The sequence below is a fragment of the Nesterenkonia muleiensis genome (assembly GCF_003600155.1).
GTDB classification, from domain to species: Bacteria; Actinomycetota; Actinomycetes; order Actinomycetales; family Micrococcaceae; genus Nesterenkonia; species Nesterenkonia muleiensis.
In genome coordinates, this window is the sequence record NZ_QWLD01000016.1 from 169,372 (window position 1) to 224,721 (window position 55,350).

Annotated in this window: 54 protein-coding genes and 1 pseudogene (1 of these 55 only partly in view); 23 read left to right on the forward strand and 32 right to left on the reverse strand. The window is 65.0% G+C overall.

Annotation, left to right across the window (positions count from 1 at the left end; translation table 11 throughout):
• Window positions 1–82: 82 nt before the first annotated feature.
• Entirely contained in the window at window positions 83–946 is an 864-nt protein-coding gene (locus DVO78_RS05780; protein ID WP_202912097.1) for an ABC transporter permease, read from the reverse strand.
• Window positions 943–1,911 carry an ATP-binding cassette domain-containing protein gene (locus DVO78_RS05785; RefSeq protein ID WP_120003862.1) on the reverse strand — a complete coding sequence of 323 codons (969 nt, stop codon included), beginning with the start codon at window positions 1,909–1,911 and terminating at the stop codon, window positions 943–945. Before DVO78_RS05785 ends, DVO78_RS05780 begins: the two co-directional genes overlap by 4 nt.
• Window positions 1,912–2,017: 106 nt before the next feature.
• Between DVO78_RS05785 and DVO78_RS05790 the strand changes: the two genes are divergently transcribed.
• Complete coding sequence (locus DVO78_RS05790) at window positions 2,018–2,785, forward strand: TetR/AcrR family transcriptional regulator (protein ID WP_120003863.1); 768 nt, start codon at window positions 2,018–2,020, stop codon at window positions 2,783–2,785.
• On the opposite strand, the gene DVO78_RS05795 is transcribed toward DVO78_RS05790, so the two are convergent.
• The 3 genes from DVO78_RS05795 to DVO78_RS05805 form a co-directional block, all read right to left on the reverse strand.
• Complete coding sequence (locus tag DVO78_RS05795) at window positions 2,760–3,686, reverse strand: DUF4031 domain-containing protein (RefSeq protein WP_120003864.1); 927 nt, start codon at window positions 3,684–3,686, stop codon at window positions 2,760–2,762. The two genes, DVO78_RS05790 and DVO78_RS05795, sit on opposite strands and share 26 nt — an antisense overlap.
• Window positions 3,687–3,692: 6 nt before the next feature.
• Window positions 3,693–4,214: a ferritin gene (locus DVO78_RS05800; protein ID WP_120003865.1), complete on the reverse strand. Its 522-nt coding sequence runs from the start codon at window positions 4,212–4,214 to the stop codon at window positions 3,693–3,695.
• A gap of 104 nt (window positions 4,215–4,318) precedes the next feature.
• The gene (locus DVO78_RS05805) at window positions 4,319–4,969 is read right to left on the reverse strand and encodes a serine protein kinase RIO (RefSeq protein ID WP_238385159.1); all 651 of its coding nucleotides are present in this window, start codon (window positions 4,967–4,969) and stop codon (window positions 4,319–4,321) included.
• A gap of 451 nt (window positions 4,970–5,420) precedes the next feature.
• On the opposite strand from DVO78_RS05805, the gene DVO78_RS05810 reads away from it, so the two are divergent.
• Together DVO78_RS05810 and DVO78_RS05815 are read left to right on the forward strand one after the other, a co-directional pair.
• Window positions 5,421–6,056: an NADPH-dependent FMN reductase gene (locus DVO78_RS05810; RefSeq protein ID WP_120003866.1), complete on the forward strand. Its 636-nt coding sequence runs from the start codon at window positions 5,421–5,423 to the stop codon at window positions 6,054–6,056.
• A complete protein-coding gene (locus DVO78_RS05815; protein WP_120003867.1) occupies window positions 6,053–7,618 on the forward strand; it encodes an MFS transporter in 1,566 nt (521 codons plus the stop codon). The genes DVO78_RS05810 and DVO78_RS05815 overlap by 4 nt, the downstream gene beginning before the upstream one ends.
• Here DVO78_RS05815 and DVO78_RS05820 read toward each other — a convergent pair.
• On the reverse strand, window positions 7,605–10,631 hold the full coding sequence (locus DVO78_RS05820; RefSeq protein WP_120003868.1) for an AfsR/SARP family transcriptional regulator: 3,027 nt from the start codon (window positions 10,629–10,631) through the stop codon (window positions 7,605–7,607). The two genes, DVO78_RS05815 and DVO78_RS05820, sit on opposite strands and share 14 nt — an antisense overlap.
• A gap of 53 nt (window positions 10,632–10,684) precedes the next feature.
• Here DVO78_RS05820 and DVO78_RS05825 point away from each other — a divergent pair, with 53 nt between their 5' ends.
• Complete coding sequence (locus DVO78_RS05825; RefSeq protein ID WP_120003869.1) at window positions 10,685–11,689, forward strand: aldo/keto reductase family protein; 1,005 nt, start codon at window positions 10,685–10,687, stop codon at window positions 11,687–11,689.
• A gap of 65 nt (window positions 11,690–11,754) precedes the next feature.
• A complete protein-coding gene (locus tag DVO78_RS05830; RefSeq protein WP_157983887.1) occupies window positions 11,755–12,939 on the forward strand; it encodes a hypothetical protein in 1,185 nt (394 codons plus the stop codon).
• On the opposite strand, the gene DVO78_RS18140 is transcribed toward DVO78_RS05830, so the two are convergent.
• The 3 genes from DVO78_RS18140 to DVO78_RS05845 form a co-directional block, all read right to left on the reverse strand.
• A complete protein-coding gene (locus DVO78_RS18140; RefSeq protein WP_120003871.1) occupies window positions 12,932–13,660 on the reverse strand; it encodes a response regulator transcription factor in 729 nt (242 codons plus the stop codon). The genes DVO78_RS05830 and DVO78_RS18140 overlap by 8 nt on opposite strands.
• Before the next feature lie 106 nt (window positions 13,661–13,766).
• Entirely contained in the window at window positions 13,767–14,870 is a 1,104-nt protein-coding gene (locus DVO78_RS05840; RefSeq protein WP_120003872.1) for an enoyl-CoA hydratase/isomerase family protein, read from the reverse strand.
• A 129-nt stretch (window positions 14,871–14,999) separates the two neighbouring features.
• Window positions 15,000–15,845: an HpcH/HpaI aldolase/citrate lyase family protein gene (locus DVO78_RS05845; RefSeq protein WP_120003873.1), complete on the reverse strand. Its 846-nt coding sequence runs from the start codon at window positions 15,843–15,845 to the stop codon at window positions 15,000–15,002.
• Window positions 15,846–16,200: 355 nt separating this feature from the next.
• Between DVO78_RS05845 and DVO78_RS05850 the strand changes: the two genes are divergently transcribed.
• Window positions 16,201–16,878, forward strand: coding sequence for a GerMN domain-containing protein (locus DVO78_RS05850; protein ID WP_120003874.1), 678 nt, complete (start codon window positions 16,201–16,203; stop codon window positions 16,876–16,878).
• A gap of 23 nt (window positions 16,879–16,901) precedes the next feature.
• Here DVO78_RS05850 and DVO78_RS05855 read toward each other — a convergent pair whose 3' ends face one another.
• From DVO78_RS05855 to DVO78_RS05870, 4 genes are read right to left on the reverse strand one after another with little or no spacing between them, the layout of a single operon-like run.
• A complete protein-coding gene (locus tag DVO78_RS05855; RefSeq protein ID WP_120003875.1) occupies window positions 16,902–18,302 on the reverse strand; it encodes a dihydrolipoamide acetyltransferase family protein in 1,401 nt (466 codons plus the stop codon).
• Between the two features lie 2 nt (window positions 18,303–18,304).
• Window positions 18,305–19,297 (reverse strand): alpha-ketoacid dehydrogenase subunit beta, encoded by a 993-nt coding sequence (locus DVO78_RS05860; protein ID WP_120003998.1) that lies wholly within the window; start codon window positions 19,295–19,297, stop codon window positions 18,305–18,307.
• 55 nt (window positions 19,298–19,352) lie between these two features.
• Entirely contained in the window at window positions 19,353–20,504 is a 1,152-nt protein-coding gene (locus tag DVO78_RS05865; protein ID WP_238385160.1) for a thiamine pyrophosphate-dependent enzyme, read from the reverse strand.
• 13 nt (window positions 20,505–20,517) lie between these two features.
• On the reverse strand, window positions 20,518–21,624 hold the full coding sequence (locus DVO78_RS05870; RefSeq protein WP_120003877.1) for a histidinol-phosphate transaminase: 1,107 nt from the start codon (window positions 21,622–21,624) through the stop codon (window positions 20,518–20,520).
• A 44-nt stretch (window positions 21,625–21,668) separates the two neighbouring features.
• Between DVO78_RS05870 and DVO78_RS05875 the strand changes: the two genes are divergently transcribed.
• Window positions 21,669–22,058 carry a phage holin family protein gene (locus tag DVO78_RS05875; RefSeq protein WP_120003878.1) on the forward strand — a complete coding sequence of 130 codons (390 nt, stop codon included), beginning with the start codon at window positions 21,669–21,671 and terminating at the stop codon, window positions 22,056–22,058.
• Window positions 22,059–22,107: 49 nt separating this feature from the next.
• Here the strand turns inward: DVO78_RS05875 and DVO78_RS05880 are convergent, their stop codons facing one another.
• The gene (locus DVO78_RS05880) at window positions 22,108–23,679 is read right to left on the reverse strand and encodes an alpha/beta hydrolase family protein (protein WP_120003879.1); all 1,572 of its coding nucleotides are present in this window, start codon (window positions 23,677–23,679) and stop codon (window positions 22,108–22,110) included.
• 21 nt (window positions 23,680–23,700) lie between these two features.
• Window positions 23,701–24,219: an AP2/ERF family transcription factor gene (locus tag DVO78_RS05885; protein WP_120003880.1), complete on the reverse strand. Its 519-nt coding sequence runs from the start codon at window positions 24,217–24,219 to the stop codon at window positions 23,701–23,703.
• A gap of 188 nt (window positions 24,220–24,407) precedes the next feature.
• Between DVO78_RS05885 and purB the strand changes: the two genes are divergently transcribed.
• The 3 genes and pseudogenes from purB to DVO78_RS05895 form a co-directional block, all read left to right on the forward strand.
• Window positions 24,408–25,823 carry an adenylosuccinate lyase gene (gene purB / locus DVO78_RS05890; RefSeq protein WP_120003881.1) on the forward strand — a complete coding sequence of 472 codons (1,416 nt, stop codon included), beginning with the start codon at window positions 24,408–24,410 and terminating at the stop codon, window positions 25,821–25,823.
• Between the two features lie 112 nt (window positions 25,824–25,935).
• Entirely contained in the window at window positions 25,936–26,106 is a 171-nt protein-coding gene (locus DVO78_RS17470; RefSeq protein ID WP_162301568.1) for a hypothetical protein, read from the forward strand.
• 21 nt (window positions 26,107–26,127) lie between these two features.
• Window positions 26,128–26,413: pseudogene (locus DVO78_RS05895) on the forward strand (DapH/DapD/GlmU-related protein); the annotation flags it as partial.
• Between the two features lie 108 nt (window positions 26,414–26,521).
• Here DVO78_RS05895 and DVO78_RS05900 read toward each other — a convergent pair.
• Complete coding sequence (locus DVO78_RS05900; protein WP_120003883.1) at window positions 26,522–26,947, reverse strand: VOC family protein; 426 nt, start codon at window positions 26,945–26,947, stop codon at window positions 26,522–26,524.
• A 131-nt stretch (window positions 26,948–27,078) separates the two neighbouring features.
• Between DVO78_RS05900 and DVO78_RS05905 the strand changes: the two genes are divergently transcribed.
• Window positions 27,079–27,978, forward strand: coding sequence for an aminoglycoside phosphotransferase family protein (locus DVO78_RS05905; RefSeq protein ID WP_157983889.1), 900 nt, complete (start codon window positions 27,079–27,081; stop codon window positions 27,976–27,978).
• A gap of 508 nt (window positions 27,979–28,486) precedes the next feature.
• On the opposite strand, the gene DVO78_RS05915 is transcribed toward DVO78_RS05905, so the two are convergent.
• Window positions 28,487–29,326: an ABC transporter permease gene (locus DVO78_RS05915; RefSeq protein ID WP_120003885.1), complete on the reverse strand. Its 840-nt coding sequence runs from the start codon at window positions 29,324–29,326 to the stop codon at window positions 28,487–28,489.
• Window positions 29,323–30,237 carry an ATP-binding cassette domain-containing protein gene (locus tag DVO78_RS05920; protein ID WP_120003886.1) on the reverse strand — a complete coding sequence of 305 codons (915 nt, stop codon included), beginning with the start codon at window positions 30,235–30,237 and terminating at the stop codon, window positions 29,323–29,325. The genes DVO78_RS05915 and DVO78_RS05920 overlap by 4 nt, the downstream gene beginning before the upstream one ends.
• Before the next feature lie 83 nt (window positions 30,238–30,320).
• Between DVO78_RS05920 and DVO78_RS05925 the strand changes: the two genes are divergently transcribed.
• The 3 genes from DVO78_RS05925 (at window position 30,321) to erm (ending at window position 33,350) form a co-directional block, all read left to right on the forward strand.
• Window positions 30,321–31,100, forward strand: coding sequence for a TetR/AcrR family transcriptional regulator (locus DVO78_RS05925; RefSeq protein WP_162301569.1), 780 nt, complete (start codon window positions 30,321–30,323; stop codon window positions 31,098–31,100).
• Between the two features lie 28 nt (window positions 31,101–31,128).
• The gene (locus DVO78_RS05930) at window positions 31,129–32,217 is read left to right on the forward strand and encodes a serine hydrolase domain-containing protein (protein WP_120003888.1); all 1,089 of its coding nucleotides are present in this window, start codon (window positions 31,129–31,131) and stop codon (window positions 32,215–32,217) included.
• Between the two features lie 278 nt (window positions 32,218–32,495).
• Window positions 32,496–33,350 (forward strand): 23S ribosomal RNA methyltransferase Erm, encoded by an 855-nt coding sequence (gene erm / locus DVO78_RS05935; protein ID WP_120003889.1) that lies wholly within the window; start codon window positions 32,496–32,498, stop codon window positions 33,348–33,350.
• A gap of 22 nt (window positions 33,351–33,372) precedes the next feature.
• Here erm and DVO78_RS05940 read toward each other — a convergent pair whose 3' ends face one another.
• Together DVO78_RS05940 and DVO78_RS05945 are read right to left on the reverse strand one after the other, a co-directional pair.
• Window positions 33,373–34,080, reverse strand: a complete 708-nt coding sequence (locus tag DVO78_RS05940; protein WP_120003890.1) for a Pr6Pr family membrane protein — start codon at window positions 34,078–34,080, stop codon at window positions 33,373–33,375.
• A gap of 37 nt (window positions 34,081–34,117) precedes the next feature.
• Complete coding sequence (locus DVO78_RS05945) at window positions 34,118–34,915, reverse strand: SurA N-terminal domain-containing protein (RefSeq protein WP_120003891.1); 798 nt, start codon at window positions 34,913–34,915, stop codon at window positions 34,118–34,120.
• Between the two features lie 141 nt (window positions 34,916–35,056).
• Between DVO78_RS05945 and DVO78_RS05950 the strand changes: the two genes are divergently transcribed.
• The 3 genes from DVO78_RS05950 to DVO78_RS05960 all read left to right on the forward strand — a co-directional run bounded on the left by DVO78_RS05950 (window position 35,057) and on the right by DVO78_RS05960 (window position 36,525).
• Entirely contained in the window at window positions 35,057–35,308 is a 252-nt protein-coding gene (locus tag DVO78_RS05950; RefSeq protein WP_120003892.1) for a helix-turn-helix transcriptional regulator, read from the forward strand.
• Window positions 35,309–35,527: 219 nt separating this feature from the next.
• Window positions 35,528–36,001: a hypothetical protein gene (locus DVO78_RS05955; RefSeq protein WP_120003893.1), complete on the forward strand. Its 474-nt coding sequence runs from the start codon at window positions 35,528–35,530 to the stop codon at window positions 35,999–36,001.
• A complete protein-coding gene (locus DVO78_RS05960; RefSeq protein WP_120003894.1) occupies window positions 35,998–36,525 on the forward strand; it encodes a hypothetical protein in 528 nt (175 codons plus the stop codon). The genes DVO78_RS05955 and DVO78_RS05960 overlap by 4 nt, the downstream gene beginning before the upstream one ends.
• Window positions 36,526–36,539: 14 nt before the next feature.
• On the opposite strand, the gene DVO78_RS05965 is transcribed toward DVO78_RS05960, so the two are convergent.
• Complete coding sequence (locus DVO78_RS05965) at window positions 36,540–37,709, reverse strand: pyridoxal phosphate-dependent aminotransferase (RefSeq protein WP_120003895.1); 1,170 nt, start codon at window positions 37,707–37,709, stop codon at window positions 36,540–36,542.
• A 66-nt stretch (window positions 37,710–37,775) separates the two neighbouring features.
• Here DVO78_RS05965 and DVO78_RS05970 point away from each other — a divergent pair, with 66 nt between their 5' ends.
• The 3 genes from DVO78_RS05970 to DVO78_RS05980 are packed head-to-tail and all read left to right on the forward strand — an operon-like array spanning window position 37,776 to window position 39,711.
• Entirely contained in the window at window positions 37,776–38,177 is a 402-nt protein-coding gene (locus tag DVO78_RS05970) for a TOBE domain-containing protein (protein WP_120003896.1), read from the forward strand.
• Window positions 38,174–38,917 carry a molybdate ABC transporter substrate-binding protein gene (gene modA / locus DVO78_RS05975; RefSeq protein WP_120003897.1) on the forward strand — a complete coding sequence of 248 codons (744 nt, stop codon included), beginning with the start codon at window positions 38,174–38,176 and terminating at the stop codon, window positions 38,915–38,917. The genes DVO78_RS05970 and modA overlap by 4 nt, the downstream gene beginning before the upstream one ends.
• The gene (locus tag DVO78_RS05980; protein WP_120003898.1) at window positions 38,914–39,711 is read left to right on the forward strand and encodes an ABC transporter permease; all 798 of its coding nucleotides are present in this window, start codon (window positions 38,914–38,916) and stop codon (window positions 39,709–39,711) included. Before modA ends, DVO78_RS05980 begins: the two co-directional genes overlap by 4 nt.
• A gap of 268 nt (window positions 39,712–39,979) precedes the next feature.
• Here the strand turns inward: DVO78_RS05980 and DVO78_RS05985 are convergent, their stop codons facing one another.
• The 7 genes from DVO78_RS05985 to DVO78_RS06015 form a co-directional block, all read right to left on the reverse strand.
• A complete protein-coding gene (locus DVO78_RS05985; RefSeq protein ID WP_238385161.1) occupies window positions 39,980–40,429 on the reverse strand; it encodes a DoxX family protein in 450 nt (149 codons plus the stop codon).
• 89 nt (window positions 40,430–40,518) lie between these two features.
• Entirely contained in the window at window positions 40,519–41,856 is a 1,338-nt protein-coding gene (gene rlmN, locus DVO78_RS05990; RefSeq protein ID WP_120003899.1) for a 23S rRNA (adenine(2503)-C(2))-methyltransferase RlmN, read from the reverse strand.
• Window positions 41,857–42,019: 163 nt separating this feature from the next.
• A complete protein-coding gene (locus DVO78_RS05995; protein ID WP_120003900.1) occupies window positions 42,020–43,018 on the reverse strand; it encodes a siderophore-interacting protein in 999 nt (332 codons plus the stop codon).
• On the reverse strand, window positions 43,019–44,068 hold the full coding sequence (locus DVO78_RS06000) for an ABC transporter substrate-binding protein (protein WP_120003901.1): 1,050 nt from the start codon (window positions 44,066–44,068) through the stop codon (window positions 43,019–43,021).
• Window positions 44,069–44,132: 64 nt separating this feature from the next.
• Complete coding sequence (locus tag DVO78_RS06005; protein ID WP_120003902.1) at window positions 44,133–44,963, reverse strand: ABC transporter ATP-binding protein; 831 nt, start codon at window positions 44,961–44,963, stop codon at window positions 44,133–44,135.
• Window positions 44,960–46,024 carry a FecCD family ABC transporter permease gene (locus DVO78_RS06010; RefSeq protein WP_238385162.1) on the reverse strand — a complete coding sequence of 355 codons (1,065 nt, stop codon included), beginning with the start codon at window positions 46,022–46,024 and terminating at the stop codon, window positions 44,960–44,962. The genes DVO78_RS06005 and DVO78_RS06010 overlap by 4 nt, the downstream gene beginning before the upstream one ends.
• Window positions 46,021–47,091: a FecCD family ABC transporter permease gene (locus DVO78_RS06015; protein WP_202912098.1), complete on the reverse strand. Its 1,071-nt coding sequence runs from the start codon at window positions 47,089–47,091 to the stop codon at window positions 46,021–46,023. The genes DVO78_RS06010 and DVO78_RS06015 overlap by 4 nt, the downstream gene beginning before the upstream one ends.
• A 287-nt stretch (window positions 47,092–47,378) precedes the next feature.
• Between DVO78_RS06015 and DVO78_RS06020 the strand changes: the two genes are divergently transcribed.
• From DVO78_RS06020 to DVO78_RS06030, 3 genes are read left to right on the forward strand one after another with little or no spacing between them, the layout of a single operon-like run.
• The gene (locus DVO78_RS06020; RefSeq protein WP_120003903.1) at window positions 47,379–48,014 is read left to right on the forward strand and encodes an MSMEG_1061 family FMN-dependent PPOX-type flavoprotein; all 636 of its coding nucleotides are present in this window, start codon (window positions 47,379–47,381) and stop codon (window positions 48,012–48,014) included.
• Between the two features lie 19 nt (window positions 48,015–48,033).
• Window positions 48,034–48,954: a PDR/VanB family oxidoreductase gene (locus DVO78_RS06025; RefSeq protein WP_120003904.1), complete on the forward strand. Its 921-nt coding sequence runs from the start codon at window positions 48,034–48,036 to the stop codon at window positions 48,952–48,954.
• 24 nt (window positions 48,955–48,978) lie between these two features.
• On the forward strand, window positions 48,979–50,565 hold the full coding sequence (locus DVO78_RS06030; RefSeq protein ID WP_120003905.1) for an amidohydrolase: 1,587 nt from the start codon (window positions 48,979–48,981) through the stop codon (window positions 50,563–50,565).
• Between the two features lie 2 nt (window positions 50,566–50,567).
• Here DVO78_RS06030 and DVO78_RS06035 read toward each other — a convergent pair whose 3' ends face one another.
• The 4 genes in view from DVO78_RS06035 to DVO78_RS06050 are tightly spaced (at most 42 nt apart) and all read right to left on the reverse strand, a layout consistent with a single transcriptional unit that may run on beyond the window.
• Window positions 50,568–52,220, reverse strand: a complete 1,653-nt coding sequence (locus tag DVO78_RS06035) for an amidohydrolase (RefSeq protein WP_238385163.1) — start codon at window positions 52,218–52,220, stop codon at window positions 50,568–50,570.
• A gap of 42 nt (window positions 52,221–52,262) precedes the next feature.
• A complete protein-coding gene (locus DVO78_RS06040; RefSeq protein WP_202912099.1) occupies window positions 52,263–53,045 on the reverse strand; it encodes an ABC transporter ATP-binding protein in 783 nt (260 codons plus the stop codon).
• Entirely contained in the window at window positions 53,038–54,774 is a 1,737-nt protein-coding gene (locus DVO78_RS06045; protein ID WP_238385164.1) for an ATP-binding cassette domain-containing protein, read from the reverse strand. The genes DVO78_RS06040 and DVO78_RS06045 overlap by 8 nt, the downstream gene beginning before the upstream one ends.
• Window positions 54,771–55,350, reverse strand: the 3' portion of a protein-coding gene (locus tag DVO78_RS06050) for an ABC transporter permease (RefSeq protein ID WP_120003907.1). The gene runs 395 nt beyond the window's last position; the window shows 580 of its 975 coding nt (coding positions 396–975); its start codon lies beyond the right edge, outside the window; its stop codon occupies window positions 54,771–54,773. The genes DVO78_RS06045 and DVO78_RS06050 overlap by 4 nt, the downstream gene beginning before the upstream one ends.

Sequence of the window (55,350 nt, forward strand, 5' to 3'; positions counted from 1 at the left end):
GTCTGCACCGTCTGGGTCACAGCAGTGGGGCGGAGCCCGGTGACCGGGTTCCGCCCCACTGTGGTGCCGTGCTCTCCGATGCTCAGCGGCTGAGGTTCCTGAACTGCCGCACCGCCAGGGGCACGAAGATGAGCATGATCACCGCCGGCCAGATGAATGCCGCCGTCAGGGCGTGGCCGTCGATCCAGTAGCCCGGCTCCAGGTACTCCATGCCCTGGGTCTGGAACAGCTCACGGATTGCGGTCGCGGTCGAGGAGACCGGGTTCCAGGCCGCGATGGCACCGAGCCACCCGGGCATCATCTCCGGCGGGGTGAACACCGAGGAGATGAAACCCAGCGGGAACGCCACGGCGAACAGCATGCCTGCTGTCTCCGTGTTCTTGATGCACAGACCCAAGAAGATTCCCACGAAGATCAGCGCCAGCCGCAGCCAGAGCAGCAGGACGAAGGCCAGCAGGGTCGCTCCCAGGCTTCCACCGGAGCGCCAGCCGATGAGCAGCGCGACGCCGGCGATGATGACCAGGTCAAGGGCGGCGCGGATGACATCAGAGAGTGCTCGCCCGGTCACCGGAGCGGAGCCGGACATCGGCATCGACCGGAAGCGGTCCATGAAGCCCTTCTCTTTGTTGTGGGTGATGGCGTAGGCGGTGTCCATGAAACCCAGAGCCATGGTCATGGCGAACATTCCGGGCATCGCGAAGTCCACATAGCCCTCACCAGCACCCTGACCCGCAACGTCCATGGCGGAGCCGAAGACGTAGACGAACATCAGCACCATGACCACGGGGAAACCGATCTGCCAGGCGAAGGTCGAGGGCTGTCGCAGCAGGTGGGTGAACTCCTGCAGCACAATGGTCCAGCAGTCACGGAACCCCCACAGCAGCCGTGAACCGGGGCTCTCCGCGGTCACCGCGTCAGCGGAATGGGGTGTCATCGTCGTCGTCATCTGGTCTCCTTCGGCGTAGGCTCTGCGGCGGCAGAGGTGAGGTGCAGAAATGCTTCGTCGAGGGTGGGACGGCGCAGGCCGATGTCGGCCACCTCGATGTCTTGGGCTCTGATCTCGGCGGCCACGGCGGTCAGGGCGAGCACTCCGTCGGGCACCGGAACGCTCAGCCGGGCCTCGGTCTCCTCGAGGACCGGCTCTGCGCCGAGGGTGCGGGCCACCAGTTCTTCGAGCCTCTTCAGCTCGGCCGGGTCACTGACCACGACTTCCAGACGCTCGTCCCCGATCCGCCTCTTGAGCCCTGCCGGGGTGTCCTCGATGAAGTTCCGCCCATGGTCGATGACGCTGATCCGGTCGCAGAGCTTATCGGCCTCATCCAGATAGTGGGTGGTCAGCAGGACCGTGGTGCCCTGGGCGGCCAGGTTCCGGACCGCCTCCCAGACCTCCCGGCGCCCGGCCGGGTCCAGGCCGGTAGTGGGTTCGTCCAGGAACAGCACCTGAGGTGCCAGGATCATCGAGGCGGCCAGGTCCAGCCGGCGGCGCATACCGCCGGAGAACTTCTTGGGCGAGCGTCCGGCGGCCTCACTCAGGCCGAAGACCTCCAGCAGCTCATCGGCCCGCCGCTGCGCATCGGCTTTGCTCAGCCGGAAGAGCCTGCCGAACATGGTGAGGTTCTGCCGGGCGGTCATCAGGTCGTCCACGGCAGTCTGCTGGCCGGTCAGGCCGATCCGGCGGCGGACCTCTCGGGGCTGGGCACCGACGTCGAAGCCGGCCACACGGGCCTCACCACCGTCGGCATCAGTCAATGTGGTGAGGATGCGCACAGCGGTGGTCTTGCCGGCACCGTTGGGGCCGAGGAGCCCGTGCACGGCCCCGCGAGGAACCATCAGGTCAACCCCGTCCAGAGCGAGTTTGTTCTTATAGCGCTTGACCAGGCCGTGGGCCTGGACCGCTGGTTGAGTTGTCATCCAGGAGTCTCCTTTTCAGGTGAGTACGCTGTACGCCGTACGGTGCACGCAAAACAATAACGTACAGTGTCCGCAATAGGCAAGTGCATACATTCCAGGAGTCCCGATGAGTGATCAGAACCCGCTGGCCAAGAGCCTTCAACTGCTGTGGGAAGGACTGCCGGATCCCGAGAAGGGCCCCAAGCCGAAGCTGCGCCTGGAACAGATCGTCGCCGCCGGGATCGAATTGGCCGACAGCGAGGGCCTGGAGGCGTTGTCGATGCGCAGACTTGCACAGAACCTGGGCGTCGGCACCATGTCACTGTACCGCTACGTGCCCTCAAAGACAGAGCTGCTGAACCTGATGCTGGACGCTGTGGTCGGCCCCTCCCCCAGCCGCTTTTCTGCGACTGACCGAGGGTGGCGGGAGTTTCTCACGACTACCGCCCACGAGGGGCGCCGACTCTACTTGGAACACCCCTGGACGCTGCAGGCGAATTGGACCCGGCCGGTGCTGGGCCCTAACAGCGTGGCCGATATGGAGCTGTTCATGTCGGGACTGCTGGATCTTCCACTCAAGGATCGAGAGAAGATGAGCCTGGCCACCGCCTTGGACTCCTATGTGCTGGGCGCCGTCCGGCAGGAGCTGCTGTGGCTGAATGCCGCCGCAGAGAGCGGCATGACCGACGAAGAGTTCTGGACACATCAGCTGCCCACCCTTGAGAGGGCCATGGCCTCAGGAAAGTTCCCGGCGATGGCGGCTCTGGGCGACGACACGTTCGACTCCAGCTGGGATGAGACATTCGACCTTGGCCTCCAGCTCTTCCTCGACGGCTTGGAGAGCAAGATCCAACGCCGGAAAGGTACTGCTAACCGCCCCGATCAAGCTCGCTGAGCTCATGCTCCAGGTTCTGCCGGGCCCGGGCTTCCCACAGACGATAACCAGTCCCTGTGCGAAACAGTCTCGGGGTCTCCAGCAGACGGCGAAGCACCTGGGCGCGGCCGATGCGGAACTGTTCATCAGTCACACGGGCGTAGTCTGCACGGACCTGAGCGACGTATCGCTGATAAGCCGCAGGTTCCCGGCCCAGGACTTCCAAATCAGCGTCGACCAGGACTGCTCCGGCCACGTCGTTCTCCTCCGGCGCGTGCGAGGCTGTCAGCCTGACTAGCCGGGCAGCTTCGGTCACCACAGCATCGGGCAGCAGAACATCCAGCTGCCGCTCAGCCAGCTGGGCCGAGAGCTCCTCGTCCTGTCCAGCTGCGCCGTGGTAGACGGCGTCGTGGAACCAACCAGCCAGCAGAGTCGCCGACCTCAACCCGCTGGGCAGCTCCCCAGCACGTTCGAGCGCCCCGGAGACTCGCAGCACCGACGACAAGTGGGGCAGTGCGTGATAGTGCCGGTGCGGCTCACTCCAACTCTCCAGCAGGTCCTCCCCCACCGCGTGCCAGGCGCGGTGGGCAGCGTCGAGCCCATGATCACCCTCACGCAGTCGCATCCAGCGCCGCAGCAGCCCGGTGTGCAGCTTCTCCGGGCGCTCACGGGTCTTCACTCGAAGCCCGGAGGCTGCCAGAACTCGGGCAAGCTCGTGACCGCTGACCGGCACCGCGCCACCTCGGACCAGCGCCGCGTACCGGTGCGCCGGCACATCGTAATGATCCCGATCGAAGGCTCGCTGGCTGATCTCCGCTGCAGCGGCAAAGTCGTGCAATTCCGTCAGCGATGCGTCAGAGACCAGATGGGAGAACACAGTCCCGTGCGCCGGCCAGACCGGTGGATCGATGTAGAGCGTCATACCACGCTAGTCAGCATCAGCCTCAGTGCCGCCGGAGCGCCGGGCGCCCAGCTCCTCGTCCAGCCGCAGCAGGCCCGGTCCGTCGTCGTTGATCAGGGTGACTTTGCCGATCAGCTCCGAGACCATCGCCTCCTCCTCCAGCTGCTCGTCGATGAACCAGTTCAGCAACGGAAGGGCGTCGATGTCTCCCTCCTGCTGCGCGAGCCTGTAGAGGCTGCGGATGGCCTCGGAGACCTTCTCCTCATGCGCCAGCGATGCCTCGAAGGCCTCCAGCACGGAGCCGGCCGTCGCTGAGACCGCAGCGATGGATCCCACCCGGGGATGCGCATCACGGTCAGTCATATGATCGATGAACTTATTGGCGTGCACCACCTCTTCATCGGCCTGCGCGCGGAACCAGTGGGCCAAGCCGGGAAGGTCCAGCATGTCCATCTCAATGCCCAGCTGCCGGTAGACCAGCGAGGCCTCCAGCTCCAGGGTGACCTGCGCGTTGAACGCCTCTTCCAGTTTTCCGGTGAGCTTTGCCATGGGGACACACTCCTGAGGTGTAGCGGTGGACGGACTCTGCAATCTCAGTGCCCACTGTAGCCGTCCGCGCATGTCCTGACTACGGGAGATTCGGGCAAGGTCTATCACCACATCTGCGCAATGAGATCAGCGAACAAGGCTTCTGGATCGACGTCCAGGCCACGTCGGTTGAACCAGGTGGTGACGTTCACAACATCCCGGTGCAGAAAGTCCAGGCTCAGCGGATTCGCCGCCACATCAATCACCTGAGGCAGATCGATGACGACGATTCTGCCACCGTCATCGAGCAGATTGTACGGCGATAGGTCGCCGTGGACATACCCCATGTGAGCGAAGGACTCCAGGATGCGCACCACCTGGTCGTAGGCTCCAGCAAGTTCTGCGCCTCTTCGTTTGCTCTGGACAAGCCTGGGGGCGGCAACCCGGTCCTGGCCGATGTACTCCATCAGGATCTCGGTGCCATTGACCTGCACCGGATAGGGGACGGCCATACCAGCCTTCCATGCCTGGACGAGGGCATCGAATTCAGTGAGGGCCCACTGCCCTGCTGCCACACGGCGACCAAAGGATGACTTGCGCTTCATGGCGCGAGCCTCGCGGGAATCTCGGACCGAGCGTCCCTCGGTGTACACAGAGGACCGGTGGAAATCACTGTGATCGGAGCCCAGATAACGCTTAGCGGCCAGAAGACAGCCCGCAGTGCCGGGAACCGCACGTTCGATGAGGTGGACCTCGGCTTCTTTTCCAGTTTTCACCACACCCAGTTCGGTATCAAAAGCACCACTTGCGGTGATCAGCCATTCAGGATGGGGAAGAGGTCCGCGCTGGGTGGGGATGACCTCGGTCCAGGTAGACCACCGTTGGTCAGAACCAGGTTGCCGTGGGACTGCATCAGAATCAGGGTCAAAAGAATGTGTGCCTGTACGCACAGAAGACATTGGAGACACTCCAGGATCGAAGGAGGTCGCCGAACGTCAGAGAGCGGAAGCGACCTCGTTGACAAGTGAAGGATGCGGAGGCAGGACAAAGACAGTCATGATGCTCCTCCTTCCTCGCCGATCCGAAACACATCGAGTGCACCGAGCTGCTTCTACCGTAGCAGAGCCGGCGGCTGCCCTCCCGCCGGAGCTTTTTCGGAACACTTCCGGAGGCGGCAGGCTCCACGATCAGTGGTGACAGCTTCACCGACTGAAAGGAACGGTCATCATGTCCGCCAAGACTCCCACCCTGGCTGTGATCATCGGCAGCATCCGCCCGGACCGGTTCGGTCCCACCGTGGCCGGATGGTTCGCCGCAGAAGCCGAGGCTCACGGGTCCTTCACTGTGGACCTCGTTGACCTGGCCGACTATGAGCTTCCCGTCGAGCTGGCCGGCAATGACCACCATGCGGCACTTCCCGCAGACGTCGCGGCGCTGGGCAGAAGGCTGGCCGAAGCCGATGCCTTCGTGCTGATCACACCGGTGTACAACCGCAGCTTCCCGGCCTCGCTGAAGACCGCGATCGACTGGTTTTACAGCGAATGGGTGCTCCGTCCGGTGTCCTTCATCTCCTACGGCGGGGTAACCGGAGGACTCACCGCCGTCGAGCAGCTCCGCGGTATCTTCCCGGAGTTCCCCGCGATCACCACCAAGAGCTTCATCTCCCTGCCGAATTTCTGGACGGTCTTCGATCACGACGGCAGACCTGTTGACTCCGCTGGGCTGCGCACCACGGCCACCACCGTGCTGGACGAGCTGGCGTGGTGGGCCCCGATGCTGCGCGAGGCCCGCGCCACACGCCCCTACCCAGGGCTCGACATCGAACCCACCTTCACCGAGAAGGATCGAGAGGTCCCAGCATGAGTGCCCCGGATACCCAGCCGAACCCCACTGTGGGAGGCAACCACGACGCCGCGGCCCCAGCACCCAAGGCCAGCACTCGGCAATGGCTGGGGCTGGCCATCCTGGTCATCCCGCTGTTCATGCTCTCCACCGACATCACCGTGCTGTATCTGGCGATGCCCGCCATCGCAGCAGATCTGACGCCGGCGGGCTCCCAGCCTCTGTGGATCCTGCATATTGGTGAGTTTCTCAGTGCAGCCACGATGATCACCTTCGGCCTGCTAGCTCAACGCATCGGTGCGCGCCGGTTGCTGCTCTGTGCGGTGGCCGCCTACGGCGTGGCCTCGCTGATTGCCGCGTATGCCGTTAATCCGGAGATGCTGATCGGTGGACGCGCCCTGCTGGGTGTAGCTGCAGCGGCTTTCACTCCGGCAGGAATGATCCTCGTCCGGCGGACCTTCCGAAATCCCAAGCAGTACAACGTAGCCTTCGCCGCCTACATGGCTGCCTTCGCCGGCGGGATGGCAGCCGGGCCCCCACTGGGTGGGCTGATTCTGGAGCACTTCTGGTGGGGCGCTGTCTTCCTGATCAACGTTCCCGTTGCAGCGATATTGCTGATCGGCGGCCCCTTGCTGCTGGAACGCAACCATTCAGACCGAGGCGTGCGCATCGACGCGCCCTCAGTGGCGCTGTCCATGGCTGCTGTGCTCACCTTGGTCTACGGTCTGCAGGAGATCGCCACGGGGAACCTGAGCGCTCTGTCGCTGTTATCTGCCGCCATCGGAATCGGGCTGCTGCTGATGTTCCTGCGACGCCAGCGAACCACGTCTGCTCCTTTGCTGGACCTTGCCCTGTTCCGGAACAAGACACTTCGGCTGATGCTCATCCTGATCTTCATCGGTGCCTTCGGCATGGCAACAGCCGATATGCTGCTTCCCCAGTTCCTGCAGATCGTCCGCGGACTGAGCCCGTTGCAGACAGGGCTGGTGCTGCTAGGACCGGCCATCGGCGGGACGGCAGGCACTATGCTCACTCCGCTGTTCGCCCGCGCCCGGCGGAAAGGCCTGGCACTGGCCGGAGCCATGGCGACCACTGGCGCTGGCGGAGCTGTCATCATCCTGACGCTGCCCGGGGCCAACCTGGTCCGCCTCATCATCGCACTGACAGTCATCTCTGTGGTCAGTGCGCCCTTTATGACGCTGGCCTCCCAGTTGCTGATCAGTGCGGCACCGGAGGAGAAGACCGGATCGGCTACCGCGGTGCAGGATGTGACCGCGAGTCTGGGCATGGCCTCCTCGCTGGCCTTTCTCGGCGGCGGGGTGCTGACCCTCTACCGGCGCATGCTCTCCGACCGTGCCGATGCTCAGCTGCCGGAAGAAGCCTTGGATGCCGCCGGGGAGAGCTTCGGCGCCTCTGCAGCAGTGGCGGAAGGACTCGGCGGCGCGCAGGGGTCACAGCTGATGGAAGCAGCCGATGCGGCCTTCACCATTGCCACGCAGACCGGCTACGGGGCCTTCGCAGGCATCAGCCTTGCGATAGCAGTGGTGTTGGTTCTGGTGCGCCGGCAGGTCAGGTTCGGGTGAGCTGCAGGTCTTCGGGCAGAGCTTCTTCGCCCAGGGCCCGGCTGAGCGTCCGGTGGGCGACATCGCGGTCCTGGGCAGACAGCCCCGCAAGGATTCTCTCGGCCCGCGCCTGGTCTCCCTGACGCTGCGCCAGGACCGCCTCCACCGCATCGGAGTGCACCAGACAGAAGTCATTGGCGGTACGGCGGGCGAGCTCTCCGGCGCGGTGCAGATGACGTTCGGCTGCCCCGAGGTCGTCACCGCGCAGGCTGTTGAGGGCCCGCATGATCTCCCAGTAGGCGAGCTCCCCGTTGAGCCCGAGGTCCTCCGCCAGCTGCACGGCCTCCTCGGTCACCGCCCGGGCGCGTGTGGTCACACCGTCGGTCTCAGCCACCAGGTACTGGACTCCGAGCACCTGAGTCATCCCGTAGGCGTCACCGTGCTCACGAAGGATCGTCTCGGCGTCGTATCCAGCTGGGAGCCCTCGGGGCCGGATCCCCCAGTGGTCCAGCAGGAACCAGTCGCGCTGGGTGGAGGCAAAGGCCGCGCCGGGGAGGTCGCCTGCGGCGATCAGGTGCTCGATGGCCTCATCGGCCAGATGCTCACCGAGTTCCCGGTGAGACTCCAGGGTCAGCAGCCCTGTGGCGGCGAACCACTGGACCTGCATTCTGGCCAGCCTTCCGGCATCGTCATCGGTAAAGGTGTCCAAGGCGGCGAGCACCTGCTCTGCCCGGGCCTGCGGGTGCAGCTCCTGCACTGTCCGGGCGAGCACCAGCACCTGGGCATGGAGATTCTGATCCTCAGGATTCTGGTCCGAGTACGGGCATGCGGCCACTGCTGAAAGCTCCTCAGCCAGTGAGTCGAAACGGGCAGTCATCCACCGGAACCAAAACGTGGAAAGGGCCAGGGACGCAGCGTTTCTCCCGTCCTGGCGGCGCAGCGCCTCGGCCAGCGCATAGGAGATATGACTGCGTTCGGCGTCCATCCAGTCCACCCAGCCCTTGGCGTGCCGGCTGAAGAGATACTGCTCAGCGCATTCGACCATGTCCCGGAAATAGCCCAGGTGCCGGGCGGCGACCACTGGCGGCTCCCCTGCCTCGGCGAGCTTTTCGGCCGCATAGGAGTGCACGGTCTCCAGCATCCGATAACGCAGCCCCCTGCTGGTCCTCACCGTGCTGATCAGGCTCCGGTCCACCAAGCGGGACAGCGCCGGCAGCACACTGCTGCGGGGCAGCGAGGACTCATATGGAGGCAGATCAGTACAGTGCTCCCGAGGTTCGGACTCCTCCTGCCGGGTGCTGGGCGACCCTGCGCAGATCTCCTCGATCACCTCAAGCCTCCAGCTGACCGGATGCACTGCCAGCCTCCGCAGCAGAATCCGTTCCTGGTGGCCCAACAGAGACCAGCTCCAGTCCAGCATCCCCCGCAGGGTCTGCTGCCGCCGCGGGGCTGCCCGGTCCGGCCGGGCGAGCAGGTCCAGCCGGTCGGTGATCCGCTCCAGCAGCTCCGGGACGGACAGCACACTGGTGCGCGCCGCAGCCAGCTCCAGGGCCAAGGGGAGGCCGTCCAAGCGGCGGCACAGCTCAGTCGCAGCATCGATGGTGCTCTGGTCAGCCTCCAACCCGGGGTGTACCGCCCGGGCGCGGGTGAGGAAGAACTCCACCGCCGGGCTCGGCTGTTCCAGCTCGTTTGCCGAATGCAGATACTCGCCGTTGACCGGCAGCTGAGGGACCGTATAGCGCTGTTCCTCGGGCAGGGCCAGCGGCTCACGACTGGTGGCCAGCACCCGCACCGATTCAGCGCTGGACAGCAGCCGCCCGGTGAAGGGCGTCACACCGTCAAGCACATGCTCACAGTTGTCCAGCACCAGCAGCGCACCTCGGCTCTGCAGGGAGGCAGCGATGCGCTCGGTCAGATCCGCGTTCTCATCACGCGGGGTGGGCAGGCCCAGCACTGCTGCGACTGCCCTGGCGACTCGCCGCTGGCATCCGGCAGCGTCCTCCGCATCTTGTGCACTGAGTTCGGTGAGATCGACGAACCAGGCCTCGGCGGCGTCGTCGTGAGCTGCCTGCTCCGCCGCTTTGACCGCCAGCCGCGTCTTGCCTATCCCTCCGATGCCCATCAATGTCACCAGGCGGTGGGCACCCATCAGCCGACGGATCTCACCGAGCTCCTCAGCGCGCCCCAAAAAGTCAGAGGCATAGGCGGGCAGCCGGCGGCGCTGCAGCCCAGCCTGCTGAGCAGGGCTCTGGTCCTGGCTGGAGGACGCGGCGGAAGGCGCCGGGTCTAGGGCCGGATCCTGCCTGAGGATCTGCAGGTAGAGCTGCTGCAACTGGTGACTGGGATCAGTGCCCAGCTCCTCGGCCAGATGGTGGCGCAACCGGTCATAGACGGCAAGAGCCTCCGGCTGACGGCGGGTCCGGTAGTGGGCCAGCATCAACGGGGCCGCCAGCGCCTCCCTGGTGGGATGCGCTGCCAGATGCTCAGCGGCGCACGCCACGGCCCGCTCGGGTGCGCCCATGGCTGTCAACGCCTCAGCGGTTCGCTCGACCGCCTGCAGCCGGATCTCCTGCAGTCCGCCGACCTCGGCGGAGAGCCACAGCTCATCGGCGAACTCCGCATAGGGGGTGCCGCGCCAGAGCTTCAGGGCGTCCTGCAGCATGGCAGCCCGTTCCTGGTCGGTGGGCAGCTCAGAGGCACTGCGGATCGTGTCCCGGAACTCCGCGGCGTCTAGCGTCTTGGACGTGACCGGCAGGCTGTACCCGCCGGGCGAGCGGACCAGCATCTCCCGCGCACCCGGGGAGGCCGCGTCCAGTAATGCCCGCAGCTGGGAGAGCTTGGCCTGCAGCACACGCACTGGATGATCCGGCAGCGACTCTCCCCAGGCCTGGTCCACCAGCTTCTCCGCAGCAACCGCCTGCCCACCCGCAGCGGCCAACGCAGCCAGCAGAGCACGCACTTTTCGCTCCGGCACCTCGACGGTGTTCCCGTCGTCATCCCGGAGCCGGAGCGGGCCCAGCACTTCGATTCTCATGGTGCGATTCTATGGTGCTGGTCACCCTCGGCACCTGCCGATAGGGTTGAGTCATGGAGTTTAGATACCTTGGCAACAGTGGGCTGAAGATCTCGTCGGTCACCTACGGCAACTGGCTCACCCACGGCTCTCAGATTGAGAACGACACCGCCACCGCCTGCGTGCACGCCGCCCTCGAGGCCGGCATCACCACTTTCGACACCGCCGATGTCTATGCCAACACGGTGGCCGAGCAGGTGCTCGGCGATGCTCTGCGCGGCCAGCGTCGGGAGTCGCTGGAGATCTTCACCAAGGTCTACTTCCCCACAGGCCCGAAGGGCCATAACGACACCGGACTCTCACGCAAGCACATCATGGAGTCCATCAACGGTTCTCTGACCCGGCTGGGCACCGACTACGTCGATCTCTACCAGGCCCACCGCTACGACTTTGAGACTCCTCTGGAGGAGACCATGCAGGCCTTCGCCGATGTGGTCCGCGCCGGCAAGGCGCTCTACATCGGTGTCTCCGAGTGGACTGCCGATCAGCTGCGTGCCGGTCACGCCCTGGCGCGGCAGCTGGGCATCCAGCTGATCTCCAACCAGCCGCAGTACAACATGCTCTGGCGGGTTATCGAGCCCGAGGTCATCCCAGCCTCCGAGGAGCTGGGCATCAGCCAGATCGTCTGGTCGCCCATCGCCCAAGGGGTGCTGACCGGCAAGTACCTTCCCGGGGCGCCCTTCCCCGAAGGCTCACGCGCCACTGACACCGACGGTGGGGCCAGGTTCATCGAGAAGTACCTGTCTGAGGATATTCTCGACGCCGTGCAGAAGCTCAAGCCCATAGCTGACGGCCACGGACTGACCCTGGCCCAGCTGGCCGTCGCCTGGGTACTGCAGAACCCCAATGTGGCCTCCGCGCTGGTCGGCGCTTCCCGCCCGGAGCAGATCGCCTCCAATGTGGCTGCTTCCGGTGTCACCCTGGACTCCTCCACCATGGAGGCCATCGACGCAGTGCTCGGTCATCTGTCCCAGGATGACCCCGCCCTGACCACGTCTCCGGAGCAGCGGCTGACGTAGTACCCCACCTCATCCCGCACCTGGCTTGAGCCGATGATTTGCAGCCGTGCCATAGACTTGGATGCGTGGTGTCTGCAACGGCGGGGGGAGCCGTCCTGTCTCCTGTGCGCATTTTCGCGGTCCTGGCCCTGACGGCTGGACTGCTTCTCAGTGCTGCCGGTCCCGCCTCCTCCACCACTGCCCCCGGCGGGACAGCACCGCCGGAGACAAGAGCACCGGAGGTTGAGGACGACGGCGCGGAGCCCACTGACGCGACCTCTCCGGCGCAGTACAGTGCCACCCTCTCGCCCAGCCCCACGGAACCGGGAGACGATGAAGACACCACCGAGACCGCCGATGTGTCCCCCTCGCCGACTGAGCCTTCTCCGACACCGACAGATCCCTCTCCGGTCCCCACCGAGACACCCACCCCGGCGGAAACTCCCACCCCGGGGGAGACCGATTCTCCAGACACAGAGCCCCCGACTCCGGCTCCGACCCCGACTCCCACGCCGACCGAGGCGGTCAGCTGCACCAACCTCACCCTGAACCCGGGAGAGACCCGCACAATCACCTGCAGCACGGTCCCTGCCGGCCTGCCGATCTACCTGGGCTCCGAGTCCTCAAGCATCGGCGGGAGCATCCAGCTGGACGGCAACGAGCTGACCTACACCGCACCCAGTGAGCTGCACGGCACAGTGCCGGACTCCTTCACCGTCGGGGTGGAGGACACAGAGGCCAGAACACAGGTGACGTTCACCGTGCTCGGCAGCAATGGCCCGGTCCCTTCTCCCACTCCCACCACCACGGCGCCAACACCCACCCAGACGGCCGAACCGACGGCTTCTCCCACTTCCACCACCACGGCCCCAACGCCCACTCAGACGGCCGAACCGACGGCTTCTCCCACTCAGCAGAGCCCTGAACCTGGGCCCACCTCGGTCCAGACCACCATCTCCGCGCCGCCCCCAGGGATTCCCTCACCACCTGCCGATGAGAGCCCCGAAGGCTCGGTGTTCCTGCCGGTTCCAGGAATGCCGGAGCTTCCTGAGCTGGCAATTCCCGGGTTCCGCACACAGCCCGGCTCCGAGCCGGGACCGAATCCGCACGCCTCGTCGAATCCCAACCAGAGCGCTGGTTCTGATCAGCCGGACAATGACGGCGCCCTGGCGGAGACCGGCGCTGCGGCTGCCTCTGCCGCGGCCGCCCTGGCACTGCTGACTCTCGCCCTGGGAGCCGGTTCCGTGCTGGTCTCCCGCCGGATCAGGTAGCGTCCCGGGCCGGTCGCAGCACATAGCCGGCCCCGCGCACCGTGTGGATCATCCGCGGCATCCCCGCCTCGATCTTCTTGCGCACATAGCTGATGTAGAGCTCGACGATATTGGCCTGTCCGGCGAAGTCGTACTCCCACACCTCATGAAGGATCTGCGACTTCGGCAGCACCGTGCGTGCATGCCGCATCAGCAGCCGGAGCAGACGAAACTCTGTGTCTGAGAGATCTATATCCACGCCAGCACGAGTCACTGTCCGGGTGGTGGTGTCCAGTTCCAGATCCCCGACGATCAGCCGCTCGCCGTCGCGCTGCTCCGGAAGCCGGCCGGTGATGAAATGCAGCCGGCGCACAGACTCCTCGACGACGATGCCACCGACCATGTGGTCATCAATCGGACGGCACAGCTGCAAGATGTCCTCCTGGGGGGCATCCGCGTCGAACCAGGCAAGTACGGCAGTTTCTTCCCGGCCGGAACGCAGATCGTCCACCGCATCCTGCAGAGAGGGGACTCTCCGGGCCAGCCTGGCATCGATCACCAGCAGGTGGGGGGCCTCCTCTGGACCCAGCTGAGCGGCCTCCTCCGCGCTGGCGGCCTGCAGGACTTTGACGTCCATGCTGCGCAGCCGCTGGGTGAGTTCGTTCCTGGCCGGGGAGGGACCGCCCAGAATCAGCACCGGCGAGCTGATGCGCAGCACAGGAGAGCCTCGTGTGGTCTCCATTCGTCCTCCTGCAGCGGCTCAGGCGCCATCTGCGCCCTTTTGAAGCACAGCTTGTTCACAGAGTCTATACAGAAAAAAGGCGTTGCCGCGCAGGAGCCGGCACGGCTCACCCCAGGTGCAGCAGTTTTCCGGGAACGGGGGTGAAGTAATGGGCCACCAGATCCTTGTCCACCGCCTCCAGCGATGCCGGACGCCACTGAGGGCTTCGGTCCTTGTCGATGAGCTGTGCGCGAATGCCCTCCCGGAAGTCGTGGGATCTCAGCGCATGAACGGCGATGGTGTACTCCTGGCTCAGCGCACCCTGCAGGGTGAGCTCCCGGGCCCGCTGGATGGCGTGGAAGGCCACACTGGCCATGGTCGGAGACTTGCTGCGCAGAGTCTCAGCGGCTGCGGCTGCCTCCGGAGCATCCTTGCCGCGCTCTTCCAGCTCCGCGACGACGTCGCTGAGATCGGCGTGGGAGTATGCCTGATCAATCCACTCGGCCGCGGCAAACTCAGAGTCCGGGGCCTGTGCGGTGAAGCGGGGCAGCGCCTCATCCACCGGCTCAGCCGCCAGCGCCTGGGTCAGGTGCTCGAGCGAGGCTGAGGGAACATAGACATCAGCCAGTCCCAGGTAGAGGGCATCAGCGCCCGAAAGGTGAGTGCCAGTGATACCCGCATGGACGCCGCTGTAGCCGGGAGCACGCGAGAGCAGGTAGGTGCCGCCCACATCCGGGGAGAACCCGATAGTGGTCTCCGGCATGCCGATCCGGCTGCGCTCGGTGACGATGCGGTGGGATCCGTGGGCGGAGACCCCCACCCCTCCTCCGAGCACCACACCGTCCATGAACGCGATGTAGGGCTTGGGGTACTCAGCAATGCACAGGTTCATCCCGTACTCGATGGCGAAGAAGCTCTCGGCGCGGAAGTCCGCCTGGTAACCGGGGGTGCCTTCGGGCAGCAGCCCTCCCCCGTCACGCTCCTGCAGCTCCACCATCTCATGATGGATACTGGCCACATCTCCTCCTGCGCAGAGGCCGCGCTCCCCCGCACCGCGAATGAGGACCTGCGCCACGGCGGCGTCGTCGGCCCAGTCCTCCAGCTGCACTCGAATCGACTCACACATCAGTTCGGTCAGCGAATTCAGCGCCTTCGGCCGGTTCAGCGTGATCAGACCAAGATGGCCTCTGACCTCGAATGCGACGTCTCCGGTGTAGGTCTCCCTACCCATCGGAACCTCCTTGTTCTCGGGTGAGCTGGACGATCAAGCATTCCACAGCCCCGTTCCCGGCGCACCCTCGACTGCCATGGGCAATCAGGGAACCCCGCGCCGCTCCCTTGTCATACAGGCTGTGGACGATCAAGCATTCCACAGCCCGTACGAGTCGGCCAAGGAGGCGATCTTCTGCGCTCGGGCCAGGCGTGGCAGGTAGGAGCCGTCGCCGATGGAGGCCCCCCGTTCGTGGGCTTCGATCAGCTCACGGGCCCACGACACCTCGTCATCCGAGGGGCTGAGCCCCTCGTTGACCAACTCCACCTGGGCACGGTTGAGGGAGAGCTTGCCGGTCATGCCCAGAGAGGCGGTCACACGGCAGGCTTCGGCGATGGCTCCGGGCTCCGCATTGGCCTCGGTGGGCCCGTCTATGGCCCCGGGGAGCCCGCCCACGCGGGAGGCGACCACCAGCCGCGAGCGCGCATAGGCCAGTGCCATCGGCTCCGCTGAGACGCCGACGTCCTTGCGGAAATCATTGGTGCCGAAAGCCAGTCGGAAAGTTCCGGGCGCGGAGGCGATCTGAGTAGCGTTCTCCACCCCGAGCGCGGACTCCACCAGGGCAATCACCGGAGTGCCCGCTCGCAGGCGCATTGCCGTATAGGTCACCTGATCCGGTCGTTCGGTCTCTGCGAGCATCACACCGCGCAAACCGTCAGCCTGTGCCAAGGCGGTGACATCGTCCTCCCAGTGCGGACTCGTGGTGGGGCTGATACGCACCCAAGCGGTCATTCCACCATTGAGCGCGTTCATCACAGACTCCCGGGCAGAAGCCTTCTGGCTGTCTGGGACCGACGCCTCAAGATCGAAGATCACAGAGTCGGCCTCACTGGCAAGACCAGGGGCGAAATCCACTTCATTGGCAGCATTGATCAGCAGCCAAGAACGGGAGAGTTTGGCCGGCAATGCAGCGGCCCGGCGGTTCCGAATAGGCATAGGCTCAGCCTACCCGAGTCATGCCTTGACACTGGTCCGGAGAGGAACCACTATAGAGGCGTAGGGGTCGTTACAGATTTGAAGGATCATTTCTTGGACGATCCCCGGAGCAGGCTTTTGGCCTGTTCCGCACATCTCCATATGGGTCGGCATCAGGGCTTCCGTTCCCCCTGTTGCCTTCAAATATGAAGGAGAAGCGCTTGTCGCCGGGTGCGAATCATCCCACCCCTCCGTGCAGCATCTCGGCGAGCTTCTCAATCGCTGGTGGGGGGCCGCCCCGTTCACGGCCTCCCACCAGCACTCCCCAGGGTGTTCCGATTAGTGGACTCCCGGTGACGACTCGTATCCTGGAGCAATGACTTCCGGTTCCTTCCTGCGTGCTGCGGTGTCCGTATCTGCTGCAGTCGTCCTGGTCGGCATCTCTGCCTGCGGCGCAGACGCGCCCGAGGAGGCCGACGCCACCGACGACGTCGAGGAGCAGGCCCCAGATGTCCCGGAGAATCCGATGCTGGAGCCGGAGTACGACGATGACGAGACCGTCGCTCTGCCCATCGGTATGGTCAGCCCGGCCGGCTACGACTGGGAGATCTACGACTCCGCGGACGGGATCAGCCCGGATCAGCCACATGGACAGCAGGTGGCGCGAACGGAGGCGTTCGGCTGCCAGGACTACATCTCGCTGGTCCAGACCGTCCCGGTGGTCACTGACAATCCCGGCGAAGCAGCCTTGGAATATCTGATCTCCCTGGAGCGCACCCAACACGGGAACCCGGCATTTCTGAATCCGCTGGCATCTTCCAGCCTTCAGGTCACCGGGGTCGACCATGAGGGCGAGAGTGTGACCGTCAACCTCACCGGTGCTGCTGCCAGCACCAGCGTCTGCCAGTCCTGGCAGATGCTCAAACAGATCGAGACCACCGCGCGGGCTGCCACCGGTGCTCAGACCGCGGAGATCCTTCTGGATGGATCCCCCTTGGCCGCCCAGCTGGGGCTGGAGGATTCCGGTCAGTTGAGCATCCACAGCCTCGACTGAGACGGTCCGCCGGCGAGACCACCTCAGCCGAGGAGCAGTCCGGGCTGCTCCAGCACTGATGCGATATCAGAGACAAAAGCTCCCGCCAGGTCCCCGTCGATGAGCCGGTGATCGAAGGAACCGCCGATGGTCATGACTTCCCTCGGCACGATCTGCCCCTTCACCACCCAGGGCTTGGTGCGCACTGCCCCCAGCATCACAATCGAGGCCTGCCCCGGGGGCAGGATCGGTGTGCCGTAGTCCAAGCCCAGCGAACCGATATTGGTGATCGAGACTGTTCCGCCCTGCATCTCAGCGGGGGTGGTTCTTCCTTCCCTGGCGTCGGTGGTCAACGCGGTGATGGCCGCGGCGAGTCCCTTGGTGGTGTAGGTATGGGCTTCATGGATCACCGGGACCACCAGTCCACGGGGGGTGGCGGCTGCGATCCCGAGGTTGACGTAGTTGCACAGGGTGTAGTGGGTGTCGTGCCAGGTGGCGTTGACCTGCGGATTACGGCGCGCAGCCCAGATGATCGCCTTGGCGGCGAACAGCATCGGGGAGACCGCCAGACCCTGGTAGGACGGATCATCGCGCAGCACCGACCGCAGTTCCATGGTGGCGGTGACATCGACCTCTTTGAAGACCGAGACATGCGGCACGGTGGAAGCCGAGGCCGCCACGTTCAGCGCAGTTGCCTTGCGCACCCCACGAACATCGACCTTTTCCTCGCGGGGGCCGTCGTAGAGCAGCCCGAGACTGGGTGGCGGGGTCTCTCCCGCAGACTCGCGGGAGACGCTCTTCTGCTGGGCCTGTCGCTCGACATCGTCCCGGGTGATCTGCCCGTTTCTGCCTGAGCCGACCAGCTCCCAGACAGCCACGCCCAGCCGCTTGGCCAGCGCCCGCACCGGTGGGGACGCCTTCTGCACGATATCGGCGAAATCCCCACCGGCGCCCCGCCGGGGAGCCTCACCCATCTCAAGTCCCGTGAGATCAACCAGGTCCAGTGCTGCAGGGCGGGTCCGGCGCCGGGCCTTGGGAGCATCAGCCTTGGGCCCTGATCCGACCAGGGCCTGCTGCTGGTCCTCTGTGGTTGCCTGATCCGGGGAACCTTCCTGCCGGGTTTCCCCGCCGCTGGAGTTCTCGTCAGGTGTGATGGCCGCCGGCGCTGAAGCCGGCCGAGAAGCTGGCGGTGTCTCTCCACCCCCGGGTTCGGCGCTGATGCGGATCAGCGGTTGGCCGACCTCGAGGGTCTCGCCCTCACCGGCCACCAGCTCTTCGACAGTCCCGGCGAAGGGCACCGGCAGCTCCACCAGGGACTTGGCAGTCTCTATCTCACAGATCACATCGTTGACCTCGACGGTGTCTCCCACCGCCACTCGCCACGACACGATATCGGCCTCGGTCAGGCCTTCGCCGACGTCGGGAAGATTGAAGGTCTGGGTCATAGTCAGCGGCCTCCTGCGGTGGCGTAGGCGAAACTGCGCTCCAGGGCTTCGAGCATCCGATCGATATTCGGCAGATAGCGGTGCTCCTGCCCGGAGGGCGGATAGGGCATGTGAAAGCCACCGACCCGCAGCACAGGGGCGGCCAGCCGGTGGTAGGCCCGCTCCGAGACCCGGGCGGCGATCTCGGCCCCGAAACCCCCGAACGTCGGTGCCTCATGGGCAACCACTAGCCGTTGAGTCTTGGCGGCCGAACGGGCGATCGTCTCATCATCCAGGGGGCTGATCGAACGCACATCCACCACCTCCACGCTGCGCCCCTGATCGGCAGCGACCTCAGCGGCGGCCAGAGCCACCGGCACCAGCGGACCGTAAGTGGCTAGTGTAGCCTCTGTCCCCTCACGCAGCACCTGTGCGGTGAAAGCGTCCGGAGCTGGATTCTGCAGGTCCACCTCACCTTTGAGCCAGTAACGGCGTTTAGGCTCCAGCACGATCACCGGGTCTGCGCTGGCGATGGCCTGACGGGTCATCCAATAGGCGTCATGCGGGCTCGACGGCGCCAGGATACGCAGTCCGGCGGTGTGGGCGAACAGCGCCTCCGGAGACTCCGAGTGATGCTCAATGGATCCGATATGCCCGCCATAGGGGAGCCGGATGGTCACTGGAACAGTCACCGCACCGTCAGTACGATTATGAATCTTGGCCAGCTGGGTGGTGATCTGGTTGAACGCAGGAAACACGAACCCGTCGAACTGGATCTCAGCCACCGGCCGATACCCTCGCATGGCCAAGCCGATGCAGGTGCCGATGATCCCTGACTCCGCCAGCGGGGAGTCGATCACCCGATCGGTACCGAACCGGGCCTGCAGACCGTCGGTGACCCGGAAGACTCCGCCCAGCGCACCGATGTCCTCGCCCATGAGGAGGGTCTTCGGCTCCGCGGCGAGCTCATCGCTGAGAGCGCGGTTTATCGCTTTGGCCAGCGGCAGGGTGGTCACAGCCGGCACAGAGTCCTCCTGCGGCGTGGTGGCGGCCTTCGCATCTGAAATGCCACTACTCATGGTCCACCTCCTCGGCGAAGCCCGCCTCATAGTCCTTCAGCCAAGACTTTTCGACCTCAACCTGGCGGTGCGGCTCAGCGTAAACAGTGTCGAAGACCCGTTCCAGGTCCATCGGCTCCATCGCCAGGACTGCGGTGCGCAGGTCACTGGCGAGATCCGCGGCCTCCTGGTCCACCTGGTCCACGTACTCCTGATCGACCTTTGACCCCGTCAGCAGCCAACTGCGGTAGCGGGAGATCGGGTCTCTGGACTTCCATTCCTCCAGTTCCTCCCGGCTGCGGTACTTGGTGGGATCATCAGCGGTGGTGTGCGCGCCCATCCGGTAGGTCACCGCCTCCACCAGCTTTGGTCCGCCCCCGGCCCTTATCTGCTCGGTCATGTATCGGGACACGGCGTAAGTGGCCAGCACGTCATTGCCGTCGACGCGGATGCCCTCGAACCCGTAGCCGGCTGCGCGGTGGGCCAGCGGGGTGCGCGACTGCGTCTTCTGCGGCACTGAGATCGCCCAGTGGTTGTTCTGGATGAAGTACAGCACCGGCAGCTGATAGGAACTGGCGAAGACCATTGACTCATGGGCATCTCCTTGGCTGGTGGCACCATCGCCCAGACATGCCAGGACCACCTCATCAGCTGCTCTGCCCTCGGGCAGGCTGCCGGTGGCCACATCCTGTGTGATGCCCATGGCCCATCCGGCGGCGTGGAGGGTCTGGGTGGCCAGCACCACCGAGTATCCGTTGAAATCGTATGTGTGCGGATCCCAGCCGGAGTGGCGCGTGGCACGGAAAGTGCCCATCAGCTCCTCAGGGCTGATCCCCCGGTACAGCGCCATGGCGTGCTCCCGGTATGTCGGAAACACCCGGTCAGAGGATCTTAGTGCAGCAATCACACCGATCTGCGCAGCCTCCTGGCCCAGGGCCGGCACCCACAACGCCAACTGCCCCTGCCGCTGCAGTGAGGTGGCCTCCGCGTCGAACCGCCTCTCCACCACCATATGCCGGTACAGCTCACGCAGCACCTCATCCTCGAGGTCTTCGACATAGCTGCTGAACTGGGGATGCTCGGAGAGGGTGCCATCCTCTCGCAACAGCTGCACGGGCACTGGATCAGCCAACTGGAAGTCGTTCATGTGATCGACGTCTCTCATGGGGCTCATTGTTTCAGGCGGCTCCCTGAGGGCCGCTGTAGGTTGTGCACAATGTGATGAAACGGTCATTGGCTGGTGGTTCTCCGATGCTGACCCGAACCCCTTCTCCGGCGAATGGGCGCACCGCCAGCGCCTGGACTCCGGCCGCCTCGGCAAAGTCCAGGGAGCCTTGCCCCAGCGGCAGCCAGACAAAGTTGGCCTGAGTCTCCGGGATATTCCAACCAGCCTCCGCGAGCGCAGCTGTCACTCTGCGCCGTTCCTGTACGATCTCCTCCACCCGCTGGTGAACCTCGTCGATGTGGCCCAGGGAGGCGATGGCCGCGGCCTCTGCCACCGCATTGACCGCGAAGGGCACTGCCACTTTGCGCAGGTGTGCGGTGATCGACTGCTGGGCGATCGAGTAGCCTACGCGCAGTCCGGCCAGCCCATGAGCTTTGGAGAAGGTGCGCAGCAGGGCGACATTCGGGTACTGCCGGTACAGGGCCAGCCCGTCGACCGGATCCGCGCTGCGGACGAACTCCAGATACGCCTCATCGATCACGACGACGACGTCGCGGGGAACCTGCTCCAGGAACCGGACGACGTCGGTGTGGGACAGGGCCGGGCCGGTGGGATTATTGGGTGTGCACAGCAGGATCACCCTGGTCCTGGCGGTCACTGCAGCGGCCATGGCCTGCAGATCGTGGCGCCCGTCGGTGGTCACCGGCACCGGAACATCCTGGGCACCGGCGGTGCGCACCACAATCGGGTAGGCCTCGAAGGAGCGCCAGGCGTAGATGACCTCATCGCCGGTGCCATCAGCTCCGGTGCCCGCATAGGCGCTGATGAGCTGGGTGAGGGCTCCCAGGCTTCCTGCCCCGGCGACGATGTCGTCGAAGGGAACACCGAGGTGACCGGCCAGTGCCTCGCGCAGCGCCTCGGCGCTGGGGTGGGGATAGCGGTGCAGTGCGGGGGCCTCCGCGGCTGCCTGGGCGGCTGCCGGAACCGGACCCAGGGGGTTCTCATTGGAGGAGAGCTTATAGGGGGTCAGCCCTTCTGCGGGCCTCGGCGGCTTGCCGGCGGCGTAGGCGGGAAGGCCGGCGACGGCGTCGCGGGGGAGGATCTCTGGTGTGGTGCTCACGTGGCGTTCCTCGCTGTCCGGGTGGGCGTGAGAAGATATGTCCTGTGAGAATCCTACTGGCGATCCTGCTCAACGCACTGGCCCTAGGTGCCGCCGCGCTGCTGGTCCCGGGCATCAGGCTCGAGGGCTGGGGCGATGGACCAGGGGCGGTCATCCTGGCCTATGTCTTTGTCGGTGCGGTCTTCGGCGTAATCAACGTGACCATCAAGCCGATCGTGTCGGTGCTCTCACTGCCTATCACCTGCCTGACCCTGGGGCTGTTTGCGATTGTCATCAACGCCCTGATGCTGATGCTCACCGGCTGGCTGACCTCCTGGACCCCGGCCAGCTTTGTGGTGGAGAGCTTCTTCTGGGACGCCGTGCTGGGCGCGATTGTGGTCTCGATCGTCTCGGCCCTGCTCAACCACTTCGTGCTCACCCCACGTACACAGTGACCTCCGGAGACCCCGGTGAGGTCTCCGCGCCGGCTCGACTCGTTGCCCCCTACTCCGGGATCTTCGGCAGCGTCTTCTTCGCCGTACCCCAGTCGACGGTGCCAGGTGTGGCGGAAGTGTCCGGGCCCGGCCACTTCCTCAGCTCCCTGACCCCGTCCTCCAAGGCGTCCTGCAGGTATTCGAGGTCCTCAAGGCTCTCCGCCTCCCAGGGCAGGATGTGCTCCGGGACCTCGGCCTGCTGCCATGTGGTGTCGAAGACGTAGGTCTCGATCTCGCCCTCGGGGAACAGCTGGGCCCGGAATTCGTCCAGATGATGCTTGGACCGGGCACCGGGCTGCTGACTCTCATGAGCTTCGAACAGCTCGATGGCCTCCACATTGTGGTCCCAGTCGTGGGCTGAGCCGGCAAGGTTCTCCACCACAGCGTCCGGGCTGTGGTGGTGGTACTCGATGACCATCCGCTCGGCGGAGAGCTCCGGCCTGTCCCCGGTGATACGCGGCACCGGGTCACGGGCGTCCTCAAAATGGGTGACCTTCACCCCGTCCTCGGTGGGCCCTTGGGTCACAGGACTGGCAATGGTGGTGACCGTGCGCAGTGTGAACTTCTGCTGGAAGTCCTTGTTCCTGGCCATATTGGTGGCATGGAGCCCGCCCAGGCTGAATCCTGTCATGTAGACCTCCGCGTTCTCCGGGGCACCCACCTCGGCCAATGCCTGCTCCACAGCGCTGGTCATCCGCTCCGAACCGTTGGCCAGCCCGTCGACCAGGCTCATCGGGCTGCGTCCGTGTTCGAGGTGGAACCCGTCGATGTCCAGACCGGGAAGGTGGACCGCATAGGCCGGATCCACAGTTCCTCGCTGAATCACTGAGACGGCGATATCGCCGTGATCAGCAACGCTGTCCATCTGCTGCAGGTACCCGGCGAGGCTTCCATCGGCTCGGTGGGTGAAACGGTGGGAGGCCTGCGGGTCCACCACCTGTTCGTTGCGACCCATCAGTGCCGGGGTGAGACCGGCGTTCTTCTCCACCGCTGCCAAGGTGCTCAGCATGACCGCAGCCTTGGGGTACTTCTTCAGCAGGACGTCGATTCCGGCCCCGCCGGCGCCCACTCCGGTGGTGACCAGCCAGTTGTAGAAGTAGGTGTCATCACCCTCAGGGTGCATCAGATGCTCCAGAGCCAGCTCGGCCTCCGCGATCTTGAGGGCCAGGTGGAAGTATCCCTGCGCGTCGGCCTCCATGCTGCGGTAGGCCTGGTGGGCCTGCTCAATACCGGTGCTCGCATGCAGAAGGGCCTGCTCGGTGGCCGAGGTGGAGGTCACCAGTGCACCCAGCCGGAGGTGAAAGCCCGGGATGCTGACATGCAGGTGGGCAAACCCTGCTCCGGAAAAGGCCTCGTAGACGGAGACCAGCTCGCCTCTGAGCTCAGTGAATCTCTCTGCGGCGTCCTGGATGTGCACTGTGGCCTCCTGCAGCGATGCCCACTCCAGATTGATCCTGGTCGGCCCGCCGGAGCTGCGCACCGTGAACCCAGGAACGCTCATTCCCTCCTCAGCGCTGTCTTCGGGGTCGGAGGTAGGCTCCTCGGCGCGGCCCGGTGGCCGCCAGACATTGATCAGGGGCATGGTGGTTCTCCTTATGCTCTCTCACCACGGCAGCACAGCCTGCCGCACCCCCTGCTCGAGGATGTGGGGGATACCGCCGTGCCGGTCGATGAATTCCACGAAATGGGCTGCGTCACCGCCCAGTGCTGAGGTGGCCTGCTGCCAGACCTGTTCGAACTGCTCTGCCGCCGCACCCCAGGCCATATCCAGAAGTGGCACCGACGCCGTCACTGAGAGCATCAAGGAGATCAGATTCTGCGCCTGCTGAGCGTAGTGCCGCAGATCATCGGCGATCGAGCTTGCCTCAGCGGCCAGCGCAGACAGTTCCACGATCATCAGCTTCGCGGGCAGCCTCAGCAGCTGCAGCACCGAGCGAAAGGCGTCGCTGGCCATGGAGTCCCAATGGACTTCCTCCACCCGGTCCAGCTGACCCTGGTACTCAGGCAGCTTGGCGAGTACTCCGCGCAGCCTGAAGGCGGCGTCGTCGTAGGCCTCGGCCGCCTGTGAGAGCTGCAGCGGAACGGTAGTGACTGCCGCCGTCACGTCAGCGCCGATGAACATGTTCTCTCCTGAAGGGTTGTCGTATGTGCCCTAATTGATGGGGACCCGGATGGTGTGAGCCTATGGAGGCTCCCCCGCCCCTGGGCTGCCCCCCACCGGTTCCTGTGGAGTACTCGGCGAGTCACCAGCGGCCACCTGCCGCCTGGGGAACATTCTGCGGCTGAGCCTCTGCCGCGCGGCGTGGAAGAATGGGACCTATGACCCGTGTTTCGCTGACGACTGCTGAACCTGCCATCGCCCTGGGGGCCCTGGACGGCCGGTACCGGTCTGTGGTGGCCCCGCTGGTAGACCATCTCTCCGAGGCTGCGCTGAACCGCAACCGCGTCCATGTGGAGGTCGAGTGGTTCATTCATCTCTGCCAGTCCCAGGTGCTGCCCGGTCTGCCGGAGCTGAGCGCGGAGCAGGTCGGTGGCCTGCGCGGGATCGTGGAGTCCTTCGGCCCGGAGGAGATCGCCGAACTCGCCGCCATTGAGGCCGAGACCGTCCATGACGTCAAGGCCGTGGAGTACTTCATCGTCCGCCGACTGCCACCGCTGGGCCTGGAGCGGCTGGCCCAGCTGGTGCACTTCGCTTGCACCTCCGAGGACATCAACAACCTGGCCTATGCGGTGGGCATCCGCGACGCCGTGTCCCAGGTCTGGCTGCCCGCCGCCCGGCAGATGGTCGAACAGCTGGGCGCCCTGGCGCAGGAGGCCGCCCAGACCCCGATGCTCTCCCGCACCCATGGCCAGCCCGCCACCCCCACCACGCTGGGCAAGGAGATCGCGGTGTTCGTCCACCGGCTGACCCGGCAGATCCGCCGGGTCGAGACCCAGGAGTATCTGGGCAAGATCAACGGGGCCACCGGCACCTATGCCGCGCATCTGGCCGCAGCACCTGAGGCGGACTGGCAGTCGGTGGCCAAGTCGTTCGTGGAGGGTCTGGGGCTGAGCTTCAACCCGCTGACCACCCAGATCGAGTCCCATGACTACCAGGCGGAGCTCTACGCTGACATCGCCAGATTCAACCGGATTCTGCACGGCCTCTGTGTGGACGTATGGAGCTACATCAGCATCGGATTCTTCCGGCAGATCCCGGTGGCCGGGGCGACGGGGTCATCGACCATGCCGCATAAGGTCAACCCGATCCGGTTCGAGAACGCCGAGGCCAATCTGGAGATCTCCAACGCCCTGCTGGACAGCCTGGGGGCGACGCTGGTGGAGTCCCGCTGGCAGCGGGATCTCACCGACTCCTCCGGCCAGCGCAATATCGGCACCGCACTGGGGCATTCGGTGCTGGCACTTTCCAACGTCACCAAAGGACTCAGGCAGCTGGACGTGGCTGAGGAGGTCATCGCCGCTGATCTGGGCACCAACTGGGAAGTGCTCGGCGAGGCGATCCAGACGGTGATGCGCGCCGAGGCCATCGCGGGAACAGAAGGCATGGCCAACCCCTATGAGCGGCTCAAGAACCTGACCCGCGGCCGCCGGGTGGACGCTGAGAAGCTCAAGGAATTCGTCGCCGGCCTTGGGCTCTCCCCGGAAGCCGAGGAGCGGCTGAAGAACCTCACCCCGCACCAGTACACCGGGCTCGCCGCTACCCTCGCCGCGCAACACGGCACGTAGGTCCGGTACAACGTCACCGCGTCGTCGTGCTGGGCACGGCCTGCCAGCCACTCACTCCTGCACGCACCCCACCACCGCGCTGAGCGTAGTTGCTTCTGACTTAAACCGCCGGTTGTCGGTGTTTTCCCACAGGAGCAACTGGCAGCGGCTGCGCGCCGGAGACTGGTATCAGGCCGACGCCGAGGTGCTCGAGACCTCCGCAGCCGCCCAGCAGCTGGCTGCCCAGCACAACATCCTCTTTCAGCAGGCCGACTACGACGCCGCATCAGCACTGCTTCGGTAGCTGATGGGTGACCTCGGACAGGACGTGGCGACGATCCGCATCGGGGCCGACTGCCAGCTCGGCCACCGTCCAGCTGCTTACGCCCGTCCATTCCCTGGAGTCCGGTCCCCGGCAGGAGAAGTGGGAGTCAGCCCGGCCCATCACTCTCGGGGACAATGTCTGGCTCGGAGGCGGCGTCATCGTCTGTCCCGGGGTGACCATCGGCGAGAACTCGGTGATCGGAGCCGGTGCGGTGGTCACCAAGGACATTCCGGCCAATGTGCTGGCCGTGGGCAATCCGGCGCGTGTGGTCAAGCAGCTGGAGTGATCTGATTCCGGGATCAGACCGGCCCTCGTCAAAATCATGTCTCGAAACTGCCGGAACTCCGAGGATTGCCGGGAGAGTTTCGGCAGTTCTGAGACGCAATGTGCAGGACTACTCGGTGGGCCCGACCATGAACATCCACTCCGCGCCGAATCGGTCCCTGAGATGGCCGTACTTCGAATCAGGTTCCCAGGGAGCAGTGTCCAAGGGAACGATGACCTCTGAGTCCGGAGCGAACTTCTCCCACCAGCTGGCGAGGCGGGCGTTCTCCTCCTGATCATCGTCACTAGCGCTCAGCGCTGTGGTGCCCAGCCCGTTAGTCGGCTGTCCCGGGAAGAGATCGGCCCCCATGAGGTGGGCACCGCGTTCCAGATAGAGCGAGCTGTGCATGATCCGGTCCTTGGTCTCACCTTCCTCCCCCATGCCCTCGCCGTAGGTGAGCAGGTCGAGCTCGCCTCCGAAGATATCGGCGTAGTAGGTCATCGCCGCGCGGGCGGTCCCAGGGAACATGAGGTAGGGGGTGAATCCGAATGCCACGGCGGGCCTTTCTTCGAAAGATATGGGGACGTGCACATTCTGGCCCTCTGCAACAGGCCATGGGAAGACCTGGCCGCCCGGAACGCCGAAGGGGTTTGTGGGCCAGTGAAGGCGCAGGATACCGTTCGGAGATGGTCACCGATGAGGTTTTGATACGGGAGGGTGCCGGGCTGCACGACCGCTTCGGCGTTGAGCGTGCCGATCAGTTCGGCCAAGCACTTCCTTCCCTGGTGGCCGAGCTGACGGATCTCTGGAGTCTGAGCATCGAGAAATTCCTTGATGCCGGTGCGACCTCGATTGTGCTCAGCGCCAGTGATGATGCCGGGACCCCGGCCGTCCTGAAGATCAGTCCTGACCAAGAGTTCCTTGCCCGTCAGGTGACAATGCTCCGGCACCTGACACCGACCACACGTGTGCCGGCAGTCCTGCGGTCCGCGCACAGCGCCGGTGCTGTGCTGCTGGAGCGGGTTCTGCCAGGGCACACCCTCAGCAGTGCGGACGCGCCCCTGCCGACAGTGCAGGATTGGGCAGCCCTACTCCATGACCTCCATGCAGCGCCCGCTGAGGGCGTGACCGACCTGCTCGATGATCGGTGTGAGGAGATGTTCGAGCGGATCGGGCAACGCCAGCGGAATCCGGTCGTCCGGGAGCGGGTGCCGGACATCGTGTGGGCGGAGACAGTGGATCTGTGCCGTGAGCTGCTGGGCAGCAACGCAGAGAAAGTGGTGATCCACGGGGATCTGCACCTGGGAAACGTCCTGGCCAGCGATGAACATGGACTGGTGGCGATCGACCCGAAGCTGTGCCTGGGCGATCCCTGCTTCGATATGGTCGACTTCGCGATGGTCGAGGGCGGGCCGGCTGAGATCGCCTCCTGCGCCGGTCAGCTGGCTGAGATCGTCGGGGTCGATCGCAGCCGGATGCTGGCCTGGACCAAGGTGAACGCTGTGGTCTCCTCGATTTCCTACCTCACCTTCTACGGCCCGGAGGAACGCAGCAAGAATCTTCTAGCTTTCGCCTCACTCACGTGAAGCGGCGGAATCCAGCGGACACCACCGGCGCGGTAGAACGTTTGATCTCAATCGCGGCAATGGGCCTACCACCTCTGACGAGCGACACATCGGCCTCGTCGCCCCTTGCGGTTCGGCAGGGATACGCGGTGCAAACATGGGAACATTGCGTTCGAGATACGAGCGCACAAGATCAAGCCGCCACTGAAGTGACGCTGTGTCTCCGGAAGCCAGCAGCGACTCCGGAAAGCCACCACGAAGCCAACGCTCATCGACTGGGATACCAGCGCTCTGCGCCTCATCGACATTGACGCCGCTGAGCTCCATAGAGGAGATACGACCCGCAAGACTTTCCGAGGAATCATGATGAGTGCAAATCCAACAGCAGATTTTAGATTTGCCCAATACCGATTCGCGTCAACTATCTCACCGCATTGCTCATCTGAATACCTCGCTCCAGAGGAGTGAGGCCTGCCCTCAGATAGGCGTGCCAGGGTGCGGAGTAGTTGGGCCAAGGCGCTGCTTCTGCTCAGCGGGCGACTTTCTTGGGGAAGATCACCGCGGCCAGCCAGACGGCGAGCGCGATGAAGCCTGCGCACCACAGGATGCCGATCCACCATTCGTTGCCGGGCGCTTCGCCGTTGAGCAGAGCCCGCGAGGAGTCGATGATGGGGGTCATCGGCTGGTGCCCGGCGAAGCCACGCAGCCAGCCGGGCATGGTCTCCACCGGGGCGAAGCCGGAGGACACATAGGGCAGGAACAGCAGGATGAAGCCGTAGCCGCTGGCGGCCTCGGCGGAGCCGGCGATCATGCCCAGCACCGCGAAGACCACCGTGATGACCAGGATCCACAGCGAGATGAGCCCGACCGCACCCAGGAACTGGCCCACCGAGGCATCAGTCCTGAATCCCAGCGCAAAGGCAACTCCGACCACCACAGCGGTGGCCAGCAGGTTGCGCACCATCGAGGACACTGTGTGCCCCAGCAGCACGGTGACCGCGGGGAAGGGCATGGTCCGCAGTCGGTTCATGAAGCCAGTCGTCATGTCATTGGAGACCACCACGGCGGTGTAGGAGGCGCCGAATCCGGCCGCCGTCAGTGCGATGGCAGGCAGCACATAGGCCAGATAGTCGCTGCGGCCCCCACCCTGGCCTGCGGCGATGGATTCGCCGAAGATGAAGGTGAAGATCAGCATGAGCATCAGCGGCAGTAGCACGGCCATCAACAGGGATTCGCCGTCACGGAAGGAGTGCTTGAGACTGCGAGCGCTGAAGATGCGCAGTCCGGTCATCGCCCCTGCTCCCCGCATCGGCACAGCTCCGGGGTGGGCCGGCGCCGTCGTACTCTGTTCTGTCAAGGTGATGCTCATGCCGGGGCGTTCTCTTTCTGCTTGTCGTTCTGATCGGTGACGGGTTCTCCTGTCAGCTCCAGGAAGACCTCGTCGAGGGTGGGGCGGCGGACGGTGATGCCCACGTCCGGGCGCTGCCGGGCGAGAGCGGAGAGGGCGTGGGCCACTTCCTGCGCTGAGCCCTGGGTGGGCAGGGTCTCGATGATGTGACCGGCGCCGTCGTGAACCTGAATGGTCGAGCCGCCTACGCGGTCTTTGAGCTGGCTGGCGGTGCCATCCGCCACGATCCGGCCGTCGTGGAGGACCATGATCCGCTCGGCGAGCACATCTGCCTCCTCCAGGTACTGGGTGGTCAGGAAGATAGAGGTGCCCAAGGCGGCGAGCGCATTAATCTCATCCCACAGCGCCTGCCGGCTCCGGGTGTCGAGACCTGTGGTGGGCTCATCGAGGAAGATCAGCTGCGGGCCGGCGATGAGACTGGCGGCGATGTCCAGCTTCCGCCGCATACCTCCGGAGTAGGTGGCCACCCGCTTGGCGGAGGCTGCAGTCAGCTCAAAGCGTTCCAGGAGGTCATCGGCCCGGTGCTTGGAATCCCGGCGGGAGAGCCCGAAGAGCTGACCCATCATCAGCATGTTCTCCATACCAGTGAGTGCACCATCCACGGCCGCGTACTGCCCGGTGAGCGAAATTAGCCCTTGCAGCTGGCTGCGCTGGCGCTGCGGGTCCAGCCCGAGGACCCGAACGCTTCCGGAGTCATAGGGAATCAGGGTGGAGAGGATGTTGACCAGGGTGGTCTTGCCCGCCCCATTGGGGCCCAGCAGCGCGTGAATGCCGGGGTCTAGGGTGAGGCTGAGGTCATTCAGGACGTGGTGTTTGCCATAGCTCTTGGAGAGTCCCGATATCTCGACGAGCGGCTTATCTGCGTATCGCATAAACAGAGTATGACACACACAGTGTATTGAGTACACATCTTGGCATCGGTGAGTTCTCACACACCGATGAGAGAATGACGCTCATGGCTGAGACCACAGACACCGGACTTCCACGCGCCGTTGCCATCGCCTGGGGGATGCAGGAGGCACCCCAACGCGGGCCGAACCGCGGGCTCAGCCATGAGCGGATCGTCGCTGCCGCCATCCAGATCGCTGATGCTGAAGGGCTGGCCGCAGTCACTATGCAGGCGGTGGCCAAGTCACTGGGCTTCACCACTATGTCGCTCTACCGGTACGTCTCCAGCAAGGACGAACTGCTGCGGCTGATGCAGGACGCTGCGATTACTCTTCCGGAGAAGGTCAAGCTGCCCGGTGACTGGCGCGACGCTCTGCGCGCTTGGGCCGGGATAGTCCGGGACGCCTACCGCGCCCACCCCTGGACATTGGATCTCCCGCGCGGACCGATCGCTGTATTGATGCCCAATAATGTCCGAGCGGCAGATCTGGGATTAGCCGCGATGAAGGATCTGCCCCTGCCCGATGACGAGAAGATCGGCGTGATCCTGGTGATCTCGCAGCATGTGGGAGCCTCAGTCGAGCTGGAGCAGAATCTGGCAGCTGAAGGTGCAGTCGCTATCCCCGATGAGGGGGCGCAGCTGCTCAACGAAGTCATCACGCCTGCACGATTCCCGCACCTGGCACCGGTGATGGAATCCGGCAACTACATTCCCGATGATTCCCCGGTAGTCGAAGCGGAGGATGGCATCGACCCCGAATACGATCTGGGACTGGACCTGATCATCTCCGGACTTGAGGTCATGGAGAAGCAGAAAGCCGGGCATGAATCTTCATCCGGAATGTGACCTGGGTCGCATTCCGTAGACTGAGGCGATGCATACCCGATTCGACCCAGCACCAGCCCTGGACAAGATCGAGCAATTGGCTGCCAAGGACAGCTTCTCCGGTGCCGTTCTGATCCGGCAGGGCAGTGAGCTGCTCGCTCATCAGGCCCACGGCGTGGCTACCCGACGCTGGAATGTGCTGGTGAAGACAGCCACTCGGTTCGACATCGCCTCGATCACTAAACTGTTCACCGCTGTTGCCGTGCTTCAGCAGGTCGACGCCGGCGGCCTGGACCTAGATGACCGCGTTCACACCCATGTGAACCTCGCCGGCACCGCCATCCCAGAGGATGTCACCATCCATCACCTGCTCAGCCATACCTCCGGGATCGCTGACGACGCAGATGAGGAGGCCGGAGAATCATACGAGGCCCTCTGGGTGGCGACGCCCACCTACTCGGTCACTGAGACCAAGGACTTCCTGCCCCAGTTCGTGCACAAGGAGCCGGTCTTCCCCGCCGGCACCGACTGCAGGTACAACAATGCGGGCTACATCCTTCTGGGCCTGGCCCTGGAGAACCTCACTGGACGCAGCTACCACGATGTCATCCGCGAGGAGGTCTTCGCACGAGCCGGGATGTGCTCCTCGGACTTCTTCAATATGCGCCAGGCGGTGCCCGATGTTGCCGAGGGCTGGGATCCGCTCACCGACGATGGGAAGATCACCGGATGGCGGCAGAACATCTTCTCCTATCCGCCCATCGGCTCCCCCGCTGATGGCGCACATGCCACCGCTGGGGATCTGGTGAGGTTCTTGGACGGCGTCGAGAGCGGGAGGCTGCTCTCCGAGGAGTCCACCGCGCGGTTCCTGAGTTCCCAGGCACTGCACCACAGGGTGCAGGAGCCAGAGTCACCAACCTCGACCCATGAGCTGCACCACGCCTATGGCCTGGAGATCGAGTACGATGGCGCCGGCCAGGTCCGCTCCTACTACAAGGACGGTATCAACACCGGAGCCAGCGGCATTCTGCGTAAATACCCGCGCCTTGATCTGACCGTGGTGGTGCTCGCCAACAGTGAGGACGGGGCCTGGGAGCCCATCGATCTGATCGATCGGGCCGCCGCCAAGCTGCTCTGAGAGCCGAACCCAGCTTAGCGCCGGACAGGATTCGATTCCGTAGTGTGTGATGGGCTAAATTTCTTTTTTATGGGTTCAATAACTTCAGTCGTGGCACGCCCCTGGGCGTAACGCCGCGGCGTCGAGCTTCCTCATTCTCTCCGGCGCCGCGCCAGCTTGTCTGAACAGCTGGGCGGCACAGGCTCATACCCAAAATACCCTTTCCGGTCCATTCGGACCCTGCGTATCTGCACCTCTGTGCCTGCCCAGGAAGATCACATACTTCCTGGAGAAGGACTTTGCACACCTATACCGACGGCCGTCACGAGCACGGCCAGAACTTCCTCACCGACCGCCGTGCAGCGCGCCGGATCGTCAGCCTCGTCGCTGAGACCTCCGGCCCCATTCTGGAGATCGGCCCCGGCCAGGGCGCGCTGACCCTGCCGATGCAGCGGCTCAGCAGACCGATCACCGCCGTGGAGATCCATCCCGGCATGGCCAAGAAGCTGTCGGCACGCACCGCAAAGCACACCGAGGTGATCACCGCCGACTTCCTGCGCTACCGGATACCGAAGGGGCCACGCGTCGTCGTCGGTAATCTGCCCTTCCACCTCACCACCGCGATGCTGCGGAAACTCCTGCACAGCCCTGAGTGGACTGATGCGGTGCTCATCGCCCAGTGGGAGGTGGCGCGGCGCCGGGCAGGCCTCGGCGGTGCCACGATGATGACCGCCCAGTGGTCCCCGTACTACGACTTCGGGCTGGCCGGGAGGATTCCCGCCCGTGCCTACACTCCCGCCCCGGGTGTGGATGCGGGGATCATGACCATCAGCCGCCGCGACTCCCCGCTGCTGCCGTGGAAGCAGCGCAGGCACTACGCCGGATTCATCCACCGGGCGTTCACCGGTCCCGGCCGCGGGATCGCACAGGTGCTGCGCAACGTCACCGGAGCCGGCAAGCAGCAGGTCGGTCAATGGCTGGGTGAGCTCGGCATACGGGGCACCTCCCTGCCCAAGGAGCTGGAGGCCGAACAGTGGGCAGGACTCTACCGGCGCTCCACCGGGGACTCCCGCCGTTCAGGCGCCCGGCTGGGCAAGACCGAGCGCGCCGGCCCGAAGCGCCGTTCCGGCGGGAACCCCCGCGGCAAGCAATGACCCTTGGTCAAAACGGAGAGCCTCAAGCGCGAGCTTGGCCACGGCGGAAGCGGGACAGGGCATAGTCGATGAGCCAGAGCAGGCAGGCGAGGCCCATGAACCCCAGCAGGATGGCGACCACGTAGACGCTGACTCCGGCATAGCCCATGCCCGGCACATCCAGGATGGTGTAGGGGTACCAGTCCAAGACAGGGCCCCGGATGAGGGTCACCGCAAGCCATGCCAGCGGGATCACTGTGGAGCCGAGAACCACTCGTCCGTTGATCCGCCCGTGAGGCCCGAGGCCAAGCCACACCACCGGGACCAGAACAGGCAGGATCACGTGCAGCACACGGTCGTTGAACAGCCAGACCCCCGTCATGGGAACATCAGTGCGGAGCAGGAGGTTGAACACCACTCCGGTGATGATCACCTGGACCACTCCTGCCAGACGTAGGCTGTGGAACAGCTGTGAGCTGCGGCGGGTACGCAGGGCCATCAGCGCAGAGGTAAGGCAGACCAGCAGCGCTGAGACCACGGTGAAGTAGGCCGGCTGGTTCAGCATATGCTCCCACCCGGCGGAGAACCCTCCGGAGTAGCCCACCCCATCGGGCAGGCTGGTCTCCTCGGTCCATCCGAGGTAGAGCGAACTGAGCAGTCCAGCCAGGCACAGCAGCGCGATGCTTGCATGGACTCCACGCGCCGGCGCTGCGTGCTGCCAGGCCGGTGCTCTCTGCCGCGTTGTGCTCACCCTGGGATTATCCCCTACCGGGGCGAGCACTCACCGCTCAGATGTGGATCTCGACCTCGGCATCCTCACGCAGATCATCGACATAGGCCATCAGCGCCTCGCTCTCCTTCTGCTGGGCCAGCTCTTCCTCGATCTGCGGACGCAGCTCCTCCAGATCCGGTGTCTCAGACTCCTCACCGTCCTCCCCCTCCACGGGAGGGGCCTGTGCGGCGAACTGCTCGTAGGCATCCTCCACCTCTTCATCGGTGGGGTCATCGACCTCCAGGGAAGCCACGATCTGCTCGATGATCACCTCCGCCTCCACGTCCTCGCGGAACTCCTCCTCGCTGAGGCCCTGCTCCTCAGCGATCTCAAAGACCTGATCCACCGAGTCCAGGTCGTTCATCTCCGCCAGCTGTTCGAGCTGCTCGTCGACCTCCTCCTCGCTGACCTCATAGCCTGATTGCTCAGCCTCCTGGTCCAGCAGCTCCAAGCCGATGAGATTGTCCAGGACCTGCTGCTGCAGGGCATCCTCGTCAACGCCTTCGCCGGTCATCTGAGCCTGCATGGCCATCTGCATGTACTGGCTCTCAAAGGAGGTGCTGAATTCCTCCCCGGTGATGTCCTCACCGTTGACCTCTGCTACGACATCCGGCACATCACCGAGGTCAGGCTCTGGCATCTCCGGCTGCTCCAGATCATCCGGCTCCTCCGCGCCGCCTTCATCCGGCTGCTGGTTCTGCTCAGCGGCAGCGTCCTGCTGTTCGGCGTCGTCGTTGTCACATGCGGCGAGTCCGAACAGCAGCGCGGCGGCGGCCACGGATGTCACCAGCTTCTTCTGGGTGCTCGTGCACATTCCCAGTACCTCCTTATTGCAGACGAACCCGCAGGGTAACAGTCTGAACACAACACCGCACTCAGCTGATGACCAGGCCTCCACCAGGTAAAAAGTCAATTCACCTTGACATTTTATGTCAAGTTAAGTTGTCATGGCTCCATGGTTCCCCAAGACGCGACGACGCCGGCGCATCCAGTGCGAGCGCTGCGGAAGGCACAGCGCCTCACCCAAGCAGAGCTGGGCAAGGCCGTGGGCGTCAGCCGGCAGACCATCGTTGCCGTAGAACAGGGCGATTATGCCCCCTCGGTGTTCCTGGCCCTGCGGATCGCAGGAACACTGGGGACCACCGTCGAAGGGCTCTTCGGCGACCAGGACCCACAGCAGAAAACCACCTCAGGAGGGCGGTCATGAATCGCAGGAGGAGCATAGTGGATACAGCGGCGGAGCAACTGGTCAACATGGACAACGCCAACTATGCCGATGAGAGGGAGCGCTCGGTGTACCTGGAGGCCCAAGCCTTCGGAATGCAGCTCACCATGTTGACCTGCTGGCTCACAGCCCTCGTCTTGGCAATCTTCGGGCAGGTACTGACTTCACTGGCGCTCATCGTCCTCCCGACCCTACCGGCTGATGGCACGCGGGCCCGTCGCCAAGACCATGGCCTGGAGCGGTTTCTACGGCCTGCTGCTCTTCGGCACCTCTGCGGCTCTTGTGCACCGCGCCTACTACGGTGAGGGCTTGGTCGACTTCTCGATCGCTGTCGAGGTCGTCGGAGAGGAGCTGCAGTACGCCCTGGCCGTCGGCGCAATCCTCGGCATGGGCCTGGCCGCTCTGGTCTCGGTCCTTGGGATGGGGTACCTCGTGTGGCACCACCGGCGCAGCGAGAAGCGGGAGCTTGAGGAGGGTAAGGATGACGACGCCGTGGTCAGCTCTTCCCTCGGCTCGATCGTGCTGCCGATTGCCGGTGCAGTGGTGGCTGCAGTCGCGGTGGTGCCTCTCCTGATGGGCAGCACCGACGGGTTCGCGCTCTCGCTCGCCGCATGCGGCCTTCTGTACGGGGCGGCAATGCTCGGGCTCTATCTCAAGACAAGGAGAGAATCATGATGGGAGCTGAAAAACTGCTCGGCTCGGAAATCGCCCACGGCGACGAGCGCGAGCGCGCTGTCTACACCGCTGGTGGTGCCCTCGGGATGCATACGGGCATGTACCTGTGCTTCGCCGCCGCCCTGGTCTTTGCCCTGTTCGGGCACATCCTGGTGCCCTTTGTGCTGATCGTGCTGGCAGCTGTACCGAGCCTCATCGCCATCTCCTACGCGGAGAGACGCGGGGTTGATGCCTTCGATATCCTGGCGCGGGGCCGCGCAGGCGCTTCGGCCGCCTCAGGGGTCGTGGTCACCATCATCCTGCTGCTGATCTCCGCTGCCATGATCTATACCAGTACTTCCGGCCGCGGACTGCTGGAGTTCGAGTTCACCGAGGCCTGGGCAGAACGCTTCGGGTCGTTCGGCAACGGCGCGGCGGTCGGAGGCGCTTTCGGCGCGGTGGGCGGCTACCTCTGGACCGTCTGGCTGATCAGACGGCGCCGGAAACAGCAGCAGAAAGAGCTCAGCGTTCCCGACCGGGACTGACCCAGTGACCGGCTTCAGCTGTGGAAACCACTGATGCGTTCCAGGCCTTCGGCCACCGCGGCAGACCCTGGGGCCAGGCTGAGCCGGATCCATTCGTGGCCGTTGACCGGATCGAAGTCCGTGCCGGGGACTATCGCCACAGATGCCTCCTGCAGCAGCGCCCTGGCGTAAGCAGGTGAATCACCGTGACGCGCCAGATGATCACCGAGGTGGGCGTAAACGTAGAAGGCCCCGTCAGCAGGGGCTGCCTGCCCCCAGCCCAGGTCCGGCAGAGCCTCAAGCACCATGTTCCGGGCGCTCGCGTACTCTGCGAGCTGTGACTCGGCAAAGCCCAGGGACTCCTCGGTGAACGCTTCGACGGCGGCGATCTGTGAGCCATGCGGCGGACACAGCGCCACATTCCCGGCCAACCTGGAGACGGGGTCCACCAGATGCTCAGGAAGCACCATCCACCCCAGACGCCAGCCCGGCATCCCCCAGTACTTGGAGAAGGAGGAGATGACCACCGCGTCGTCGTCCACTTCCAGCGCGCTGACCCCGGGGTGGGCGAAGGTGATGCCGTGGTAGATCTCATCGGAGATCAGCTGGGCGTCATTGGCCCGGCACCACCCCGCCAAGCCGGTCAGCTGCTCCCGGTCGACCATGGTGCCGGTGGGATTGGCCGGTGAGGCTACCATGACGCCATGGATCGGGCCATTGGCCGCCACCTCGGCGTCGAGCTGTTCAGGCGTGGGCTGGAAGCGGACCCCGGGGCCACAATCCAGTTCCACCACCTTCACTCCGAGGCTGGCAAGGATATTACGGTAGGCGGGGTATCCGGGGCGGGCAAGCACCACCCGGTCACCGGCGTCGAAGGCCGCCAGGAAGCTGAGCACAAAGGCCCCGGAGGAACCGGTGGTCACCGCGATCCGCTCCACCGGAACATCGGTGCCGTACCAGTTGCGGTAGTGGGCGGCGAGCGCCTGGCGCAGCGCAGCGATGCCGAAGGCCGGCGAGTAGTTCAGCACAGTGTTCTCCGCATGGACCCGGGCTGCGGCAGCGTTGACCGCCGGCGGGGCACCAGAGCCGGGCTCGCCGGCGGTCAGGGAGACGATGTCCCGCCCCGAAGAGCGCAGCCTCTCGATCTCGGCAAGGATGCTCATCACTTCGAAGCCAGGGACCTCGGAACGCCGTGAAGGTTTCATTCCTCCACCCTAGCGAAACCAAGGGTGCCACCCTTTTCCGCATATGCGGAGATATATACTTGGATAATGTCGCAAATACGGATATCAGAGGCCGCTCATCTGCTGGGAGTCAGCGACGACACCCTCCGGCGCTGGGTGAGCGCCGGGGAGCTGTCTGCCAGCGTCGATAGCACCGGCCGAAAAGTGATCGACGGCGCCGACCTGGCTCACTTCCTCCGCGAACGCAGCACCAGCCTGCCCGCTCCGTCAGGGACCTCCTCGGCGAGGAACCGGTTCACCGGCCTGGTCACCCAGGTCACCTCGGACACCGTGATGTCACAGGTGGAGCTGCAGTGCGGCCCCTACCGCATGGTCTCACTGATGAGCACCGAGGCTGTCCGCGAGCTCGGCCTGAAACCCGGAGTGCTGGCCACTGCCTCCATCAAGGCCACCCATGTGGTCGTCGACAGACCAGAAGGAGACCGATGAAACGCACCATCGCACTAGCCGCTGCGGGAGGACTGGCCCTAACCGCCTGCGCAGACAACGACGACGAGGGCATCACCGTCTTCGCCGCAGCGAGTCTCCATGAAGTCTTCGAGGAGATCGGCGAGCGGTACACCGAGGAGACCGGGGTGGAAGTGGAGTTCACCTTTGCCGGCTCCTCCGGGCTGGTGGAGCAGCTGGAGAACGGAGCCCCCGCAGATGTGCTGGCCACCGCCGATGAGGCCAATATGGACGCCGCCGCCGGCTCCGGCCTGGTATCTGGTGACCCTGAGCTGTTCGCTGAGAACTATCTGGTCATCGTCACCCCTGCGGGCAACCCTGGACAGGTGAGCGGCCTGGAGGACCTGGATGACGAAGATCTCCAGGTGGTGATCTGTGCTGAGCAGGTTCCCTGCGGTGCGGCAACTCAGCGCATCTCGGCAGCCGCCGGTGTGCAGATCAGTCCCGTCTCCGAGGAGACCTCGGTCACCGACGTGCTCGGGCGGGTGCGCAACGGCGAGGCTGATGCGGGGCTGGTCTACGCCACCGATGCCCTGCAGGCCGGTGATGAGGTGGAGACTTTCGAGATCGACGGGGCGCAGGAGGACCCCAACCTCTATCCGATCGCCCTGCTGGAGAGCGCCGATGCCCCTGGGCCCGGGCAGGAGTTCGTGGACTTCGTCATAGGTGATGAACAGGCTCGGCAGATCCTTGAGGACGCAGGTTTCACCGAACCGCGATGAGTGCCGCCACACGGAGTCTGTCCCGACCGCCGGCGTGGGTGCTCATCCCCGCCCTGCTGGGCGCAACGGTCATCCTGCTGCCGGTGACCGGCATGATGACCAGACTGAGCTGGGCCGAACTGCCGGCGCTGCTGACCTCGCCGTCCTCGCTGGCCGCACTGCGGCTCTCGCTGTGGACCGCCGGGACATCCACTGTGCTGTGCCTGGTGCTGGGCGTGCCCCTGGCACTGGTACTGGCATATGCCCGGTTCCGCGGTGTGACGGTGCTGCGCTCCCTGCTGCTGCTGCCGCTGGTGCTTCCCCCGGTGGTGGGCGGCTTGGCGCTGCTGTACACCTTCGGCAGTCAGGGGATGCTCTCCGGGGCCCTGGAGTTTCTGGGCATCCGTGTGGCCTACACCTCCATCGCGGTGGTCCTGGCCATGGCGTTCGTGTCGATGCCATTTCTGGTCATCAGTGTGGAGACCGCGGTACGGGGAGTGGACCCGGAGATCTTGGAAGCCGCTACCGTCGACGGCGCACACCGCACAGCGATTCTGCGATATATGGTGCTGCCGCTGGTCGGTCCCGGGCTGGTCTCCGGAGCGGTGCTTGCCTTCGCCCGCAGCCTCGGCGAGTTCGGGGCCACCCTGGCTTTCGCCGGCAACCGGCAGGGGGTCACCCGCACACTGCCGCTGGAGATCTACCTGCAGCGAGAGACCGACCCGGATGCCGCGGTGGCCCTCTCGCTGCTGCTGATCGCGGTGGCCATCCTGGTCATCTCCATCGCCTACGGCCGCAGCCAGCGAGGCGGCTGAAAGACCTCATCTGTCCTCCGGGCAGCCGGTGTGGTTCGAGGGTTCGGGGGCGTCTCCGGGGTGGTTGTAGGCGGAACCACCCCCGGCACCAACATCTGCGCACTATGCCGCTGGAGTCTCCCTCTGATCGATGATCACACCGTCCTCGGAGGACGCGATGGATGAACCACACCGCCAAACCATGCGCTGCTGCGGTGCAGCTCTACCACAGCAAGGAGATCGGCATCAGCGACGTCGCGTCAAGAGAGAAGATTTTCCCAGAGAGGTGTCAAGCGCTCAGCTTCTCGGTTTCTCTGCGCGATACCCGCTGAGCTGCCAACCTGTCGATGCTGAAGTCACCTGGCCCGGTCAAAGCGAAGGCGAGTCCCATCACACCCAGCAGCAGCACGTAAGCGTAACCACCGTTGTCGGGGAAGAACCCGTGAGCAGCATGAGCGGTGAACAGCGCAACGGTCATTGACACCATGAAGAGCACGCCGATCACCCGGGTGAGGGCACCAACACCAAAGAGAATCCCCCCGACAAACTCCAGGGCAATGAGCAGCACCGCGGCCAACGGGGCGAATGGCACCCCAAAGCCCTGGAGCATTCCGGTCACACCCTCATGGCCGAAAACCGTGAGCTTCTGCCAGCCGTGGACGATGAAGATCAGCCCGACGGTGACACGTGCCATGAGCAGTCCAGCGTTCAGCAGGGTGATGCGTGTCTTTGTGTTCATAGCAGGTACTACGCGGCGCCTCAGCGGCAGGGATTGCAGTGTGCGGGACATCACTTCCCTCGCAAGCCGCTCCGGGCTGCCTGTCCTGGTCAGCCTTCTGCGGCAAGCTGTCCGCAGGCGCCGTCGATCTCCTTGCCCCGGGTGTCACGCAGCGTGGTGGGCACCCCGGCGGAATTGAGCCGGTCGATGAACTCCTGCATCACCGCAGGCTCCGAGGAGGTCCACACTGAGTTCGGAGTCGGGTTCAGTGGAATCGGGTTCACATGCACCCACCCACGGCCGCGCGCGTTGAGCTTCTGCGCCAGCAGGTCGGCCCGCCAGGGGTGGTCGTTCATGTCCTTGATCAGCGCATACTCGATCGAGACCCTACGGCCGGTGGTCTCGTAGTAGTAGCGGGCGGCGTCGATGGCCTCATCGGCCTTCCACCGCGAGTTCACCGGAATCAGCTCATCGCGCAGTTGGTCGTCCGGCGCGTGCAGGCTCAGCGCGAAGGTGATCGGCAGGTGCTCATCGGCCAGTTTCCTGATGGCCGGCACCAGCCCGACCGTGGAGACGGTGATCCCGCGGGCGGACATGCCCAGTCCCTCGGGAGCGGGGTCGATCATCCGCCGCACCGCATTCATCACCCGCTTGTAGTTCGCCAACGGCTCCCCCATACCCATGAACACAATGTTGGAGACTCGTTGCGGACCGGCCTTCCCTCCGGAGGCGGCAGCGGTGGAGGCCTGCCCCTGTTTGACCGCTGAGGTCTCGGGCTCTGCGAAGTCCGACTCCTCGCCGAGCCCTGCGTGGTCGGCTTCTTCGGCCAGCTCCTTGGCGTTGGGAGCGTCAAGCTCACCGGCGGCGATGACCCGATTGGCCTGCACGATCTGGTCGACGATCTCCCCGGTGGACATGTTCCGGGTCAGCCCGTTCTGCCCGGTGGCGCAGAAGGGGCAGTTCATCCCGCAGCCGCACTGGCTGGAGATGCACAGGGTGATGCGCGACTTATAACGCATCAGCACCGACTCCACCAGGGCACCGTCGAAGAGCCGCCAGAGAAACTTGATCGTGGCGCCGTCGTCGGTTCTCAGCCGGCGCACCTCGGTGAGCAGCGGTGGGAGGAACTCCCCCACCAGCTGCTCGCGGGTATCAGCGGGCAGGTCGGTCATCAGCGCCGGATCGGAGGTGTAGTGCTGGAAGTAGTGGACGCTGAGCTGCTTGGCGCGGAAGCCGGGAAGGCCCAGCTCCTTCGCCTTGGCAATGCGCTCCTCCAGGGACAGATCTGCCAGATGCGTGGGCGGCTGCTTGATCCGCTTGGACTGGGCGAACTGCAGCTTGGGCCGGCCCTCGGCGTCGACGGCCTGGGTCCATCCTTCGGCACGGGGCTTGACCTGAGGGCGGGAGACGGAGGACGACGCCGCCTCGGCACCAGTTGTTTCAGACATCCCGCCTATTCTCCCACGGGCGGACCAATCCAGTGCTCCATTGCATCTGCACAGTCAGATTGCCAGGAATCGCTGGATTCCTCAGCTGGATGGCAAATAGACTGTGCAGATTCGGTCGGGATGCGGGGAACCGCGGTTCAGCAGGGCTGGCGGCAGGTCCGCGCTAGGCGCCGGGGGTTCCTTTGCGCCAGTAGCCCATGAAACTGACCTGCTTCCGCGACAGGGCCACGTCTTTGACCAAGTGGCGGCGCAGGCCGGCGATGAGCCCCGCCTCTCCGGCCAGCCAGGCGTATTCGCGAAAGCCGTCAGGGGTCGCGGTCTCCCAGAGAACACCCGCGTCGTCGACCTCCGGCAGTTCCTGAGGCGTACCGACCAGCGCACCGACCGGCTCTGCGCCTGGCTCCCAGGTGGCACGGCGAGCGGTGAAGATCTTCATCCGACGTTGGCCCCAGTCCTGGACCGAGGAGCGCAGAGCTGCCCCCAGGTACACGCCATCACGCGGCAGCCAGTGGATGCGCACGCTGGAGCGAGAGGCCACCTCGAGCACGTCCTCAGCGGCGGGAACCTCCAGATAGGCCTCGCCGTGGTAGTGCTCAGGCAGTGATTCCAGGATCGCGCAGATCGCAGGGACGGCGGTCTCATCCCCTGCCAGCAGCAGGTCATGGGCACTGCCCGGAGTGAAATCGATACCTCCGCCGGACTGCTCAGAGCGCCGGTCGGGGCCGATGATGACCAGCTCATCCCCGGGTTCGGCCGATACTGCCCAGCCGGCGGCGGGCCCGGAGCCTCCATCGGGCTCCACGTGGATGACGAAGTCGATGTCGACCTCCCGGACGTGAGTCCGGATGGCCCGCACCGTATAGGTTCGGATCGGGTTGCGCTGGTCATCGTCGAGCTGCCGCCAGGCGTTGTACCACTGCATCATCGGTGCCGGAGGGTCGGCAAAGAGACCCAGTTCAGGCAGGGAGCCGTCCTCACGGGGCAGAAAGAGCTTGATGCGCTGGTCCCAGGCAGCCGGTGAGTCCCCCGAGCCCGCCGGCCCGAAGTGTTCCAGCTCCTCGCCGGTGACAGTGACCCGCAGGAAGTGCGGGGACAGCCTGACCACCCGCGCCACCTGAGTCAGGTAAGCGCGAGTGGCCGGCCGCAGTGCAGTCTCAGCCATTCAGTCGATGTTCTCCACGGCCTCGGCCAACTGCGGGGTCAGCTCTTCGAGCACCAGTTCGATGCTCAGCGGGGACCCGGCGCTGAAGGCCTGGACCAGATCGGAACCGTCCTCCAGGATCACCGCGCGGTCCTCCGCGACCACTGATAGGGAGCTGATCAGCGGGTCCTCACGCAGCTCATCGGCGGTGAACCCTATCGGGAACAGCACAGCGACATCGGCGTCGAAGACCTCGACCTGCTCCTCGGCCACCTCGGCGTAGAAATTGTCCGGGTCAGCGATGTCCGCGGCTGGACCGTAGAGCTCGAAGCCCAGCATCTCGATGAGGTCCCAGCGCATATCCCCTGCGGTGTGCAGGCCGTAGGCCGCGCCGAATTTGGAGCCGGTGACCGCCTCCAGCCCTTCGAACTCGGGGTGTTCCTCAGCCACTGCGTCGATGCTCTCCTGGGTCTCGGCGACCAGCTGCTCGCCCTCCTCTGAGAGCCCGAGCGCATCGGCGACCAGCTGGGTCTGATTGTCCCAGCCGGGGTTGAAGTTCCCCGCGCCCTCAGGCCCTGAGATGGTGGGGGCGATCTCGGAGAGCCGATCATACTCGTCCTCCTCATAGCCGGAGTTGACGTTGAGGATCAGGTCAGGGTCCAGCGACTGGATGAATTCGTAGTCGATCTCCTCAGCCCGGGGAATCACCTCTGGGGCCTCGCTGAACAGGTCCGCGGCCCAGGGGCCGACGCCGTGGGTCTCCTCGCCGAAACCCAGCCAGTCATGGACGGCGACCGGCTCCACGCCGAGCGCCAGGGCGATCTCCGCATCGGACCAGCCGAGGGCGACCACCCGGAGGTCTCCGTCCTCGGGTGCCAGGACTTCGGTGGGGCCGTACATGTGGTCGACCACGGCCAGGACACCGTCGGCGGCGGCATCAGTCGTCTCAGCGGTGCCGTTGCCGGTGTCAGTGTCGTCTGCAGCGGCGTCGTCTCCGTTGTCACCGCAGGCGGTCAGCGCCAGCGCGGAGGCGGTGAAGACTGCGGTGAGGGTCAAGAGCGGTTTCTTCAATGGGTCTCCTTCAAGAGGTGAGGGAAGGTTAATTCGGAGGTGGTGCTTTCACTTGGGGCAGCTCTCAGTCCGGTGCAGGTGCCCGGGGGATGACCAGGGGGCGTCCGGTCTCGGGATCATCGATCACCCGGGCGGCGACGCCGAAGACCTCTTGGACGAGCTCTGCGGTGCCGATCTGCTCCGGGGTTCCTTGGGCGATGATCTCGCCGCTGCGCATGGCCACCAGGTGGGTCGCATAACGCAGGGCCTGGTTGAGGTCGTGGAGCACCGCGACCAGGGTGCGCCCTTGACGCTGGAGCTGGGTGCACAGTTCCAGCACTTCGATCTGATGGGCGATGTCCAGGTAGGTGGTGGGTTCGTCCAGCAGCAGGATGGGGGTCTGCTGGGCCAGGGCCATGGCGATCCAGGTACGCTGGCGCTGCCCACCGGAGAGCTCGTCCACCGACCGGGTGGCCAGTTCTGCGGTCCCGGTGACCTCCAGCGCCTGGCGGACAGCAGCCTCGTCCTCCCGGCCCCAGCGTTTGAGCAGGCTCTGGTGGGGATGCCTGCCCCGGGAGACCAGGTCGGTGACGGTGATGCCCTCCGGCGCCACGGATGATTGCGGCAACAGCCCTACCGCCCGGGCAAGCTGTTTGGTGGGCAGCGAGGTGATGGCCGAGCCGTCGAGCAGCACCTCTCCGGCGCTCGGACGGATGAGCCGGGCCAGGCTGCGCAGGAGGGTGGATTTTCCGCAGGCGTTGGGGCCGATGATCACGGTGAACGAACCGTCGGGAATCCGCAGGTTCAGTTCGCTGAGCACGGTGCGTTGGTCGTATCCGGCGGTCAGCCCCTGAGCTGCCAGCCGGACAGCGGTCTTCGCACATGCCGTGCCAAGGTCAGGGTGGAGGGTGGTCATGAGACTCCTTTCCGGCTGCGGCCCATGGTCACCAGCAGCCACACCAGATACGCCCCGCCCAGCACCAGGGTGACCACGCCCACCGGCAGGCTGACCGGGATCATCTCTGTCCGGGCGATGGCGTCTGAGGCGGTCAGCAGCACCGCTCCCATCGCGGCGGCCGGAATCAGCTGGACCGAGGAGGCCCCGGTCAGCCGAAGGGCCAGCTGCGGGGCCACCAGCGCGATGAAGGCGATGGGGCCCGCCGCCGCGGTGACCACCGAGACCAGCAGGATCCCGCAGACGAACTGCACCATCCGCACGCGTTCCAGCCGTATGCCCAGCCCTGCGGCGGCGTCGTCGCCCATCTCCATCAGACGCATGTCCCTGGCGTGGATGAGCATGACCGGTAGGGCTGCAGCGATGATCACCAGCAGCGGCAGCACGTGGACCCAGGCGATGTCATTGACCGAGCCCGCACCCCAGGTGGCCACAGACATGGCGGCCTCGAGGCTGAGCACAGTGAGCAGATAGGTGTTGAATGACCCCAGGAAGATGCTGACCCCGATGCCCACGATGATGATCCGCAGCCCGGACACGCCGCGCTTCCAGGCCAGCAGATAGACCGCTGCACCGGTGGTCAGGCCGCCCAGGACGGCACCGACCGGGGTGGCCCAGAGCCCGGTGAAGCCCGCGGCTGCCACCAGCAGGGCACCGGTGTAGGCGCCGGTGGAGAAGCCGATGATGTCGGGGCTGCCTAGCGGGTTGCGGGTCTGGGACTGGAACACCGCGCCGGCCAGAGCAAGCGCCGCCCCGCCGAGCAGAGTGAAGACCACCCGCGGGGCACGCCATTCGAGCACGACTCTGGCGGCGCCGTCATCGGCACGGCCCAGGAGGCTGTCGATGACCTCAGACGCCCCCAGCATGGCTGATCCGCTGATCATGTTCCACCAGGCCACTGCTGCCGCAGCCAGCAGCAGAACGGCGGTGACTACGACGGCTCGGTGTTCCACAGCAGCACTGAACGGACCGATGCGCACCGGACGACTGCCCGGACCGAACAGCTCTGCGGTGGCGGTCACAGGTTCTTCACCGCCTTCCGCCGAGTCAGCCAGATCAGCACCGGGGCGCCGAGGAAGGCGGTCACCACACCGGCGGGCAGCTCGGCGCTGACGACGACGCGGGCCAGGACGTCTGCGGTGAGCACCAGGATGGGTGCGGCCAGCAGGCTCAGCGGGATCAGCCAGCGGTGGTCCGGGCCCACCAGTATGCGCAGCGCATGGGGGACCATGAGCCCGATGAAGGACAGCGGCCCGGCGGCTGCGGTGGCCGCCCCGCACAGCAGCGTCACCGCTGCCAGGCCGGTGATCCGGGTCAGTCCGGGCCGGGCGCCGAGGGCGACGGCGGCGTCGTCGCCCAGGGACAGTGCGTTCAGAGCACGGGGCAGCAGCAGCCCCAGCGCTGTGCCGGCCAGGATGAACGGCAGGACAGCGCCCAGCTCGTCGAAGCCGCGGCCCTGCAGGGAGCCGGCTGACCAGAAGCGGACCCGGTCGAAGACATGAGGCATAGTCAGGGTGATCGCAAAGCTGATCCCGGTCAGCAGGGCGGCGATGGCCACTCCGGTGAGCACCAGTTTGGCAGGACTGGCACCCATGGGCCCAGTGGTGCCGATGATGTAGACGGCCACACCGACTACCAGCGCCCCGGTCATGGCCAGCCAGACGTGAGCACCGCCGATGGTGGTGCCCAGTGTTGTCGAGCCCAGCACCACCGCAGTGTAGGCCCCGGCGTTGACTCCTAGGAGTCCGGGGTCCGCCAGCGGGTTGCGGGTCATGGCCTGCATCAGGACTCCTGCTGCGCCGAGGGCTGCTCCGACCAGTACAGCCAGCAGCGTGCGCGGGACCCGGCGCTCCAGAATGAGCAGCTCTGTGGTGCTGCGGGATTCCGGCGGGAGGTCACCGGCAATCCAGCGGGTGAGTGTCTCGGACACGTGGTGGGCCGAGATGTCACCGGAGCCGATGAACAGGCTGCTCCAGCACAGTGCCGCCAAGGCTGAGGCACCGATGAGGATCACCAGCAGACGACGGCGCCCGGGCGAGCTGAGCCGCTGGGCGGCCTGCAGCTCGTGTTGGGCGATCTGAACGCTCACTGACGCTCCTTATGGGCGAACCCCGAGTGTGGCAGAGAAGGACACTCTTTAGATAACTATGGCGTGCCCGAATAATGCTGACTTGGATAAGGTAAACCTATACCTTGGAGTGTGCAAGTGCAGTCTCGTGCCCAAATGGGGTCATTGAATCTCAGCGCCCCGACATCCGACAGGTGTTGAATGCATCGCCTCAAGGTTTCAACAGCTGAGGAGTGAAATAACACAGTGAAATCTGATTGTATGAGGCATGTGACACTACACCCTCTAGCCATGTGAGACACTCACTCATGCTGCAAAACACCATCGCGCGCCCGGCACCGCTCACGCATGCACGGGTGCGCGAACTCATCGGTGAGCCGGATCAGTCTGCCATCGATAAGGTGCAGGACCGGATAGACCCGCACATCTACCGGTTCATCGCGCACTCACCTTTTCTGGCCATCGCCACCGCCCACGCAGACGGCACGGCGGACTCTTCCCCCCGTGGTGACTACCCGGGCTTCGTGAAGGTTCTCGACGACCAGACGTTGGCCATCCCTGACCGGATCGGCAACAACCGGATCGACACTTTCGAGAATCTGGCCAGCGATCCGCGCATCGGGCTTCTGTTCCTGGTGCCCGGGCATCGCGAGACTCTGCGGGTCAACGGCAGAGCCTATCTCACTGAGGATCCCAACGTGCTCACCCGCCTGGAGGCTGAAGGCAAGGCACCCAGGCTGGCGATCATCGTAGAAGTCGAGGAGGTGTTCATCCATTGCGGACGGGCGGTGCTGCGTTCTCGGCTCTGGGATCAGGACAGCACCGCACTGGCCGAGCATGTGCCGTCCATCGGAGAGATTGTCGCAGCCCAGTACCATCGCGAGGATGTGACCGCCGAAGCAGTCGATGAAGGCATCGAAAGCGCCTATAAGAACCTCTACTGATCGGCACCTGACACCTTTGATGAACACTGACTCTGAACTGCTCATAGTCGACGATATGTCTCCGGCTGCCGAGAACATCTGCACTGTCACTCTGCGCTCAGCCAGCCAGCGCAGGCTCCCCAGCTGGAGGCCCGGAGCGCATATTGACCTGGAGCTGCCCAACTGGATCACTCGGCAGTACTCCTTGTGCGGAGACCCCAACGACCAGCACAGCTACCGCATCGGCGTGCGGCTGGAGGAGCTCAGCCGCGGCGGCTCCGAGTACATTCACCGTTTGCTGCGTCCGGGAACGCTCCTGAAGGTCCGAGGACCACGCAGCACATTTCCCGACCGAACCCCTGCTGGGACGGTGTTCATCGCCGGGGGTATCGGCATCACCGCGGTGTTGGCGATGTTTCTGCGCGACCATGCCCAAGGTCTCCGCCCCATGCTCCTCTACGCAGGACGCAGCAGAGCCGCCATGCCTTTCCTTGATGAGCTGCCGGAGGACGCGGAGGTGGTCATCGCCGCCAAGGACGAGGATCAGCGGCTGGACTTCGCCGATCTGGCCGCACGGCTTCCTGCGGGCACTGCGATAGCGGTCTGCGGTCCTAGCCGGATGGTCTCCGCGGTGGAGGAGGCATTTCCCGAGGAGAAGTTCCAGGTTCATGCCGAACGGTTCCGCGCCGAGCCGCGCGCATTCGTCAACACTGAGTTCCTCACCGCATGCGCCCGCAGCGGCATGGAGGTCACTGTGGGTGAGCATGAATCACTGATGGGCGCACTGGCCAGAGCAGACCGCCCCCTGGCGGCCGGCTGCCGCGAAGGTGTGTGCGGCTCCTGTGAGGTCAGAGTGCTCTCCGGGGAACCGGAGCACCGGGACCTGATCGGCGCACCACCGGGAAAGATGTATCCCTGCGTCTCCCGCAGCAGCAGCGAACGCCTAGTCCTCGACCTCTAACACCACCGACCGCGAAGGAGCCTGATGGGTCAGCTGTTCATCAACGGGAAGATCTTCACCGCTCGCAGCGAAACCGACTTCGCCTCCGGCTTCCTGGTGGAGGACGGTCGGATCAGCTGGGTGGGGGATGCCGGGCACCTCAACCCCGCAGAGTATGCGGGGGCGGTAGATCTTGAGGGCCGGACTGTGCTGCCGGGACTGTTGGATATGCACGTCCACCCTGCGCTGATGGCCGATACTGCCGATGCCGTCGAGTGCCTTCCTCCACGGGTGGAGTCGGTGGCCGGGCTGGTGGAGGCGCTGCGCTCACACCCCGCCCATCAGACCGGAGCCGATGCCTGGATCCTCGGCGCCGGATACGACGAGACCAAGTACCCCGACGGTTGCCCCACCGCCGCTGACCTCGACGAGGTCAGTCGCAGCCAACCGGTACTGGTGTGGAGAGCCGACAGGCATACCGCGCTGTGCAACACCCGGGCGCTGGAGATCGCCGGGGTGACCGACGCTACCCCAGATCCAGAGAGTGGCCGTTTCGGCCGCTATCCCGATGGAACCCTCAACGGAGTGCTGGAGGAGTTCTCCGCCATCAGTGAGGTGACTGCCCATATGCCGCAGCGCACAGCGGCCGAGCGGGCAGATCTGTTGGAGACGGTGGGCAAGCGACTGCTCTCCCGGGGGGTCGTGGGTGTCTGTGACCTGCTCGCCACCACCATTCCCCACCCCCTGGAGACATATCGCACAGTTGCTGAGCGGGCACCATTTCCACGAACGGCGCTCTTCCTGGGCTGGAATCGGCCCCATGACCTCAACGACCTCGAGGCGCAAGAGACCAGCGGAGCCACGCGAGTGGCCGGGGTCAAGGTGCTCATGGATGGTGCCTACTCCAACCGCACCGCCTGGGTCTGCTCCCCGTACCCGGACTCCGAAGAGAATGGTCTGCGCACACTCAGCGATGACCAACTGCTGGCAGCTGCGGACTGGGCACGCCGCAACGGAGTGCAACTGGCGGTCCACGCGATGGGCGACCGGGCCATCGCGCATACGGTCGATCTGCTCGGAGACCTGGAGCCCTGGCTGGAAGGCACTCCCTCGGTGCGCATTGAGCACGCCACGCTGATGTCCCCGGAGCTGACCGCACGGCTGGCTGCTGCGAAGATGCGGTTCGGCATCGCCACCCACACCATCTTCTTCTACTCGGAGTACGAGGCCTATGCGAAGAACCTGCGGCCCGAACAGGTGTCAGATGCCTATCCGGTGCGTTCGCTCTACGAGTCGGTGGAGGCTCTGGCGCTGTCCTCAGACTGCCCCGCGACCGCATGGAGCGAAGCCGACGATGTCTTCGTCTCCATCGAGGCGGCGGTGCAGCGCCGGACCCACACCGGCGCGGCCTTCGGGCAGCAGGCGGCCATCACCGTTCCGCAGGCGGTGCTACTCTACACCGCACGAGCCGCTAGGGTCACTGCGCTGCCCGGACTGGGGCGGCTGGCCGAAGGATATGAGGCCAGCTTCGTAGTGCTCGACCAGGACATTTTCACCGTTTCTGCCGAGCAGATCGCCCAGACCACAGTGCTTCAGACCTGGCAGGCCGGGGATCTCGTCTATTCTCGCTGAGCTCAGCCCAGCGACTCGGCCCCGAAGACCACCTCTCCACCGAGCACCGTGGCCCGCACTGCGATGTCACCGAGTTCAGCCGGTTTCGCAGCAAAGGGATTGGCCCCCAGCACGGCCATATCGGCCAGCAGCCCAGGCATGAGGCGTCCCTTGATGTGCTCTTGGTGGGAGGCGTAGGCCGAGCCGTAGGTATAGGCGCGGAATGCCTGCTCCACGGTGACCCCCTCATGGAGACCGATGGGCTGCCCGTCGGCGGTACGGCGGTTGACCATATCGTGAATCCCCTTCATGGGATGGGCCTCGACCACGGGAGTGTCGGAGCTGCCGGGCAGCTCGACTCCGGCGTCGAGGAAGCTTTTCATCCGGTAGACGAGGCGGTCAGCACGCTCGGTGCCGAGGACATCAATGAACCCATCGCCCAGCTCGGTGAGGAACCGGCCCTGCGGTACGGGGATGATGCCGAGTTCGGCAATACGCCGCACAGATTCGTCAGAAGCCATGCCGCAGTGCTCAATCCGGTGCCGGGGAAGCACTCGGCGTGGGTGACTCTGCTGTGCCCTGCGGAGATGCTCGACGGCGTGCTCAACAGCGCGGTCACCGATGGCGTGAACGGCCAGCTGCCATCCGCTGCGGTGCAGGCTGCTCAGCGTCGCGCCGAGTTCCTCCGGGTCGAACAGCAGCATGCCGTCATCGGCGTGGTCGTGGTAGTCACAGGTCAGGGCGGCGGAGCGGCCGATGAGCGAGCCGTCACTGAGGACCTTGACCGCGCCGATGCTCAGGTGCTCGTCTCCGAAGCCGCTGCGGAGGCCAAGATCTAGCCCCCAGCCGTCACTTCCGGGTTCGAAGTGCTCGATTCCATGGGTCGCGGTGAGATACGGCATGGCCGTGACCCGCACGTGCAGACGCTGCTGCTCACGTGCCCGTTGATACGCGTGGAGATCTGCGGGACCCATACCGATGCCGTTCGTCGCGCCGATGCCGGGGTCGGCGACAGAGGTGATGCCCTCGGTCAGTGCGATACGCGATCCGGTCTCCAGGGAGGTGATGATGTCTGAGACCGGATAGGGTTTCAGCCGACTGTCGAACCACTTCTTGGCGTTCTCCAGGAAGAGCCCGGTGGCCAGGCCGTCCTCACCGACCTCGATCAATCCGCCGGTCATTGTCGGTGGGTTCGCCAGATCTGTGACGCCCACCCTATGCATTGCGGAGGTGCTGGCCACTGCCATGTGCTCGGAGACGTGAGTGATCCACACTGGGCGCCCGCCGGCGGCAGTGTCGAACTCTTCCCGGGTGGGGAATCCGCCGATCTTGTTCTGGTCGAAGCCTCCGCCGCGGACCCAGGAATCCTCCGGAAGGATACGCGCGTGTCCAGCGATGACTTCCAGCAGCCTTTCTCGGCTGGGGGCGGCGTGGAAGCCTAGGTCCAAAGCAGCGAGACGCTGGCCGCGGAGGGCAAGATGGTGATGAGCGTCGTAGAAGCCGGGGACCACAGTCCTGCCACTGAGATCCACGGTCTGGGCTGCGGGGAGCTGGAGCGCGTCGTCGCCGAGAGCGGCGACCCTGCCGAATGCCACACTGAGTGCGTGAGCCCAGGGTCGGGCAGGATCCCCGGTCCAGATCTTCCCGTTGACGAAGACAGCGTCTGCTTTCACCATTCCCTGCCTTTCTGCTCCCCCGCCGCCGAGACAAGCGACATGCTATGTACGGATCGCGAATCCTGGTCCGCCGGGCACGGAGTCCAGCAGCTGGCGGGTGTACTCGGCTTGTGGAGCGGTGAAGACTTGTTCGACCTCACCGTGCTCCACCAGCTCGCCGGATCTGAGCACGGCGACGTTGTCGCTGACGTGCCGGACCACGGAGAGGTCGTGAGAGATGAACAGCATGGTCAGATCCAGCTCTTCGCGCAGCTCTGCCAGCAGCTTCAGCACCTCCACCTGTACAGAAAGGTCCAGGGCCGAGGTGATCTCATCGGCGATCACGGCCTCGGGCCGGATGCACAGAGCTCTTGCGATGGCGATTCGCTGCCGCTGACCGCCGGAGAACTCATAGGGGTATTTGTCGATGGATCCTTGGGGAAGTTCCACCCGGTCGAGCCACTCGGCGATCGTCTTCCGGTGCCGGCTGACCCGGGACCACAGGGGGTCCAGAGCCTCTGCCAGTGCCTGTCCGGCGGTACGCCGTGGGTTCAGCGAGGAGTAGGGGTCCTGCGGAATCAGCTGCAACTGCTTCGGAGTGCGGCGGCGCCGTCCGGTGCCGGCACCGTAGGTCTGCCCCCCCACTGTCACCTGGCCACTGGTGATGGGCACGGCCCCGATGAGTACCTTGGCCAGGGTGGACTTCCCCGAGCCGGATTCGCCCACCAGACCAACAGACTTCCCCTTCCAGATCTGCAGCGAGACATCTTTGAGGGCCTGATGCTGGCTAGCACCTGCGCCGAAGACGACACTGAGTTCCTCTGCTTCAATAGTGGCTTCAGGCATTGTTGGCCTCTGTCTCCTCGCTGACATCGGTGAACTTCGCCGCATCCAGCAGCTTCTGCGTGTAGGGATGCTGAACCTCTTCAGCGGTGAGCTGATCACAGGTGAGCTCCTCGATAACCTCGCCGTGACGCATCACCACCACCCTGTCGCAGAGCGCTTCGACGACACCGAGGTCATGGGAGATGAACAGCACCCCAGCACCCAGTCGCTCGGCCGCACCGACGAACTGGCGGAGCACCTCCGCCTGGACGGTCACATCCAAAGCTGTGGTGGGCTCATCGGCGACGATCAGCTTCGCCTCAGTGACCAGAGCCGAGGAAATCATGGCCCGCTGCAGCATGCCTCCTGAAAGCTCGTAGGGGTGCTGCTCTCCGCGGCGCTCCGGTGCGGAGATGTTCAGCTGTGCGAACTTCTCCGCCAGCTCCAGACGAGCCTGGCGCCTGGTAGCGCCCAGATGGACCCGCGAGACCTCGGTGAGCTGGCTGTTGAGCTTCAGTGCCGGGTTGAAGGAGGACATCGGGTCCTGATAGACCAGAGCCACGTCACGAGCCAGATCCCCGGACTTGGGGTGCCGGAGCATGTCGTGGCCTGCGGCCCGCAGCTCATCAGCTGAGGCAGTCACGCCTTCGGGAACCAGCCCCGCGGCAGACATCGCGGTGAGTGACTTGCCAGATCCGGATTCGCCGACCAGCCCCACAATTTCGCCCTTCTTGACCCGTAGAGAGACCCCTTTGACCAGTTGTTGCCCGGCAGCGCTGGTGACACAGAGGTTGCGGACCAGCAGAGCGTCGTCGTTCTCGGCGGCGCTCTTCGCAGCAGCAGACTCATTGGCCTGCAGAAGGGTGCCGGTCCTGCGGCCCTTCACTGCACGGCGCAGGCGCGGGTTGCTGCGTGCAGCCAGACCGTCCCCAATGAACATCGCTGCGACACCGGTGAGGACGATCATGATGCTCGGGCCGAGAACGTGCACCGGCTGTGTGTAGACGTTCGGGAGCGCATCGGCCAGCAGCCGTCCGAAGTCGTATTCGGGATTCTGCACGCCCAAGCCGATGAAGGACAGCCCAGAGAGCTCAGTGAGCATCACCGCATAGGAGTTCGCGGCCAGGATCAGCAGCGGTTCGCCCAGATTCGGCAGCACATGACGGGCCAGAATAATGGGCCGGGGTACACCGAGCTGCTTGGCCGTGCCCACATACTCCCGAACCATGATGGGCGCTGCCATATTGGCAGCGAGCCTGGTGAACGCGGGAATTCCGGCGATGCCGACTGCAATAGTGGCTGAGAACGCGCCGGGTCCCAGAATCGCGGCGACGACCAGGGCAAGAACGAGACCCGGAAAGGCAACGGCCACCGCGTTGGCGGTGAGCACAAAGTTCCGGATCCGCTCGGGCATCATCCATACCAGGATTCCGGTGACCACGCCCAGGACAACAGCAATCGCGGTGGCCGCCGTGGTCAGGATAAGCGTCAGCCGGGTGGCCACCAACGCTCGGGCAAAGAGATCACGGCCGAACTCATCGGTGCCCAGCCAATGCTCGGAGGAAGCCCCTTGACGCATATCACCGGTCAGCTCACGGGCGGTCTCTCCCAGCACCATCGGGGAAATAATCGCCACTAGGACCAGCGCCATTGCAAGCCCCAAGCCGATGGCCAGCATGGGGTTGAGGCGTCTCTCCCTGGCCGGGCTGTGAGAACCAGTCTGGACGTCGGCAACTGCCACAGTGGTCATGTCAGAGCCTTTCCGGCCCGCAGGGTCCGCGGGTCTACCAGAGCGAGCAGAATGTCGATGATCACATTGGCGGTGATGGCCAGGGCGCCGATAGTAAGGATGATGCCCCGAGTGAGGCCGAAGTCCCGCTCGATGATGGACTCCACCACAGTGCGTCCGAGCCCGGGCCAGGAGAAGACCGTCTCCACAATGATGGCACCGCCGATCATGGCGGCGAGGATCAGGCCGGAGAGCGTCAGTGTTGAGGACAGCAGATTCGGCACAGCATGCTTGGAGTACTGCCGCGCGGTGCTGATCCTCCAACCGCGGGCGGTGCGCATATAGTCCTGCTCCAGGACGACGGCGGCCTCCCGGCGCACCATGCGGGACATGGAGCAGATGGGCCCGATGGCGATCGCAGTGGTGGGCAGGATGTAGGAGGTGAGCTGATTGGCCCCGCCTGCCGGCAGCAGCCCCCAGTTGACCGCGAAGACCACAATGAGGATCGCGCCGATGACATAGACCGGCAGCGCAAGGGCCGAGGCAGTGATCCAGCCGAAGCCGGAGTCCAGCCACTGGTTCCGGTTGCCGCGGGTC

Excerpts from the sequence above, each read along its gene's own strand:
- DVO78_RS05780 (WP_202912097.1), bottom strand. The coding sequence starts at position 946 with ATGACGACGACGATGACACCCCATTCCGCTGACGCGGTGACCGCGGAG.
- DVO78_RS05785 (WP_120003862.1), bottom strand. The coding sequence starts at position 1,911 with ATGACAACTCAACCAGCGGTCCAGGCCCACGGCCTGGTCAAGCGCTAT.
- DVO78_RS05790 (WP_120003863.1), top strand. The coding sequence starts at position 2,018 with ATGAGTGATCAGAACCCGCTGGCCAAGAGCCTTCAACTGCTGTGGGAA.
- DVO78_RS05795 (WP_120003864.1), bottom strand. The coding sequence starts at position 3,686 with ATGACGCTCTACATCGATCCACCGGTCTGGCCGGCGCACGGGACTGTG.
- DVO78_RS05800 (WP_120003865.1), bottom strand. The coding sequence starts at position 4,214 with ATGGCAAAGCTCACCGGAAAACTGGAAGAGGCGTTCAACGCGCAGGTC.
- DVO78_RS05810 (WP_120003866.1), top strand. The coding sequence starts at position 5,421 with ATGTCCGCCAAGACTCCCACCCTGGCTGTGATCATCGGCAGCATCCGC.
- DVO78_RS05815 (WP_120003867.1), top strand. The coding sequence starts at position 6,053 with ATGAGTGCCCCGGATACCCAGCCGAACCCCACTGTGGGAGGCAACCAC.
- DVO78_RS05820 (WP_120003868.1), bottom strand. The coding sequence starts at position 10,631 with ATGAGAATCGAAGTGCTGGGCCCGCTCCGGCTCCGGGATGACGACGGG.
- DVO78_RS05825 (WP_120003869.1), top strand. The coding sequence starts at position 10,685 with ATGGAGTTTAGATACCTTGGCAACAGTGGGCTGAAGATCTCGTCGGTC.
- DVO78_RS18140 (WP_120003871.1), bottom strand. The coding sequence starts at position 13,660 with ATGGAGACCACACGAGGCTCTCCTGTGCTGCGCATCAGCTCGCCGGTG.
- DVO78_RS05840 (WP_120003872.1), bottom strand. The coding sequence starts at position 14,870 with ATGGGTAGGGAGACCTACACCGGAGACGTCGCATTCGAGGTCAGAGGC.
- DVO78_RS05845 (WP_120003873.1), bottom strand. The coding sequence starts at position 15,845 with ATGCCTATTCGGAACCGCCGGGCCGCTGCATTGCCGGCCAAACTCTCC.
- DVO78_RS05850 (WP_120003874.1), top strand. The coding sequence starts at position 16,201 with ATGACTTCCGGTTCCTTCCTGCGTGCTGCGGTGTCCGTATCTGCTGCA.
- DVO78_RS05855 (WP_120003875.1), bottom strand. The coding sequence starts at position 18,302 with ATGACCCAGACCTTCAATCTTCCCGACGTCGGCGAAGGCCTGACCGAG.
- DVO78_RS05865 (WP_238385160.1), bottom strand. The coding sequence starts at position 20,504 with ATGAGAGACGTCGATCACATGAACGACTTCCAGTTGGCTGATCCAGTG.
- DVO78_RS05880 (WP_120003879.1), bottom strand. The coding sequence starts at position 23,679 with ATGCCCCTGATCAATGTCTGGCGGCCACCGGGCCGCGCCGAGGAGCCT.
- DVO78_RS05885 (WP_120003880.1), bottom strand. The coding sequence starts at position 24,219 with ATGTTCATCGGCGCTGACGTGACGGCGGCAGTCACTACCGTTCCGCTG.
- purB (WP_120003881.1), top strand. The coding sequence starts at position 24,408 with ATGGGACCTATGACCCGTGTTTCGCTGACGACTGCTGAACCTGCCATC.
- DVO78_RS05905 (WP_157983889.1), top strand. The coding sequence starts at position 27,079 with ATGGTCACCGATGAGGTTTTGATACGGGAGGGTGCCGGGCTGCACGAC.
- DVO78_RS05915 (WP_120003885.1), bottom strand. The coding sequence starts at position 29,326 with ATGAGCATCACCTTGACAGAACAGAGTACGACGGCGCCGGCCCACCCC.
- DVO78_RS05920 (WP_120003886.1), bottom strand. The coding sequence starts at position 30,237 with ATGCGATACGCAGATAAGCCGCTCGTCGAGATATCGGGACTCTCCAAG.
- DVO78_RS05925 (WP_162301569.1), top strand. The coding sequence starts at position 30,321 with ATGGCTGAGACCACAGACACCGGACTTCCACGCGCCGTTGCCATCGCC.
- DVO78_RS05930 (WP_120003888.1), top strand. The coding sequence starts at position 31,129 with ATGCATACCCGATTCGACCCAGCACCAGCCCTGGACAAGATCGAGCAA.
- DVO78_RS05945 (WP_120003891.1), bottom strand. The coding sequence starts at position 34,915 with ATGTGCACGAGCACCCAGAAGAAGCTGGTGACATCCGTGGCCGCCGCC.
- DVO78_RS05950 (WP_120003892.1), top strand. The coding sequence starts at position 35,057 with ATGGTTCCCCAAGACGCGACGACGCCGGCGCATCCAGTGCGAGCGCTG.
- DVO78_RS05955 (WP_120003893.1), top strand. The coding sequence starts at position 35,528 with ATGGCACGCGGGCCCGTCGCCAAGACCATGGCCTGGAGCGGTTTCTAC.
- DVO78_RS05960 (WP_120003894.1), top strand. The coding sequence starts at position 35,998 with ATGATGGGAGCTGAAAAACTGCTCGGCTCGGAAATCGCCCACGGCGAC.
- DVO78_RS05965 (WP_120003895.1), bottom strand. The coding sequence starts at position 37,709 with ATGAAACCTTCACGGCGTTCCGAGGTCCCTGGCTTCGAAGTGATGAGC.
- DVO78_RS05970 (WP_120003896.1), top strand. The coding sequence starts at position 37,776 with ATGTCGCAAATACGGATATCAGAGGCCGCTCATCTGCTGGGAGTCAGC.
- modA (WP_120003897.1), top strand. The coding sequence starts at position 38,174 with ATGAAACGCACCATCGCACTAGCCGCTGCGGGAGGACTGGCCCTAACC.
- DVO78_RS05980 (WP_120003898.1), top strand. The coding sequence starts at position 38,914 with ATGAGTGCCGCCACACGGAGTCTGTCCCGACCGCCGGCGTGGGTGCTC.
- DVO78_RS05985 (WP_238385161.1), bottom strand. The coding sequence starts at position 40,429 with ATGAACACAAAGACACGCATCACCCTGCTGAACGCTGGACTGCTCATG.
- rlmN (WP_120003899.1), bottom strand. The coding sequence starts at position 41,856 with ATGTCTGAAACAACTGGTGCCGAGGCGGCGTCGTCCTCCGTCTCCCGC.
- DVO78_RS05995 (WP_120003900.1), bottom strand. The coding sequence starts at position 43,018 with ATGGCTGAGACTGCACTGCGGCCGGCCACTCGCGCTTACCTGACTCAG.
- DVO78_RS06005 (WP_120003902.1), bottom strand. The coding sequence starts at position 44,963 with ATGACCACCCTCCACCCTGACCTTGGCACGGCATGTGCGAAGACCGCT.
- DVO78_RS06020 (WP_120003903.1), top strand. The coding sequence starts at position 47,379 with ATGCTGCAAAACACCATCGCGCGCCCGGCACCGCTCACGCATGCACGG.
- DVO78_RS06025 (WP_120003904.1), top strand. The coding sequence starts at position 48,034 with ATGAACACTGACTCTGAACTGCTCATAGTCGACGATATGTCTCCGGCT.
- DVO78_RS06030 (WP_120003905.1), top strand. The coding sequence starts at position 48,979 with ATGGGTCAGCTGTTCATCAACGGGAAGATCTTCACCGCTCGCAGCGAA.
- DVO78_RS06035 (WP_238385163.1), bottom strand. The coding sequence starts at position 52,220 with ATGGTGAAAGCAGACGCTGTCTTCGTCAACGGGAAGATCTGGACCGGG.
- DVO78_RS06040 (WP_202912099.1), bottom strand. The coding sequence starts at position 53,045 with ATGCCTGAAGCCACTATTGAAGCAGAGGAACTCAGTGTCGTCTTCGGC.
- DVO78_RS06045 (WP_238385164.1), bottom strand. The coding sequence starts at position 54,774 with ATGACCACTGTGGCAGTTGCCGACGTCCAGACTGGTTCTCACAGCCCG.